Raw genomic sequence first — 56,510 nt, 5'->3', positions numbered from 1 at the left:
GCCAGCGCCTTGCAGCTGTTCACACAACCGGATGGCTTCGTCACGCGATCCCGTCGGGATACGGGCGCGGTAGAAGACCCCCCGATCACCGAGGTCGGCAGCCACAATCACGGCGTTCACGTTCCCGATAATCGACGGGTACCGACGTTGCAGCGAGGAATAGGCATCGCTTGCAGCCGCTGCTGAGCGCTGAGACGTCACCTGAACAATATAGGTTCCACCCGGTATCGTACCAGTGCCAGCAGCCGCTGCGGCCGGAGCTGTAGCCGTAGCGGACGCCGGTTGAGACAAGTTCAGTGGACCATTGTTTTGCGTTGCCGGCGCAGGATTTGTTGCAGCTGCGGGTGCCTGCGCAACTTGCACAGGGGCAGCGGGTTTCTTACGCGGCAGGACAGTTGGAACAGGTCCGGCCGGCTCTTCAACAGGCGCAGCAGGTTCTGCTGCAGCAACGATTGCAGGCGTTGTCGGTGCCGGTGCAGCGGGCTGAGGCGTTCCGGCAGCCGGTTCAGCCTGCGTCGGAGCCGCTGCAGGTTCCGCCGAAGGTGTTGCCGTAATCGGCTGAGTTGCAACAACACGGGGCTCAGCCGGCGCAGGGGCTGCCGGTTGCGCGGTGCCATTAGCTGCTGGGGCAGCATCCTCGCCCGACACTATGGTTCCGTCCGGACGAACAACAACTGTCCGGACCCGCTTGGTTGCTCCAGGAACGAGTTCAGCACCAGATTGAACACCGGCAGGTGCTGGCGGCAAGGAGGCCGGTTCAGGTGTTTCCGGACGCGCGAGCTGTGTCGGCGCATTTTCGTTGCGGCCATCAACGCGATCATAAATCAGCTTGGCGGATTGATTGTTGCCGGCAGACGGATCCTGCTCTTCCGGGAAAATTTTGAGTGGCTCTTGCAGGCCGCTAATCACAGGCGGCGGGCCGTCCGGGACTGCAATCGTGTCGGTATCCAGAAAGAAGAACCCAACAGCGCCAAGCGCTGCGACGCCCAGGACGCCAGCTGCAACAAAAATACCGCGGCGGGAGCGCTCTTCGGCATGCGGAACCGCAGCTTGCTCTGCGCGCGAGTGCGGCGGCAAAACCCCACTGCCCTTCAAGGTTGGGTCGCTCTCCTGCATCGCCCGTGCGACGGCATCGAGATCATAACCTTCCGGCGGCGGCGGCGTATCATCATCCCCAAGGTCGCGAACTGCATCCTCAGCTGCTGGCCACACCATGTCGTCGATGTCATTAGCTGACTGCCGATCCGGAGCCTCGGCAGCATAAGCTGCCGCAGTGGCCTTCGTTTCTGCCGAAGCTTGTGCTGCGGCAGGCTCAGATGATTTATCTGCCGTGCTTTGTTGACGCGCCCGGTCGTCTCGATCCGGAAAATCCAAATCTGCCAGAAGCGTATCGATCCCGCTGATCGATTTCTGATCAGTATCGGATGCCTGCGGTGCACTGCTCGCAGCTGCGCCGCCCTGCGGCGTGGTCAGGGCAGCAAACAAATCATCTTCGTTGATTGCTGGCCGTTGCGGCGCCGGGGCGGACTGCGAAGAGACTTCGGGCTGAATGTCCTGCGCCGGATGTTCAAAAGCCTGCGTAGATGAAGGAGTTTCCGAACCGAATGCCCGACGCGGGTCGCCGGCGCGGCTGACGCTGTCATCCAACGCTGCCGTATCCGGATGGTTTTCAGAACGTACCGGAGCCGGTGCCTGGCTGTAGCTTGCCGAGTGGGCTTGGTACCCGCCAGAATAGTAGCTCGAGTCCGCAGTCGGTTGCTGGGTTTGCGGCGTTGTCTGCGGTTCCGGCGAATCTGGTGCGGGCGCAGTGCGTTGATCGAATGCCTGGTCTTCAGGCGGATCGATGGTCTGACGGAGGGCGCCCTTCAATTCATCCTCAAGTTCAGCGGTCAGATTCTGTTCAAGGTCATTCGCTACAGAGGCTGCCAAGCCTGTTCCAAAATCACGTCCAAAATCTACAGCAGGTCCGCGCGGTTGAGGCGGAGACGATGGTTGGAAGGCTGGTTGCGCTGGCTCTGAGACTGACGGTGTGGGCGCAGTTGGCGCAGGCCGGTTCATCGCGCTTGCAGCTGTGGCTTCAATCGTGTCCAGCTGCGGCACCTGTGGCCAGCCAGGCACATCACCTCTTGGCTCGGCCTGGGCTTGATAGCCAGGCGCAGAGCTATCTGGAGACTGCACTACACTCGGAGTGACAATAGAACTGGGGTCGGGGGCCTGCTGCAGAGCATTGAAACGCTGCGGCTCGCTAGAAAGTGGGGAGTCGGAGCGCAGAATTTCTGGTGATTGCCCGGCGCCGAATACGGGTTCCTGGCGCGGTGGATTGGGATCCGCAGTGGGTTTCGGCTCACTCGCGAAATCATCCAAGTCTGCGAAATAATCAGTGCTTCCAACCCGGCCGCTGCTCACCGGCGCCCCCAATTGCTTGTTATTATGGACAATGCGCGCCAATTCAATCAGCGGATCTTCACCAGACGGCCGATTTCCCCCGGGCTGTGCCGGGGTCTCTGCCGTATCTGGCCGCTTTTTGTCGTATTCGTCTGACATGAGCGCTCTAAAGAACCGGTTTCGTTACGCTACGTTTTATCAATATACCCTGATCACTTCTTACAAGGCATATCAGCGCATTTCCTCAGGAGCTTGTACACCGAGAATCGCCAAGCCTGACGAAAGTACCAAGGATACTGCACGAACCAAAGCAACACGCGCTACGGTTAATTTCGTGTTACTAGAATCAATAAAACGTAAATGAGGCAATTCCTTGCCTCTATTCCAGTGACCGTGCAGTGAACTTGCAAGTTCATGCAGGTAAAACGCGATTCTATGCGGCTCATGGGTGTCGGCTGCAGCTTCGACAACTTTTGGCCACTCGGCCATTTTGCCGATCAATTCAAGCTCTCCGCTGTCATCAAGCAGGGAATAGTCGGCACTCGAGAGTACAGAATCACTCAAATCTTGCCCGGACAGTTCTTCTGCGGCCTGCCGCAAGACAGAACAGCAGCGCGCATGACCATACTGAACATAAAAGACCGGATTGTCCTTGGACTGCTCCGTCACCTTCTTGAAGTCAAAGTCGAGCGGTGCGTCATTCTTCCGGAACAACATCATGAACCGGACCGGATCCGGCCCCACTTCGTCAACCACTTCGCGCAAGGTAATGAAATCACCGGACCGCTTCGACATTTTTACCGGCGCGCCGTCCCGCATCAGCTTCACAAGCTGGCAGAAACGGACGATGACTTCGGTATCGCCGCCGGAAACAGCTTTACCGACCGCTTGCAAACGTTTGGCGTAGCCGCCGTGGTCTGCACCAAGAACGTAGATCGCTTCCTTGAAACCGCGCTGGAACTTGTCCTCGAAATACGCAACGTCGGCAGCAAAATATGTGTAGGACCCATCTGACTTTTTCAGCGCCCGATCGGTATCGTCCCCGAAATCGCTTGCTCGGAAAAGTGTCTGTTCGCGGTCTTCCCAGTCGTCCGGGACCTGGCCCTTGGGCGGCGGAAGTGTACCTTCATACACAAGTCCTTTGGCCCGCAGACCATCGAGCATGTGATCAATCTTTGATCCGTTGCTGCCACTGCGCTCATGCAGAGATCGCTCGGAAAAAAAGACCTCGTGCTCAACACCGAGCGCGGCGAGATCCGAGCGGATTAAATCCAGCATCGCAGCAATCGCCCGTTGCTTGACCTTCGGGAGCCAATCGGCTTCGTCCTGATCGAGCAAATCACTGCCGAATTCGTCCTTCAGCGCCACGCCAACCGGGACGAGGTAATCACCGGGATAAAGGCCTGCCGGGATCTCGCCGATATCTTCGCCGAGTGCCTCGCGATAGCGAAGAAAAGCACTGCGGGCGAGCGTGTCGATCTGAGAGCCGGCGTCATTGATGTAGTATTCTTTGACCACTTCATTGCCGGCAAATGCCAGCAAATTGGCAAGCGCATCGCCAACCACGGCACCGCGGATATGTCCGACATGCATCGGTCCGGTCGGGTTCGCGGAGACATATTCGACATTCACCTTGGAAGGATCAGCGGTCTTCGTGCCGCCATAACCAAGGCCTTCCGCAAGAATGCTCCCAAGTATCTTCTGCCAGACACTCTGATCGACCCGCAGATTGATAAATCCAGGACCAGCGACCGTGGTTTCGGTAATTTCCGGGTCTTTTGAGAGCTCGGCAACCAAACGCTCGGCCAGATCGCGTGGCTTCATGCCGAGCGGCTTTGCAAGAACCATTGCCGCGTTGGTCGCAAAGTCCCCATGAGCCGGATCCCGAGGTGCCTCGACGACAACGCGGGACAGATCTGGCGCATTGCCATCCGGTCCTTTTAATTCAAGCACTTCGAGGCTTTTTTTCACGCGTTGCGTGAACACGGCAAAGATGTTCATTCAGGCACCGGTCAGGGTTGAAACTTCAAACACAACGGCCCCGCACGCGCCAGCGAGAAGCCCTCTGGCGCGGCGGGGATCCGATTTTGACCCTGCGCCTACCCCAAATCCGGTGTGTCGTCAAACAGTCTGCGGTGTTCTTCGATCGCATAACGATCAGTCATGCCAGCGATATAATCACATACGCGCCGGGCCCTGCTGGTCTCGTCAAGGTTCTCCAAGCCCTTGTCCCAAGGGGCTGGCATCAGGTCCGGCTCGGCAAGAAGACGCGCAAACAGATCCCTGACGACACGGGCAACGAGACGGCGGACCGACAAAACATCCTCATGGCGGTAGACCCGCGCGAACAAGAACCGTTTCACTTCCTTTTCGGCCGCTGTCATGGCTGGCGAAAACCCGACCAAGCATTTACCGGCCGAACGCACATCCTCAACGCTTTGCGGATCTAACTCGCTAATATTGCGCACGCCCTCCTGAATAACGTCTTCCACCATCCGGGTAATGCTGCGGCGGACGATCTCGTGGATCCGCCGCGTTTCTTCAAGGCCTGGATACTTGTGGTCCACTTCCGCGAGAATATCTGCCAGAAACGGAACTTCCCGCATGTCGTCGATCGCGAACAGGCCAGCCCGAAGTCCATCGTCAAGATCATGCGCGTCGTAAGCGATGTCATCTGCGATCGCCGCAGCTTGTGCCTCAGCACTCGGCCAGGTTCCAAGCATCAGATCCTGCTGTTTCTGATACTCCCGGATCGCAAAGGGCAATTCGCCATCCTTGAACTTGCCCAGCGGCGCACCTGTTTCATCCACCAACGGACCGTTGTGTTTGACGAGGCCTTCCAGAGTTTCCCACGCAAGGTTCAACCCATCGAACTCCGCATAGCGGTGCTCTAGATGCGTTACGACACGCAAGGACTGGGCGTTATGGTCAAAGCCACCAAAAGGCGCCATGCATTCATGCATGACATCCTCGCCCTCATGGCCGAAAGGTGTGTGTCCAAGGTCATGTGCAAGTGCAAGACACTCTGCGAGATCCTCATCCAGCCGCAGCGCCCGGGCGAGCGAACGGGCGATCTGGGAGACCTCAATCGTGTGCGTCAAACGCGTGCGGAAGTGATCTCCCTCGTGATACACAAAGACCTGTGTCTTGTGCTTGAGACGCCGAAAGGCCGAGGAATGGATGATCCGGTCCCGATCGCGCTGGAAAGGTGTCCGGGTCGGGCTTTCAGGCTCCGGAAAGTGGCGCCCCCGGCTCTTGAACGGGTTTTGAGCATAGACTGCAAGGGATTGCGCCCCGTACCCGATGTCTGCCTGGATTTTCTTCCAATTGTCGTTCACTGCCCGTCCCCTTGAATAACGCACCGGTACTGGCCCAGTTATTGACGCTTGTGCTTCGAGATCTTAACTATCGGGTTAAGTCAATTTTGTCGCGCTAACATTGGCGCAGACACAGCGAGTCAGTAGAAGATGACCGAAACGCTTGAAAATCGAGTAACAGTCAGTGATCGCGCTGCCAAGCGCATTGCCAAGATTTTGTCGGGAGAGGCTGCCGGCAGCATGCTGCGCGTCAGCGTGGAAGGTGGCGGGTGCTCGGGCCTGCAATACAAATACGATGTGGTCGGCGCACAAGAAGACGATGATCTGGTGATCGAGAAATTCGGCGCGACGGTACTGATCGATTCCATCTCCTTACAATACATGGGCGGATCGGAGATCGACTTCGTGGACGATCTGATCGGTCAGGCCTTCCAGATCAACAATCCGCATGCAGTTGCCGGTTGCGGCTGCGGCACGAGCTTTACGATCTAAAAGTCAGCCTGAACCAAGCTGTTCGCTCAGAGACCGAACCGGTCGAATGATAATGGCTGGGCATATTTTCAGAACGTGGGCGACAAACGATCTCCTTCGCATATGATGCGGCGCAGAGAGCGGCGGAGACTTGTTATGAAAATTGCCACCTGGAACATCAACGGCGTCAAGGCTCGGCTGGAAACAGTGCAGGAATGGCTGAAAGAAGCCTCGCCCGATGTTGCTTGTTTTCAGGAGATCAAGTCGGTCGACGAAAACTTTCCGCGCCAGCCGTTTGAAGATCTTGGCTACAACGTCGAAACCCATGGGCAAAAAGGCTTCAACGGTGTCGCCATCCTCTCAAAAACGCCTCTGGAAGACGTTGAACGGCGGCTTCCAGGAAACGACGATGACGAACAGGCACGCTATATCGAAGCAACAGTGACCAACGGAGACGGCGTTGTGCGCTTCGGTTGCCTCTATCTGCCGAACGGCAACCCGCTTGGGACCGAAAAATTTCCCTACAAGCTTGGCTGGATGGACCGGTTGTTGGTCCATGCGGAAAAACGGCTTGCTGAAGAAGTGCCCTTCATTCTCCTGGGCGACTACAATGTCATCCCGGATCCGATCGATGCGAAAAATCCGGAAAACTGGACGGACGATGCTCTTTTTCAACCCGAAAGCCGGCAGAAATTCCGCGCCCTTACGCATCTTGGCATGACCGAAGCCATCCGCGCCTGCACCGAAGCTCCAGAAACGTTCACCTTTTGGGACTATCAGGCCGGAGCCTGGCAGAAAAACAACGGCATCCGCATTGATCACATTTTGATGTCGCCGCAGGCGAACGACAAAATGCTCGGCTGCGGGATCGACAAACATGTTCGCGGCTGGGAAAAGCCGTCCGACCATGTTCCCGTGTGGGTTAAACTCGCCGCCTGAATGCCGATGCCCCCGGTGCCTTTATATCCACTGCATTGAAGAAACTGGCTGGTCTATGCCGTTTGCGATCCTTCGCCGGCATGCTATATTTTCGTTAATGGGATAAAGGACCAAGGCCACTGGCCCGCATCGGCGAAAAGCGGGCATTTCTCCTGGCGCTGCTTCAATCTGCGCGCCCCAAACCTCTTTGCCGCGTTGACTGTGGCACTCTTGTCGAGCGGTTCTCAATACATTTCAACTGAAGTTCAAGCCCAAGAGACGGCCAAACCGAATGTGCCTTGCACGTGCCGTTATCAGGGTGAGGACTACAGCATCGGCGACTCCATCTGCTTGTCCAGCGGCTCCAGCCCCAAAATGGCGACATGTTCGATGGTTCTGAACAATACGTCCTGGAAGATGAGCAACGCCCCCTGCCCGCAAGCCCTGGAGGTTCCGGAGGTATCGCCCATTCAACAGGCGTCACCGGACGATTTGGCGGATACACCGATCCTTTGATTGACCGTAGTTGGGCACCGCCTGCATAAAGCGCGCGATGTTGTCTTCACTACGTCGTTGCTGTGTGTCTGGAGGGCTTCATGCGGTCAAAGCCGCGTTGCGCAAATTACTGCGTTGGAACCTGCTGAGCCGTCAGCATATCCGGACGGTTGTTTTCAATCCATGTATCAGCCAGGGACCGTGCTTCTGCACGAACCGGTTCCGGCGCGACGGCAAAATACTGCTCATGCAGGTTGTTGATCCAGGTCGTGTCATGGCCGGTTGCTTGTTTACGGGCAACAGTCAACCACATCAAACCCCGAGCTTTTTTCTTGTCTGAAGACCCAAGAGAGTAAAGCGTTTCGCCGAGTTTGGCCTGAGCACCGACATGGCCTTTGAGTGCAGCAAGATTATACCAGCGCACCGCCATCCGGCTGTTTGTCTCCCGGTACATTTCTCCAAGATGAAACTGGGCAGCTGCATCCCCGTAATAAGATGCTGCATGCGTGAAAATCCTGCGGGCTTGTCCTTCATCTTTGATGACAGCGCCATCGATGCCGCTCAGATAATAAGAGCCAAGTGCCACAAAGGCGCTGGAGACAAAAGGTGCATCCGGGGAATCAGGGCTGTCATTGCCGTGATCCCGGACAATCTGGCTATAATATTGAAAGGCCTTGTAGTCATCTTCCTGCACACCGTCGCCCTTGGCGTACATGTCACCAAGCTTCCAGGCAGCCATGGTCTGCCCGTTTTCTGCTGCATATTTCAAAGACGAGATCGCTGCTGTTTTATCACCGGAGTAATACTGGCGGGCACCAGTGCGCAGAGCTTCATTGGGCGACATGGTCGACGGATTGATCGGTCCGGGCGCGGCCGGCTGGCCGTCAAACGCCTCTGACGGCACTGTTGCCATCATCAAGGCGAGCGCGCCGACAACAGCCCCGCTGATGCTTAAGTGCTGACGATGTGTCTTCTTGCTGTACATCCCGTTCACACTATTCTCCCGCGAACGATAGTCATCATCACGGGCACAAATCCCATTCATCTGTTACACCAAGCTGATGCTTGAATGTTTGACACCTCACTATGCGTCTTGAAACGATTGCGTGATGTCCCAAATGTGAGCGATCAATCTGGCCTTAGTTGGGCTGCGCGCCCTGCCCCAGCAAAACCGCCGTAACGCATTGAACCATCGCGCAACCCGGCATCTGTTTTTGTGCCGAGCGCTACGTGTTGATCCACTCGTGTACCGCAATCATGGCCGAACATGGGCATCAAGCGGCTCCATGAAGGCACCGCAATACTTTGCCGCCAAGTGTTGCTGAATAGGCACAATTTGCCGCCCCTCCTCAGCCCCAATCGAAACACACGCAAGTTGACGATCGGTTTCCATATCTTCAAAAGGCTTCGAGTGATGCCAATTAGCTTCAACGCTGGGGAAAACGGGGGCTTTTGGCCAATTTCCTTGGCTGTTCTATGTTTGTACTTCAAACTGAACCATGATTCGGTGTAGGACCGGCGTGATCAGATGCGCGGTCAGCGCAGTTTAATAAAACCAGGTACCCATCAGGCGATACGCAATGAGCGGAAAAGACGATCTTTTTGCAGGCAATGCAGCTGTTTCCAATTCAGTTGGGTCGGAACCGGCACCAGCACCCAAGCCTGCACCGACGCCTGTTGCGGATCTCTCCGAGGCACGAAAGAAGTCACAAGCTGCCGCCGAAAACAGCGATTATTCAGCTGCCGATATTGAAGTCCTGGAAGGCCTAGAACCTGTTCGAAGACGCCCTGGTATGTACATCGGGGGCACGGACGAAAAGGCCCTTCACCACCTTTTTGCCGAAGTCATCGACAACTCCATGGACGAAGCCGTCGCGGGACACGCAACCTGGATTGATGTCTCCCTTGGTGCGGATGGCTACCTAAACATCACGGACAACGGCCGCGGCATCCCGGTCGATCCGCATCCGAAGTTCAAGGACAAATCGGCTCTGGAAGTCATCATGACGACCCTGCATGCCGGCGGCAAATTCGACAGCAAAGTCTATGAAACGTCCGGTGGTTTGCACGGCGTTGGCGTGTCCGTCGTTAATGCCCTGTCGGACGAACTGGTTGTCGAAGTGGCCCGAAGCCGCAAGCTCTATCGCCAGATCTTTCGTCGCGGTCACCCGCAAGGACCGCTGGAGCATATTGGCGATACTCAAAACCGCCGCGGAACGATGGTCCGATTCAAGCCGGACGAGACGATATTCGGAAAGGGTGTGAAATTCCAGCCGGCGCGCTTGCTCAAGATGGCGCGCTCGAAAGCCTATCTCTTTGGCGGCGTCGAAATCCGCTGGCACTGCGCTCCAGAATTGATTTCAGAGAAGGACGAAACCCCGGCAGAGGCCGTCTTCCACTTCCCCGGCGGCCTGCGGGACTTTCTGGAAGAACGGCTCGGCAAGGAACGGCGGGTGGTCGAGGAAGTCTTTTCGGGCCGGACCGACAAGACCGGCAAACATGGATCGGTCGAATGGGCCGTCAGCTGGTTTGCAGGCGACGGGTTCATCAATTCCTACTGTAACACCGTTCCAACCCCGGAGGGCGGCACGCACGAGGCCGGTTTCCGTTATGCGCTCCTGCGGGGCCTGAAAGCCTACGGTGAACTTGTCAACAACAAGAAAGCTTCGATCATTACCGGTGATGACGTCATGACATCTGCCGGCGGGATGCTCTCGGTCTTCATCCGGGAACCCGAATTTGTTGGCCAGACCAAAGACAAACTGGCTACCAACGAAGCAACACGCGTTGCCGAGACGGCTGTTCGCGATGCCTTTGATCACTGGCTGACCGCATCACCAAATCAAGCCAACAAGCTTCTGGAATGGGTAATCGACCGTGCCGAGGAACGCCTTCGGCGCCGCCAGGAAAAAGACGTGGCCCGCAAGACGGCCGTGCGCAAGCTTCGTCTCCCTGGAAAGCTCGCGGATTGCTCGACCAGCCAGTCGGATGGAACGGAACTCTTCATCGTTGAGGGCGACTCGGCGGGCGGATCTGCAAAACAAGCTCGAAACCGCGCCAACCAGGCCGTTTTGCCGCTGCGCGGCAAGATCCTCAACGTCGCCAATGCTGGCCGCGACAAGCTGGTCGCCAATCAGCAGCTTGCCGACCTCATTCAAGCGCTCGGCTGCGGGACCCGCTCCAACTATGCTGAGAAAGATTTGCGCTACGAAAAAATCGTCATCATGACCGATGCGGACGTGGACGGCGCGCACATCGCTTCGTTGTTGATCACGTTCTTCTATCGGGAAATGCCGGAACTGATCCGTGGTGGTCATCTCTATCTTGCGGTGCCACCACTCTATCGCTTGAGCCAAGGCGGAAAGACCCTCTACGCACGCGATGACATACATAAGGATGAACTCTTGGCCAGCGCCTTCAAGGGCAAATCGAAGGTTGAAATCGGCCGCTTCAAGGGTCTTGGCGAGATGTTGCCCGCTCAGCTGAAGGAAACCACAATGGATCCATCCAAGCGGTCCCTTCTCAAAGTCAGCGTGGACGAATTTGCCATTGCAGATACCAATGACACAGTTGAGCGGCTCATGGGCAACAAACCCGAAGCCCGTTTCCGGTTCATCCAGGACAATGCTGAATTTGCCGACGACCTTGATATCTAAGGCTCAGGCGGACAGAGCTCAATTAATTCAAAGTGTTATGGGTAGATAGGCATTCAAGTCGCATTTAACTTAAATGCCAACGAAATCATGCGATGTAGAAGTTTTATGCGTATGATCACTCATACACCTAGTTTTATTGCGCATGATTTCGGACCAACCATTAACTGAGTTGGCAAAACGACAAGAGAAATACTGAACATTTCTGATATTTAACCTCACCAATGCATTGACTCACCAGCGAACAAATGTAGGGTGTGGCCAAATCGGCGAAGGGCGGTTCAGGACGAACTGCTGCCATTAAATCACAACATTCGGGCAAAGCGCTCCATGTCATTTAATACTCTCGGTCTGAGCGAGAAGGTCCTCGCTGCAGTTGATGCGGCAGGTTATAAAGATCCAACAGCCATCCAGGCAGGTGCCATACCTCAAGTCCTGGAACGGCGCGATGTCCTCGGCATTGCACAGACCGGGACCGGCAAGACCGCCAGCTTCACCTTGCCGATGCTGACCCTTCTTGAAAAAGGACGTGCCCGCGCCCGTATGCCGCGCACGCTTATCCTGGAGCCAACCCGGGAACTGGCCGCTCAGGTCCAGGAAAACTTCGAGAAATACGGCACGAACCACAAGCTGAACGTTGCCCTTTTGATCGGCGGCGTTTCCTTTGCCGAGCAAGACAAGAAACTCGATCGCGGCACGGACGTGCTGATCGCGACGCCTGGCCGCCTGCTGGATCATTTCGAACGCGGCAAGCTGCTTCTTCAGGGCGTCGAAATCCTGGTGATCGACGAAGCTGACCGGATGCTCGACATGGGCTTCATTCCGGACATTGAGCGGATCTGCAAGCTGATCCCGTTCACGCGGCAGACCCTGTTCTTCTCGGCAACAATGCCGCCGGAAATTCAGCGCCTAACCGAAACATTTTTGCAGAACCCTGCAAGGATCGAAGTGGCTCCGACCTCTTCAACGTCCGACAACGTTACACAACAGCTGAAGGCTGCCGGTGGCAAGGACTATGACAAGCGCGCCGCTCTGCGCGAACTTCTGGAAGGTGCTGAAGACCTTCAGAACGCGATTGTCTTCTGTAACCGCAAGCGCGATATCTCGACGCTGTTCCGGTCGCTTGAGCGCCACGAGTACAACGTTGGTGCTCTGCATGGCGACATGGACCAGCGCACCCGCATGATGATGCTGGAAAACTTCCGAAAAGGCGCGATAAAACTGCTCGTTGCCAGTGATGTGGCTGCTCGCGGGCTGGACATCCCGGAAGTCAGCCACGTCTTCAACTACGATGTTCCGATCAATGCGGAAGACTACGTGCACCGGATCGGCCGCACGGGACGCGCTGGCCGTAGCGGCACAGCCTATACGCTTGTAACGGACAACGATCAAAAGTATTTGCGCGCGATCGAAGAGCTGACAAACCAGTCGATCGAGTGGATCGGCGAATCGATTGACTTCGAGGCTGCCGCAGCGGAACGAAAAGCCAAGCGCCGCTCGCCTAAATCGGCCAAGGCAGATTCAAGCAACGACAACGACGCAAGCCAAAGCAAACCAGCGCCGAAAAAGCGTGGCCAGTCACGCCGAAAAAGTGAAGAGCCGGCCGCTGAAACGCAGGTTGAAGAAACACGCTCAAGCAACAGGGTTCAAAAGATTTCTCAAAAATCAGGCAGCAAGCCGCAAAAGCAAGACAACAACGCCCCAGCCTTCAGCGAAGGCGTTCATATTCCTGCATTCCTGTTGCGTGAACCCCGGGCGAAAAAAGCGTCGTAATCCCCAACTTGCAGGGACTCAACCAAATTATTTAACTCGTCCTTAAACGTTACGTCAGATTTTGGATGGCAAGAATTCGGGCCGTGTGGGGTGGCCACCGAAGAAGACTTGACTGAGAGAAAACTGATGTCGGATAAGGACGATCATATCAGGACCATCGGATACGGTGAGTCCGCGATCGGGTACATAAGGAAAAACACCTTACCCGCTTATCCGCGCTCTTATGAACTCTGGTACACCTATTCTGCTGGATACAACCAGGGCCTCAACCGCGCTGTCAACGAAGCTGTAAAAGAAAACGGCCGCATCAGCACCGATGAGATGCTGTCCCTCTATGGTCGTTTCTTGTCCCCGACCCGCCTGGGTGACCGCCTCGATGATGTCGGCTCAAAAGTTTCCCGCGAAGTTGAAGAGATTGTCGAAACACTGAAGCTGAGCGCTGATGCGACATCCGACTACGGAGCCGCTCTCGAGCAGGCCGGCCTTAAGATCTCCGGGATCACAGATCCGGACAAACTGAAGCTTTATGTAACGCATCTGGTCAAATCCACCCAAAATGCGGTTGCCTCCAACAGGAAGCTTGAAAGTCAGCTGTTGGAATCCAAGAAACACATTGAGAACTTGCAGTCTTCGCTTGAAGCGATCCGCTATGAGTCTCTGATTGATGAGCTGACAACCCTCAACAATCGCAAGCACTTCGACAACTCACTCGAGAAGGTAATCCGGAACTCCATAGAGAGTGGCCGTGGGTTTGCGTTGTTGATGACGGACATCGATCATTTCAAGAAATTCAACGATACCTATGGTCACCAGACGGGCGATCAGGTTTTGCGGCTGGTCGCCTTGTCCGTAAAACAAAACATTTCAAGCCAGGACATCGCATGCCGATACGGCGGTGAAGAATTCGCGATCATCCTGCCCCATGCAGGGCTTGACGAAGCTATTGAGGTCGCGGAAAAAATCCGTGCTGCTGTGATGGCCAAGGAACTAGTAAAGCGCTCGACGGGTGAAAACCTTGGGCGCATCACGATTTCTGCTGGCATTGCAGCCTACAAACCGAACGATAACGAGCACACCATTGTCTCGCGTGCCGATGAAGCAATGTATGCGGCCAAAAACGCTGGCCGTAACCTTGTGAAAACCGAAAACGATCTCGAAATGAAAGAAAATCAGGAAAACGTCGCCTAACAACCCACGACACCTCCTGAAACTATCTCCCGGACCTAGTCCGCAGCGTCCAATCCCATTTGCCAGAAATCCGCTTCCAATCGGCTTGCCTTTTCGAACAAGGCCAAAAGCCGCGGATACCGTGCTTCGGTCAGGTAGACGTCCCCAGTCTCGTCAATCCAGTTGGCAAAACCCTTGGCCAGATCCTGATAGGCATCACTGCCATATTCCTGGATCCAGCGGCTGTAAGGATTGTCATCGGTGGCCGCTCCCGCATTCATCAGCGCTGACCCGATTTCCGCATAGCCGATCACACACGGGGCGAGTGCTGCTTGCAGGTCCAGGAGATCGCCGGACATGCCGGCATCCAGAACAAAGCGCGTGTAAGCCATTGTAGGTGTATCTTCTGGGGCACTTTCAATGTTTTCGCGTGTCATGCCCCAGGAGCCACAAAGCTCTAGATGTAGGTCCAGCTCGACATCCAGTATGGCCTTAACGCCCTCAAGTGACTGCCGCATGTCGACGACAGTAGGGCTTTTGTAAATGCCGAGCGCATAGGCCCGCGCAAACTGGATCAGAAACAGATAGTCCTGAACCAGATAATGCTTGAAAGCGCTGAGCGGGAGATACCCTTTGCCGAGCTGGCGAACGAACTCGTGGTCAACATAAGACGCCCACTGCGGGGCCGCATCGGCCTTCAGCCGCTCAAACAACTTCACGCTATCACCTGAAATATTGGAGTATGGTCAATCAGTTCCGCGCATGTGCGCTGAGGTCCGCTGCCTGAAGAGACACAGATTCGCCACAGCCACAGGCAGACACTTCGTTCGGGTTCTTGAAGACGAAGCCGGACCGGAACTTGGTCACTTCAAAGTCCATTTCCGTTCCGAGCAGGAAAAGCACGGCGGACGGATCGACAAAGATCTTTGCACCCTTGTCTTCGATCACATCATCGCCGGGGCTCGCCTCTTCGACGAGATCCATGGCGTATTCCATACCGGCGCAGCCGCCTTTTTTGATGCCGACGCGCAAACCTAATGCCGGCTTGTCCGCGTTATCGACAAGTTCGCAGACCCGCTCTGCGGCAGCATCGGTCAATGTCATGACCTGGAATTTTGAGGCAGAAGCCATCACGTCCTCTCAAGCAGTCTCAGGAGTTTAACCTGATATAGGAACTCAGCTTAAGGATACAAAGGGAAGAACTCAATACCAGTTGAGCGCGACCTTGGCCTCATCGGACATGCGGTCCGGCGTCCAGGGCGGATCAAAGACCATGTCGACAGTCACCGGGCCAACGCCGGCAACAGAGGCAACAGCGTTTTCAACCCAACCCGGCATTTCACCTGCAACGGGACACCCCGGCGCCGTGAGGGTCATGTCGATGTTGATCGAGCGGTCATCTTCGATATCGACCTTGTAGATCAGGCCGAGTTCATAGATGTCACACGGAATTTCCGGATCGTAGACGGTTTTCAGAGCACCGATGATGTCCGTCGTCAGGCGGTCGAGTTCAGCCGGCGAGATCGCGCTTTGGGCGCTGACCTCAGCCTGGAGCTCTTCACCAGCTGCATTCGTATCGATCGTGGTCGCGTTATCCATGTCCAACGGTCCTTACCCGAAGAAGCTCTGCGCCTTTACGAGCGCTTCATACAGCGCGTCGACTTCATCGCGCGTGTTGTACATTCCAAAACTTGCCCGGCATGTAGAGGTTACACCATATTTTGCCAAGAGGGGCTGAGCGCAATGTGTGCCGGCACGAACCGCCACGCCAGACCGGTCAATGATCGTCGAGACATCATGAGCGTGGGCTCCCTCGATCTCAAATGAGATGATGGCCCCCTTCCCCGGTGCGTCGCCGAATATCCGGAGCGAGTTGATCTGGCGCAGTTTCTCATGCGCGTAGATTTTCAGATCTTCCTCATGGCGCGCAATGTTCTCGCGGCCGATCGAATCCATGTAGTCCAGCGCAGCTCCAAGACCAATCGCCTGAACGATCGGCGGGGTGCCGGCTTCAAACCGGTGTGGCGGTGCGTTGTAGGTTACATCATCCTCGGTCACATCGAGGATCATCTCTCCGCCGCCCTGGAACGGACGCAACGCTTCCAGACGTTCCGGCTTGCCGTAGAGCACGCCAATGCCCGACGGGCCGTACACCTTGTGACCTGTGAAGACGTAATAGTCGCAGCCAATGTCCTGAACATCGACTGGCATATGCACGGCGGCCTGACTTCCGTCCACGAGGACCTGAATGCCGCGCTCATGCGCGATTTCACAGATCTCCTTGACCGGAACAACGGTTCCAAGAACGTTGGACATATGCGTGATCGCGACGAGCTTGGTCCGGTCGGTCAGGGCGTCCTTGAACGCGTCCAGATCAAACGAGCCATCCTCACGAACATAGACCCACTTCAACTTTGCCCCATGCCGCTCCCGGTGGAAGTGCCACGGCACGATGTTGGAGTGGTGCTCCATGATCGACAGAACGATCTCATCGCCCTCTGCGAAGAATTTCCCGCCGAGACCATAGGCAACGAGATTGATCGCTTCCGTGGTCGACTTGGTGAAAACAATATTGTCGACGGACCCAGCGTTCAGGAAACGACGAACCTTTTCCCGCGCCGCTTCAAAGTTGTCAGTCGCCGTATTGGACAGGTAATGCAGACCCCGGTGGACGTTGGCGTATTCATGGCTATACGCCTTGGTCACCGCATCGATCACCGCCTGAGGTTTTTGCGCCGAGGCGCCATTGTCGAGATAAACCAGCGGCTTTCCATAGACCTCGCGCGCAAGGATCGGGAAATCCTTGCGGATCGCCTCAACATCGTATTCCGTCGATATCGTGGTCTCTTGTGCGGTTGCGACCGTCATGCGGCGCTGCTCCTTATTCCAAAAATCCTTTTCCGCAGAGATGCTTCATCACCCGGCGGAAAACAAGAGTGTGCGCGGATTTGCCCAACCCGCGCAAACACGTCATCAGTGACCGGCCAACCAGTCGCGGACCCGCTGCTCCAGGCCTTCGGTCACGTCATCTTCGCCATACTCTTCAATGGCTTCCGAAAGGAAGGCAAGAACGAGAAGTGTCTTTGCCTCGTCTTCCGGGATGCCGCGGGCACGGAGATAGAACAGAAGATCCTCATCGATCTGACCGCTGGTCGCACCATGGGCACACAGAACGTCGTCCGCGAAGATTTCCAGCTCCGGCTTGTTCGCCATTTCCGCTGTCTCAGAGAGCAGCAGCGCCTGGGTCATCATTTCGCCGTCGGTCTTCTGGGCGTGCGGAGCAACGTTGATCCGGCCCTGATAGACACCGCGGGCTTCACCGTCGAGCACGGTCTTGAAGAACTCGCGGCTGTTACAATGCGGTACAGCGTGATCGACGATCAGTGTCTGATCGGCAAGATCAGATCCGCCGGCCATCGAAACACCGTAGATCTTGGCCTCGGAGTTTTCTCCGGTGAAGTTGATGAACTGCTGGTTCCGAACAAATTGCGGCCCTGCGATGAAGCCGAGCGATTTGAATTCGGCCTCGGCTCCAAGCGTTGCGATCGTCGTCAGAAGACGCGCAGCTTCGGTCTTGCCGGCAATCAGCCGTGTTGCTGCAACCGATGCATTGTCCGCAACGTCGTAGTCAAACACGGTGTTGATCTCACCGGCACCGGTGTCGCCGGAAAAGCTTTCCAGAACACGCAGCTTGGCGCCCTTGCCAACCGTGATCTTGTTGCGGACGACCTGTGCTCCAGTTGCGGTTGCCAGCTGAACCAGCTCAAGCGGCTTGGAGACTTCCGCGCCGTCCTTCACTGTCACAACCACACCGCCCTGAACAAAGGCCGTGTTCAGCGCAACCAAACCGTCATTCGGTCCGGTCTTGGGCGACTTCAGAAGCTGTGCGCCTTCGTCACTGGATAGTGCATCCGTGAGATTGGAGACTGTGACACCTTCTGCAGCGAGCGCATCAATGTCCGACAGTTCTGCAACAAAACTGCCGTTGGCGACAACGATCTTGAAACGATCCAGATCTCCGAAGGTCTCGGAGGCCTCCAGAACGCCTTTCACAGCGGAACTGTCGGCAGCGGTTGCAAGTGGTGCAGCAGACTTCATGAAGGCGCGCAGATCGGAGTACTTGTACTCCTCAACGCGGCGGTGCGGCAGGCCCTTGTCCTTGATCTGGCCAAGCGCTGATTCGCGCAAGGCTGCAACGGCAACGGAGCCTGCGAGCGCGCTCTTGGCCGCGTCGTACCGGTCGATCAGGTCACTTTCGGCCTGGGTGTTCCTGATGGGTGCATTTGCGTTCATGTCGCGGCTCCTATCAAGCGGCTGCGTTGATGATGTCAGCGTAACCGTTTTTCTCCAGTTCAAGCGCCAGGTCCTTGTCGCCTGTCTTCACGATCTTGCCTTTGGACAAGACGTGGACAACATCGGGGACAATGTGATCGAGCAGACGCTGATAGTGTGTGATCACCACCATGGCCCGGTCCGGACCGCGCAGCTTGTTGACGCCCTCGGAGACGATGCGCAGAGCGTCGATATCTAGGCCGGAATCGGTTTCGTCCAGAACGCAAAGCTTCGGCTCCAGAAGAGACATCTGAAGGATTTCAGCGCGTTTCTTCTCACCGCCGGAAAAACCAACGTTCAGCGGACGCTTCAGCATGTCCATGGAGACGTTCAGGTGAGCCGCTGCTTCCTTGACGCGCTTCATGAAGTCCGGAATGGACAGAGTGTCTTCACCGCGCGCCTTGCGCTGTGCGTTCATCGCTGTCTTCAGGAATTCCATGGTCGCAACACCCGGAATTTCGATCGGGTACTGAAACGCCAGGAACATGCCGGCTGCCGCCCGCTCGTCCGGCTCCATGTCGAGCATGTTTTTACCGTTGAACAGGATCTCGCCTTCGGTGACTTCATAGTCGTCCTTGCCCGCCAGGATATAGGACAGCGTGGACTTGCCGGAGCCGTTCGGGCCCATGATGGCGTGGACTTCGCCAGCATTGACGGTGAGGTCAATGCCGCGCAGGATTTCTGTTTCGTCTTCCGCGATGCGAGCGTGCAGGTTTTTGATCTCAAGCATTGAGATGTTCCTTGTCATTCAAAGGGCAGTCGTCGCCCAAACCAAATTTTCAGGCGGGCTTAGCCCACAGATCCTTCAAGGCTGATCGAGATCAGCTTTTGAGCTTCAACAGCAAATTCCATCGGCAGCTGCTGGATGACGTCCTTGACGAAGCCGTTGACGATCAGCGCCACCGCTTCTTCTTCGTTCATCCCGCGTTGCAGGCAATAGAACATCTGGTCGTCCGAGATCTTCGAGGTGGTCGCCTCGTGCTCGAACTGTGCCGTTGCGTTCTTGCTTTCAATGTAAGGCACCGTATGTGCGCCGCACTCCTGACCGATCAGGAGACTGTCACATTGGGTGAAGTTCCGGGCGTTGGATGCCTTGCGGTGGGCTGAGATCAGGCCGCGGTAGGTGTTTTCCGACTTGCCCGCGGAAATGCCCTTGGAGATCACCCGGCTCGACGTGTTCTTGCCGAGGTGGATCATCTTGGTGCCGCTGTCGATCTGCTGGTGACCGTTGGACACCGCAATGGAATAGAACTCTCCGCGGGAGTTGTCGCCGCGCAGAATGCAGGACGGGTACTTCCAGGTGATCGCAGAGCCGGTTTCGACCTGGGTCCAGGAGATCTTGGAGTTCTTGCCGCGACAATCGCCCCGCTTCGTGACGAAGTTGTAGATGCCGCCCTTGCCGTCCTTGTCGCCCGGGAACCAGTTCTGAACGGTGGAGTACTTGATCTCCGCGTCGTCCAGCGCAACCAGTTCCACGACCGCCGCGTGCAGCTGGTTTTCATCCCGCTGTGGCGCCGTGCAGCCTTCAAGATAGGAAACGTAGGAGCCCTTGTCGGCAATGATCAGCGTGCGCTCAAACTGACCCGTGTTCTGCTCGTTGATGCGGAAGTAGGTCGACAGCTCCATCGGGCAGCGCACGCCCTCCGGGATGTAGACGAAGGATCCGTCAGAGAAAACGGCCGAGTTCAGCGTCGCATAATAGTTGTCGGTCACCGGAACCACTGACCCGATGTACTTTTTCACAAGGTCCGGATACTCGCGCATCGCCTCGGAAATCGAGCAGAAGATGACACCGGCCTTCTTAAGCTCTTCCTTGAACGTCGTGACAACGGAAACTGAATCGAAGACAGCGTCGACAGCGACCCGGTTTTCAGGCGCCACACCTGCCAGGATTTCCTGCTCGCGCAGCGGGATGCCAAGCTTTTCGTAGGTTTCCAGGAGCTCCGGATCGACCTCGTCCAAGCTCTTCGGGCCTTCGACGGACTTCGGAGCCGCCCAGTAGTAGAGCTCGTCGAAGTCGATCTTCGGGTAGGAGACGCGCGCCCAATCCGGCTCTTCCATCTGCTGGAAGCGGCGCAAAGCATCAAGGCGCCACTCGGTCATCCACTCGGGTTCGTCTTTTTTTGCCGACAGGAACCGGATGGTTTCCTCGGACAAACCCTTGGCACCCTTTTCCGACTCGATATCGGTTACAAAGCCGTATTTATACTGGTCAACATCGATGGCTTTCACCTGGTCGATGGTTTCCTGTACAGCTGGCATCGCTTGCCTCCATTATGCGGACGGACGTGTCCGCGTCTTTTGCATGTCCATGTGCCGCGAACTGCGGCCCAAGGTGTGATGGCGGTTTCCCGCCAGATTTCGTGCCTCACGCAGCCTTGTGGCGTGCTTCCGGGTTCAGCCGGTCGACGATCTTCGGCCAAACCTCCAAAAACCGGTCGATTTCCTGCGGGCCCGTGTCCCAGCCCATGCTGATCCTGAGAGCGCCGCGCGCCGTATCTTCATCCACACCCATCGCGGTCAGAACATGCGACACGGATACCTTTCCGGACGAACAAGCAGACCCCGATGAAACAGATACGCGTTCCAGGTCAAAAGCGATCAGTGCGGTTTCAGCTGCAATGCCGGGAACGGCGAAACAAACAGTGTTGACCAGCCGGTCGGTGCCCTCACCGAAGATGACTGTCTCCGGGCACACTGCCCGCAGGCCGTCTTCGAGTTTTTCCCTCAAGGCCACAAAATGGGATGTGTCAGCCGCATCCTCAAGGGCCGCCTGCGCCGCAATACCAAAGCCGGCAATCGCGGAGACGTTTTCTGTGCCGCCCCTGCGCCAGTTTTCCTGGCCCCCGCCGACCATCAGCGGCGCCGGAACACGAGCCGTGGACCGGACGACGACAGCGCCCATGCCTTGCGGGCCACCAAACTTGTGTGCCGACAACGTGATGACATCTGCGCCCCAGGCTTCAATGTCAATCGGCATCCGGCCGGCTGCCTGGACCGCGTCGACATGGAAAAAGTGACCGTATTTCGCAGCCAGCGCGCCAATGTCTGAGAGCGGCTCGATGACCCCGGTCTCATTGTTTGCTGCCATGACCGAAATCAGGCTCGGCGCAGCGTCCTTGATCAGCTCTCCCAACGCGCGAAGATCGACAACGCCATTCGAATCAACTGGAACAACCACCTGATCCATCACCGGGAACCGCCCGCCGGTCACAACGGACGGGTGTTCGACCGCGCTGCGGAACAACTTGTCGAGATAAACGGGCGTGCCCTGATCCTGCCAGGCTGGCGTCAGAGCGGTCATATTGGCTTCCGTGCCACCAGACACAAAGGTTACCGCACGGGTCTTGGCACCGCACAGGCGGGCCACCGCTTCGCGGGCTTCTTCAATCCTGCCCCGCGCCTTCCGGCCATGGGTGTGAACGGAAGAGGCATTTCCTGCGTCCTGAAGCACGGTGATCATCGCATCACGGACGTCAGGGCGCATGGGCGCACCTGCGTTGTGATCGAGATAAACCGGGTCAGAGCGGCGGGACATGACACCTCTTCGGTGAAACTGGATACGTTTGGCTTCCAAAATCCGTACAATTTTCAAGCATCTGTTCGAAAAACTTGAAATTTTCCGCCGTGATGACGATAACAGCGACAACCGGTCGAACCGAGTGTTGCCATTTCAGCGGCGGCACGAACTTTCGAATAATTCTAAACAAGGTTCTAAAAACTTGGAGCTTGAGAGTCAAGTTTAGACTTACGGGAAACCACGTATAGAACCGAATTCACCGGCGGCCGTTCGGCTGCCGTCAAAACACAAGGATAAATCGCTTCATGCCTGAGGTGATCTTCAACGGTCCCGCCGGCCGGCTGGAAGGCCGGTTCCATCCCGCAAAAAAGCGCAACGCTCCCATCGCTCTGGTCCTGCACCTGCACCCCCAGTTCGGCGGCACGATGAACAATCAGATTGTTTATCAGATGTATTACATGTTCGCCCGGCGCGGCTTTGCGGTTCTGCGCTTCAATTTCCGCGGCGTTGGCCGTTCGCAAGGTACATTCGATCACGGGCAAGGCGAGTTGTCTGATGCAGCTGCCGCGCTCGACTGGGTTCAGACCGTTCATCCAGACGCCCGTGCTTGCTGGATTGCCGGTTTCTCGTTCGGTGCCTGGATCGGCATGCAGCTCCTGATGCGCCGCCCGGAAGTGGAAGGCTTTATTTCCGTTGCCCCACCGGCCAACCTGCACGACTTCTCGTTCCTGGCCCCCTGCCCATCCTCCGGCCTGATCATTCATGGCGAGCAGGACAAGGTCGTTCCGCAAAAGGACGTTCAAACGCTGGTCGACAAGCTGAAAACCCAGAAAGGCATCGTCATTGATCACCAGACGATCCCGGGTGCGAACCATTTCTTTGAAAACGACATGGACACGCTGATCGACAATTGCGGCGATTACGTCGATGGCCGCCTTGGCCTGACACCTGCCGATTATGTCGACGTCGACTGATTTCTAAGACACTCAGAAAATGAAAAACCCGCCAACCGGCGGGTTTTTTGTTGGTCCAATACCAACCAAGTTCGATATTTACCCCTGAAACGGTTTGGCGCGGGGGATACCGGGTCCGGTATCGACGCCATCGTCAGGTCCTGCCAGCGGGTCTTCCCCTTCTGCGACAACACCCTTGATCGGCGGGCCGTCATAATCCTCCGGCGGTGGCACCTTGGACGCCAGGCGGCAGTCGGTCAGCCAGATGTCATAGACCGGGTGCTCGACCGCATGAAGGCCCGGGCTTGCCGCATACATCCAGCCTGAAAAGATCCTGCGGACCTCATTGTTCAAGGTGATTTCGTCGACCTGCACAAAGCCGGTTGTCAGCGGCGACTCGGTTTGCGGACGGGTGTGGCAGACCCGCGGTGTCACCTGAAGGGCGCCAAACTGAACCGTTTCGCCGATATAGACGTCGAAGTTGATGATCCGGCCCGTGATCTTGTCGAGACCAGAAAAGACGGCCACCGGGTTTTCGATTTTTTCCGATTCCGCCTGCGCGAGCGCAGCCTGCGGCTGAAACGCAAGCAATCCGAGCCCGAGTGCCATTGCGGCAGGCTTAAAAACAGTTCGACCATCAAAAAACACGTGGGGCATCAGCTCCGACCAGATTCGCAATTTCAATCCTATCCCTGCCTGGGGACCGGGCGCTACCATTGAAATGCGGCCCGGACGCGGCAACAAGCGCATCCGGGCCGTCTATCCAACAGATTGTACGGCCTCTATTAGCCGATTTCGGCAAGCCGGCTCAGAGCAACGTTGATCTTGTCCAGCTTTTCCTTGGACTCAGCAACCTTCTCCCGCTCACCGGCAACCACTTCATCCGGAGCCTTCTCAACAAACTTCGGATTGGAAAGCTTCTTCTCGATCTTCGAGATGTCAGCCTCCAGTTTGCCGGCATCCTTGGAAAGGCGTGCTTTTTCAGCGGCAAGGTCGATCACGCCGGCAAGCGGCAAGCAGATCGTTGCTTCGCCGATGATGATCTGCGCAGACCCAGCAGGAGCCGCATCGGCCATCGAGATGTCCTCGGCACGCGCCAGACGCTGGATCGCAGGCTCATGGGTTGCGATCCGGCTCTGGGTCACGTCATTGGCCCCAACAACAACCAACTGAACCTTCGCACCTGCCGGGATGTTCATTTCTGCACGGACCGAGCGGATTTCAGAGATCAAATCAACCAGCCAGTTGATTTCCCCGGCAGCCGTCTCATCGCTGACCAGCGGCTTCGGCCACGCGCTCAGCATCAACAGTTTGTCCGCTTTCTGGCCCTCGTCGCCCAGACGCTCCCAAAGCTCTTCGGTCAGGAACGGCATGAACGGATGCAACACTTTCAGGATCTCGTCGATCGCCCAAGCCGCCGTTGCGCGTGTTTCGGCCTTGGCTGCCTCATCATCCCCGTTGAAGATCGGCTTGGCGAGCTCCAGGTACCAGTCGCAGAACGTGTTCCAGGTAAACCGGTAGATGCCGCCGGAGGCATCGTTGAAGCGGTAGTCTTCAAGCGCCTTGGTGACTTCGGCAATGCAATTGCCCATTTCGGTCGCAATCCAGCGATTGAGGGTATGGCTCGCAGTCGACGGGTCAAACCTGTCAACCCGAGCACAGCCATTCATCTCCGCAAAACGGGCAGCATTCCAGAGTTTGGTTGCAAAGCGCTGACCGCCTTCTGCCGCCTGATCAGACATGCGCAGTGTCCGGCGCCCCTGCACTTCCTGGCTCGCCAAGGCATAGCGGGTCGCATCCGCACCATAAGACGCGATGAGATCCAATGGGTCGAGAACATTGCCCAAGGACTTGGACATCTTCTTCCCGTTCTTATCAACCACAATCGAGTTGATGTAGACGGTGTGGAACGGCACTTCCTTCATGAAGTGGATGCCCTGCATCATCATCCGGGCAACCCAGAAGAAGATGATATCGAAGCCGGTAATCAGAACGTCCGTCTTGTAGTAGCGCTCAAGTTCCGGTGTCTGATGCGGCCAACCGAGCGTGGAGAACGGCCACAGCGCGGACGAGAACCACGTGTCGAGCACGTCCTCGTCACGCGTCAAGGTCTTGCCCCCGGACATTTCGACGGCTTCCTCCTCGCTCATCGCGCAGTATTCGTTGCCCTCTTCGTCGTACCAAACCGGGATCTGGTGGCCCCACCAGAGCTGGCGCGAAATGCACCAGGGCTGAATGTCGTTCAGCCAGTTGTAGTAGGTCTTGTCCCAGTTGCCGGGAACGAATTTTGTCTCGCCGTCCTGAACTGCCTTCAGTGCCGGTTCTGCCAGCGTCTTGGCATCCACGAACCACTGGTCGGTCAGCATCGGCTCGATCACGACTTTCGAGCGGTCACCGAACGGCTGCATGATCTTCTTGGATTCGACCATCGGCAGCTCGGCCGGGCCTTCCTCGTCGTCGCCAAGTTTTTGGACCTTGGCCTTGCCCTTGTCGTCCCACTCCGACGCCTTGCCTTTCATCCAGGCAACGTCCGGATGATCGCTAGGGACCATCACAGCGAGGCCTTCCGCTGTAATCTGGTCAATGACGCGCTTGCGGGCGGCAAACCGGTCAAGACCGCGAAGCTCATCGGGAACGATGTTGATCTCGTCAATCTCGTTGATTGTCATCTCGGCGCCGTCGATGAGCGCCTGGGCCTTTTTCGCTTCCTCAGAATACGGCGCGCCATCAGCCCGCATGGCCCCTTGGGTGTCCATCAGCCGGTACATCGGGATCTTGCCGCGCAGGGCGACCTGATAATCGTTGAAATCGTGCGCACCGGTGATCTTCACAGCACCTGACCCAAAATCGGGATCCGGATATTCATCGGTGATGATCGGGATCAGGCGCCGGTGTTCCTTCGGCCCAACCGGGATTTCGCAGAGCTTGCCAATGATCGGCTTGTAGCGCTCGTCTCCCGGGTGGACGGCAACCGCGCCGTCGCCCAGCATGGTTTCCGGGCGGGTCGTCGCGATCGAGATGTAGTCGCGCGTCTCGCGCAGCGTGACATTGCCGTCCTCGTCCTTCTCGACATACTCATAGGTTTCCCCGCCGGCCAGCGGGTACTTGAAGTGCCACATGTGGCCATCGGTTTCGATGTTCTCGACTTCCAGATCGGAAATCGCCGTCTCGAACTTTGGATCCCAGTTGACCAGCCGCTTGGACTTGTAGATCAAGCCTTCCTTGTAAAGATCAACGAACACCTTCAGGACAGCGTCCGACAGGTTCGGTGACATGGTGAACTCGGTGCGGCTCCAGTCACAGGACGCGCCAAGACGCTTCAGCTGACCGAGGATCGTGCCTTCGGACTTCCGTTTTTGCTCCCAGACGCGCTCGATGAAAGCCTCCCGGCCCATGTCCCGGCGGCTTGGCTTGTTGTCCGCGGCAAGCTCACGTTCAACAACCATTTGCGTTGCAATGCCCGCGTGGTCGGTGCCCGGCTGCCAGAGAACGTCATAGCCCTGCATGCGTTTCCAGCGGACAAGAATATCCTGCAGCGTGTTGTTCAGCGCGTGGCCCATGTGCAGGGAGCCTGTCACATTCGGCGGCGGAATTACGATGGTAAAGGCATCGGCGCCATCCTTGGCACCGGCTCCGGCCTTGAAGGCCTCCGCCTTTTCCCAGGTTTCGTAAATCCGCGGCTCAACGCTGGCCGCATCGTAGGTCTTATCCAGCATCAGGGTCACTCAATGGGGAAGTTGTCCAGAAAATCGTGAGTTCCCGTGTAAATCGGAAGCCGCCCCGCAAGTCAACCGCCTAAGAGGTATGGTCCGGCGCTTCTATCCTGTCCAAAGCCATAAACGATTGTGTTGCGCGAACCAATCGATGCTCGGCACGAGGATCTAATAGCCCTTTACCCAAGGTTGCTTGTTCGGTTTCTTAGCTGGAATTAGGTTTTGAGTAGAAATTTCGTCGTCTAATCCGGGTTACGACACCTGCGCTAGCTGCGCACCGGGAAGGAGCTTCGAATGACGATACCCAGATGCGGTATCATCGGTTTGATGGCCACACTGTTTTTCGCAGGGCCGGCAGCAGCCGACCAAACGATTGAAATACGCCTGCCGCAGCTTGCCTCTATCCCGGAATACACGGTCCCGCTTCTGGAGCTTGCCCTCTCCAAACAGGACCGTCCGTTCAAGATCGTATTGCCTGAAAATTCCAAAGACCTCACCGCTGTAGAAGTGATGGAAAAACTCACTGACCCGGCGAGTTCGGAGTTCAATCTGTATGCGGCGGGCACTTCAAAACACTACGAAGAGATTGCTCTGCCGATCCGCGTCCCACTGGTGCGCGGTCTGATTGGTGCCCGGATCAACGCGATTCCAAAAGGCAGCCAGGACAAGTTTTTACCAGTCAACACGGTGGGTGACCTCCAGAACATGACGTTCCTTCAAGGCATCGACTGGGGAGACATTGCGATCCTTGAAGGCGCCGGGTTGACGGTCAAGACCGCTCGGAAAAGCCATCTTTATCCGATGATCGCTTCGGCGGACGCCGATGCATTTCCGCGAGCTTCGGTCGAAATCCTGAGCGAGCGGGCGGAATACCGCCAGCTGGACTATGACATCGAGCAGGAAGTCGTCCTGATCTACGACCGGTTTCCGTTCTATTTTTTCACCGGCAAGCACAACGAAGATCTTGCGGAGATCATCGAAACGGGCCTGGTGACCGCATATGAGGACGGCAGTTTCATCCAATACTTCCGGACGCACCCGATGATCCGGGAGATTTTTGCGGAACTCCATCTCGACAGTCGTCGGCCAATCCGCTTCGACAACCCCAATCTGACCCCGGAAACGGCTGCACTTCCCGATTATTACTGGCATAAGTTCTCTGGCGAACCCGAGTAACCCGCCATCCTCGGCAAAACCAAACAACAAGCCAGTAAAACGCCTGTTCTCATGACCATCCGCCTCCGCGCACATCATCTGCTATGTATGCTGACCTTCGCCGGAAAGGGCTACACCCCCACTTTCGTGGAATCCTACAAAGCTATCGTCAATCGCCTCAACGACGGTGAGACCATCAAACTGGTCGATGGTCCGGACGACATTTGCGTACCGATGCTCAATGAACCTACCTGCCACTGTTACAATCAAAGCGTGCGCGAGCGGGACAGATTGGCCGCACGCGACATCGGGCTGCTCTTCGGCAAGCCGCTATCGGTTGGCCCTCTGCGCCTCAGCCGCGAAGATATTGCGAAACTGCGTTCGGCTTTTCAGGACGGAAACATTCGGCAAGCCTGTACGGGGTGCGAGTGGTACGAGCTTTGTACAGGCATTGCCCAAACGGACTTCAGGGGCTGCCGTCTCCGGTCGCCCCTGTAATATCCCATATATCCCATATATCCGATGTATATGCAGGATCAGTCGCGGCGGCGAATTACGCGCTGAACTTCCTTTTTGACCATCTGCTCCACCATGGGCGGCAGGTTCTGATCGAGCCAAGCCTTGATCATCGGACGCAGCATATCCCGAACCATCTCTTCAATGGTCTGCGCTTTCGTGCTGATCAACATGTCAGAAAAATTGTCAAGCGCCGCGTGTACCGCCTGCCCAGTCGCAGCGGATGTCAGATAATCTTCAGGTGCCACATCCGGCAGATCATCCGGAATGGGCTGTGCTTTGATCACCGGCTCTTCCGGCTCGAACAATGCCTCAGGCTCCGGTTCCGGCTCCGGCGGTGCGACGAAATCTTCTTCAGGCTCGGGATCCGGAGCGAAAGAAACATCGCCGTCCAGATTGTCGAGGTCCTCCGCCAGACCATCAACCATTTCCAAATCGTCGGCGGATTCGACCGCAAGCTCTTCCGTCAGTTCAAGGACATCATCGTCCGCTTCATCGCCTTCATCTTCCGCAGCATCGGCCATCATGGCCGCAGCCATGTCATCCGCACCGTCATCTTCCGCGACATCATCATCGCCGTCCATGTCGAACAGCTTGTCGAGGTCGTCTTGAGACATCTCGGAGGCATCACCCATATCATCCTCCGCCTTTGCTTCTACTGGGGTTTCATCTGCTTGTTCATTGCCGGTGTCCGCACTCTGGGCGTCTTCATCAGATATGATCCGGCGTATCGATGCGAGGATCTCCTCCATCGACGGCTCTTCAGCCTTGCTCGCCTCTGCCATGACGTCCCCCGTACCTTTTGGCTACTCTACGCTCCAACCAGAAGTCCCCGGATGATTCGTTAAGGAAATTATGCGGATCATCTGGAAACGCGCAAAGCAACCGCACGGCCTGAGATAGGCTTTTCCCCTTTTAAGTCCACTTTTTGTAAACTTTTGGGTAAATGCAAACCGAATCGCTCGGCGCAAACGGCAAAAACGAAAAAACCGGCCAGAGCCGGTTTCAAAGATGCATGTGCATAAGCGAGAGACCTAATGGCCGGTCTCAGCGGCCATCCGGTGTCCTTAGACCAATCCACTTGCCGCGAACAGACTTGTAATGCTGTTCCGGATTGTAGATGGAGACATTCAGCCCGAGTGTTTCCGCATCTAGATGACCAACAGCTGCCACGAGCTGGTAACCACCAACGATCCGGTTCCGTTGCGCAGTCACCAGATTGGACTGCTGGATCACCAGTTCACGCTGCGCATCCAAGACATCCAGTGTTGTCCGCTGACCAACGCGCTGTTCCTCGATCACACCTTCAAGAGCCAGCTGCTGCGCCTCGACCGCCGCGCGCGCAGCAACGATTGACGCTTCGGCCGCCTGGAAGATTCCCCAAGCGGTGATCACATTTGCCCGGACCTGATCGCGGGCGACATCCAGTTGAAGACGGGTCTGGCCGAGTTCTTCCTTGGCCTGCCGGACACGAGAATAAACGCCGCCACCCTGATAAATCGGAATGCTGACGTTGCCAAAGATCTGCGCGTTGTTGTTAAGGTCGACCGTGTTCGAAGGGTTCCAGCTTCGGCCAACGCTCGCGTCAACAGTGACGGTCGGCAGCAATTCGCCCTCAATCGCCTTGACGTTGAAGATCGCCGCGTCGACCAAATGCAGAGCCTGCTGGATCAACGGCTGCTTTTCTTCACTGGTCTGAAGCGCGCTGTCCAAAGACTTGGGCACCTGACGCGTAATGGATGTGTCCGCCGAAAGGCTTTTCGGATCTACCCCGATAACCTGACGATAAATCGCGCGGCTGGTGTTCAGGTTGGCAAGGGCCGTATTGAGCGATGCCTGGGCTTCCGCAGCACGTGCTTCGGCCTGGGAAACATCAGTCCGGGTACCCTCACCCACGTCGAATCGATCCCGTGCAGCACGCACCTGTTCCTGAAGGAACGCAAGGTCACTGCGTTGAAGGGCAACAAGCGCGGTATCGCGAATCACATCAACGTAGGCTGTAGCAGCACTCAAAAGAGTGTCCTGCTCGCTCGACATCAGGCTTTCGCGCTGGGCGCGGACAACGGCCTCAGCCTGGCGGGTGGAGTTGACCGTGCGAAAACCGCGGAACACGGCCTGGCTCAAAGTCAGCGAAATCGCAGCATTGTTGCGGTAGGCTTGGCGGCCGTTGATTGAGGAGCGGACACCGCCGGCTGCCAGCGCCGCAGACGCGGTTGGCCGCCATCCAGCCAGTGCTTGCGGTACGTTTTCGTTGACACCACGCAATTGGGCACGCGCCGCATTGAGGGTCGGATTGTTGGCATAGGCGAGAGACAAAGCATCACGAATCGTGTCGGCACTGGCCGAGGACGCAATGAAACCGGACAAGACGACGGCGGCAACCCCGCTCATCAGCCCTTTCGTTAGTGCCATTGCTTTCACCCTTGAACGACCAGACACTCTACACTCCTTCCGGCTCACCCGCGTACACTTGAAACCTGAGTAAACTCACCGGTGTCGATCTTCAACCGGCAGGGGCTCAGATTTAATGAAAATCTTCCAGTGCGGCTTAATAGCAACAGCCTCCAACGGAGCACGCTGCGTAACACAACACGTGACACTGGACGATCATGCCCAATCCAAAGACTGGACCTGAAACAACTCTATTTACAAACCCTTAAAAGGTAAACTCGGCAGCTTGAGCAAACCCGGGCAAAAGCGCGGCCGACGCGTTAAAGGCAAACCGTCCGCTCACCACTTCGCCGGACTTCTGATAGAGTTTTGCAACGCCTGCCCCGCCCTGACCTTCAATGACAACCAGGCGGCCGTCCGACTTCAACTGTTTCAGCAAATTCTCTGGAAGAACCTCCACCGCGCCGTCGATCAGGATGACGTCATACGGGCCTTCGGCGGCGTAGCCATCCACCAGTGGGCCTTCAACGACAACCGCGTTTTCGGTCCCAAGATCCACCAGAAGATCCGCTGAATCGCGCGCGAGTTCTTCGTTTTCTTCCAGTGCAACGACAGACGCGGCCAGTTTCGCGGCCACCGCCGTGCTGTAGCCGCTGCCGGCCCCGATCACGAGCACAATGTCGTCGGCGCTGATTTGTGCAAGCTGGATCAGCTTTCCGAAGATATGCGGCTTCATCAAATACCGGCCGGATCCGGATGAACCGATGGGCAGATCTTCATCGATGTAGGCCACCGCCCGCTTAGATGCAGGAACAAACCGTTCGCGCGGAACCACCTCCATTGCATCCAGGATCTGGTGATCGGTCACATCGTTGGTACGCAGTTGGTTGTCCACCATCTTGCGGCGGGACTGGTTAAAGTCCGTCATATCGGCCCTCGCTTGAATTGCCGGCGTCCCGGCACCTCTACGGCTGGTTCCATACCGAGGCAAATCCGCCCTGACAAGCACCAGATGCGCTTCTATCACCATCCCCCTTGAAATCCGGGAGATTTTTTACCGTCTGTAACCTGTCATACAGGCCTCTTCATTTGCGTCACAGTGGAAATGTCATCTGCCCACCAATCAGGACTTGACCTGCTGCGCCAAGTGTTTGATAAGGCGCGGCACACCACCGAGGGGCCCTGTGGCGGAGTGGTGACGCAGCGGATTGCAAATCCGTGTACACCGGTTCGATTCCGGTCGGGGCCTCCAAAAAATTGTTTCTCCCTTTGTTTTTATTGAGTTTTTTGGGCCTGTTAGTCCCACTTTTTTCGGCATGGTCAAAAGTGGGACACTTTTGTTCCGTTTCTGAACCACGCCATAGACCACCTGACTCGCGTGCCAAGCTAACAAATCAGCAGTGTTGGATACCTCCAGAATATTCCACCAACGATTACGGCACCCATTTTTTACGCAACATAATACACAACGCTATTTGACAGAACCTCGAACTATGTGTAATATAATACACACATATGAGGCTGAAGAATATAGAAACCAACAGCCGCAGGATCATCAAGAAGCTGGAAAAGGACGGCTTCGACCTTGTGAAGGTTGTCGGCTCCCATCACAAATTCAGAAAAGGCGCTTTAACGGTTACGGTCCCCCACCCGAGAAAAGACCTGCCGCTCGGCACCGTTCGCAGCATCTGCAAACAAGCCGGGTAGCTCTAAGGCCAAGGAGAGAAATATGCGCACCTATTTCGGACTGGTCCACCAGGAAGGCGGCAGCGCCTATGGCGTCCAGTTTCCCGATGTCCCGGGTTGCTTTTCTGCAGCCGACGACATCGATGACCTGGTTGCCAATGCCGCCGAGGCGCTTTCCCTTCACCTGGAAGGTGAAGAGATGCCCCCCGCCCGGTCCTTGACCGCCATTCACACCGATTCAGATGTTGCCAAGGAGTTGGCGGCAGGCGCTTTCTTGGTTGCCGTTCCCGTCATAGCCCTGACCGGTCGCTCGGAGCGGATCAACATTTCCATGGATGCTGGATTGGCAAACGCCATCAAACAAACCGCGAAGGCCCGCAAGCTGAATTTTTCGTCCTATTTGGCCGACCTGGCACGCCGCGACATTATGGGATAGCCCTAGACTTGGATATTCTCTGGTAACGAACCCGGCCCGATCCGCGCTGCATCTTGCCCTGATCAGTTGAACTTCCAATGCCCGGCAAACCTCCGCTCGTCAGAACAACATAGCGGCGGCGAACGGCCCAATACGCATTATTTCGTGCTTGACCCTGCCAAGTTTGCGCCCGCAATCTGTGGAGATGAAAGACCCAAGCTTCAGCATCGGCGTTGAGGAAGAATATCTTCTGGTTGACCGCGCCAGCCGCAATATCGCGAGCTCCCCGCCCCCCGAATTGTTTTCCGCCTGCGAAAGCGCGCTTGAAGGCCGGGTTAGTCCGGAATTTCTCCAATGCCAGATCGAAGTCGGCACCCCGGTCTGCATGACGCTTGCCGAGGTGAAGGCAGAGCTGGCCTATTTCCGCAGAACCATCGCCGATGAGGCCGCGCGGCACGGTCTGGCACCCATTGCCGCCTCAACCCATCCCTTTGCGGAATGGACAGAGCAACCGCACACCGACAAGGAACGCTACAACGATCTGGCAAGGGTCATGCAGGTTGTCGCCAAGCGCCTCCTGATCTGCGGCATGCATGTTCACATAGGCATTGAAGATGCAGAGCTGCGCGTCGATCTTTTCAATCAACTGACCTATTTCCTGCCCCATCTTCTGGCGCTCAGCACGTCTTCGCCTTTCTGGCGGGGCCGAAACACGGGACTGAAATCCTATCGGCTCTCGGTGTTCAACGAGCTGCCCCGTACCGGATTGCCGCCGCGATTTGAGAGCCATGAAGACTACCGCCACACCATCGACATGCTGGTTCAGGCTGGCGTCATCGAGGATGCGACCAAGATCTGGTGGGACCTTCGACCCTCCGACCGATTTCCGACTTTGGAAATGCGGGTGACAGATGTCTGCCCGTGCGTTGAGGATGCCGTTGCCATTGCAGCGCTCTTCCGGTGCCTGTGCCGGATGCTCTACCGCTTGCGGCGCGCCAATCAGGGATGGCGGCATTACTCAAGGTTCCTGCTCGCGGAAAACCGCTGGCAGGCGCAGAGGCATGGCTCGGCTGCCAACCTGATCGACTTCGGCCAGAAGAAATCCATCGCATTCAAGGATCTGGTCGACGAAATCAGCGAGCTGGTGGCCCCAGATGCAGCGTTTTTTGGCTGTGAAGCGGAGATCGCCCACATCCGGACGATTGCAGAGCGCGGCACATCAGCGGATCGACAGCTGGCACTCGCAGGAGACATGTCGGAAGACAGCCTGATCGACCGGTCGAAACTTGAGGCGGTCGTGGATCAGCTGGTCCATGAAACGCAGCATGGCCTTGCCGAAATACCTGTGTCAGCAAAAGCCGTATGACGCTGATCTGATCTCCCGGAACCATACGCCTTAGCTTGGGTCGTCCTTGGATGGCGGTGTTCCGTGTGCTTTCAGATGAAAAAAGTCGCGCGATCCGGTCAGAACCAAGGCAAATTCATCGATTTCAGACACGACCGCATCCGCGGAGCGCGCAAGTCCTGACTTCGGTTTCATGCTTCGATGCGCCTCAATCAGCGCCGAACGGGCACTTCCCAGTGATTGCAGTAACTTATCCCGGTCAAAATCCAATGGGGACCGGGTTCGCCTTGGGTGAGACATGGTCAATTCCATCCTGCGCACAGCTAAATGTTCTTTTTTTGTTCCATTTTCATTCAGGCACTGCCGCGTGTCAACATGAAGCAAAGCTATTTTATGTCATGCCAATACCGGTCCGGGATCGCCCGGTGCCGCTCAGACAGATAGGGATTGGCGACTTCCAGAACGGTCAGATCGTTTTGCCGGATATGGTCCAAAGCCCGCTGTATGCGTGGATGGCTCTCAAAAAGTCGCATGAACGCACCGGTCTCGTAGGCCCGCTCAAGTCCGCGTTCGATAAGCTCTGCCAGGGCACGGTTGTCCTTCTCTACATAGAAGAAAAAACCGAAGCGGTATTTAACCAGTAGACTGCTATCGACCGTGAGATCGGGGTAGATCTCGTCGAAATTCGCCCTTTCCGCATGGGCTTCGTGGACACCGAGATTGAAAACATTCGTGCGGCCGACAGACAGCATCCGCCAAATGTTCTTCCACTCTGCCGGTAGAACACTGAAACCGGCAGCCCTGAAGATATCCGTGTCCGGCCAACCGAAGCCTGAGCCAATTACGGCATAGTCGCGAAACTCGTCGAGGGTCTTGATTTGGGCCAACCGATCCAGCTGGTCTTTGCGGGTCACAAATATGCGGTGTCCAAGCAGGCCGCGGCTCAACGGGATGTCGATCTGTTCAAAGCGCTGTTCGCGTTCTGGTGATCCGCCGCTGTAAAACACATCGAAGTTGGAGCGGCCCTGTTCGAATTCGATCAAGACCCGATCCTGCGTCGTGTCGCCGAGAGAAACCACTTCAAGGACCACGTCCTCTCCGGAGTGCTCCAAAGCAAGTTTCAGCAAGGACACTTCATAGCGGTCCGCGCCATCATCATAATGTTCAATCCCGAGCCGCACGATCTGCTGTGCGTGAACACCCGCGCTTGCGGACATCCAAAAAAGCACACCAAGAATCAGCACTACGCCCAACCTGCTCATTATGTCTCCCTATGCCCTGAAAGCTTAGACAACATACATAAAAGAATTCGTATCGTGATCTTCAGACCTTGGCGACTTGGTTAAATCGACAATGTCTTTTTCCCACGCACGAAACTGGAAACTTGTCTCATGTGCCGTTTCTACCGCAGCCTAGGTCGCGATCCGTCTATACTTTTACCATTGAAATCCGCTAGATAGCAGCCTTGAACAATCATGCGGCTGGCGCACTAAACAGGACTGACCGGGTCATGAAGCACGGCGGAGACTTGAGCGAAGCAATCGAACGCTTTGGCGGAACAAAAGACCAATGGCTCGACTTGTCGACCGGGATTAACCCGCACGCCTATCCTGTCCCGGACCGATTTTCAGACAAGGCCTGGACATCCCTGCCCGCACAATCAGCCCAGGATCAGCTGATCGGCGCCGCGCGACAGGCCTATGCAGTGCCGGATCATCTTGGGCTTGCCGCAGGTCCCGGCACCCAGCTGCTCTTGTCAGTGTTGCCACAGCTTCTTCCGAAAGGCCCTGTTGCGCTCGCAACCCCGACTTACACCAGCCATGCAGACGTGTGGACCCGGGACGGCCGCAAACCGGTCGAGCTGTCCAGCATTTACGCCCTACCGGCCGATGCGAAAATCGTTCTGCTCGTCAATCCGAACAATCCCGATGGTCAGCTTGTTGATGTCAAAAGCCTTCTGGAGATCGCCAGAACTTTGACGGAGCGCGGCGGGTACCTCGTGGTGGACGAAGCTTTTGCCGATGTCATGCCCGGGTCAAGTCTTCTGCCGCACATTGGTGATGAAAACATCCTGATCTTGCGTTCCTTCGGCAAGTTCTTCGGTCTGGCCGGGCTGCGCCTCGGTTTCTTGGCGGGGCCCAAGCCGATGATCGCACGGGTCGCTGCCCTTCTGGAAAGCTGGTGCCTCAGTGGCCCGGCTCTGGAACTCGGCACGACCGCACTCAAAGACCAAGCCTGGCAGAAATCCATGAACCGGAGGCTGGCCGACGAAATGGCCGATCTCACACTGGCGTTGCAACAGAACATGCTGAGCGTCTTTGGCGGCACCCCGCTTTATGCGCTCGCAGGGACGAGATCTGCCGCCAAGCTCCATGACGCGCTCGCCAAACAGCGGATCTGGACCCGGATCTTCGACTATGCGCCAACCTGGATCCGTTTTGGCCTGCCGGGCGGTGCAGAAAACCTGGCCCGCCTCACGGACGCGCTTGCAGCGGCTCAAAAAGACCTCTAACCAGCACTCATGCTGCTTTATGAAAACGCGCTTTGGCTGCTTCTCGCCGCCCTGATCCTCGACGGGATAATAGGCGATCCGGACTGGCTCTGGCGCCGTCTGCCCCATCCTGTGGTCTGGATTGGCAAGGTTATTTCCGCGCTTGATCAAACGCTGAACCGCAAAGACTGGCGCCCTCAGGTCCGCCGGATCACCGGGATCGTGGCCTTGCTGATCTTATTGGTCGGCAGTCTTGCGTTGGGCTTCCTCGTTCAGGAACTCGCGGCAGCGATCCCGTTCGGTGAACTCCTGCTCGTGATCATCGCGGCAGTGTTGATCGCTCAAAAAAGCCTTTACGACCATGTAGCTGCAGTCAGAGACGGTTTGCAAAACAACGGTCTTGCCGGTGGCCGGCAGGCCGTCGCCATGATTGTTGGCCGGGACCCGAACACCTTGGATGAAGCGGGCGTCTCCCGCGCTGCTATTGAATCCTGCGCCGAAAATTTTTCCGACGGCATTGTCGCGCCGGTTTTCTGGTTTGCGGTTCTGGGATTGCCTGGCCTGATCGCCTACAAAGCGGTGAACACCGCAGACAGCATGATCGGCCACAAGAACGAGACCTATTCTGATTTCGGTTGGGCATCTGCCCGGTTCGATGACCTGATCAATCTTCCTGCGTCCCGTTTGTCGGGTGTGTTCCTGGCGCTTGCCGCACCACTTGCCGGCGGGTCCGTCCGAAAGAGTATTTCGATTATGGTTCGGGATGCGAAACAGCACCGTTCCCCCAATGCGGGTTGGCCGGAAGCGGCAATGGCCGGGGCGCTTGGTTTGGCGTTGGCCGGTCCAAGGACTTATCCTGGCTATACGGTCGATGATCCCTACATGAATGCAGACGGGCGCCGCGACGCAACGGCCGATGACATCTCACGCGGCCTCAAGGTTCTTCTCGGCGCGTATGGTATCGAAGCCGCGCTTGTTCTTCTGCTGGCTGTCCTTTTCCTGATTTGAGAGACAAACCCATGCTTCCCTTTTCTGCTGCCGCTGACCGCAACAAGGACGTCATTCTGGAGACCTTGCGGCCCGTTCTGGCGAACCGGACAAAGGTTCTGGAGATCGGCAGCGGCAACGGCCAGCACGCAGTTCATGTAACGAACGCCTTGCCGCACGTCACCTGGCACTGCAGCGACCTCTTGGACAATGTTCCAGGCATCGCCGAGCGGCTGAAACAGGACGGCAATGACCGGACACCGGCCCCGCGCGCGCTCGACGTCGCCTCCCCGCCATGGCCCTTGCCAGCCCCCGACGGACCGGAGGCCTTTGACGCAATCTTCACCGCCAACACACTGCACATCATGTCATTTGAGCATGTGGAGCAGTTTTTCGCCCGCGCCGGGGAAGTGCTGAGCACACAGAACGGCGCTCTATGCGTCTATGGGCCGCTCAAGTATGGCGGCGAGTTTACTACCGACAGCAATGCTGCCTTTGACGTCCAGCTGAAAAGCTGGAATCCGATCAGTGGCATCCGCGATTTCGAAGCGCTCGACGCGCTTGCCCAAGACGCGGGCCTAACATTCGCTGCGGATCATGCCATGCCGGCGAACAATCAGCTCGTGGTCTGGGAGCGGGGTTAAACGTCTCCCACGACTAACCAAAAATTCTTTTATACTGAAATATTATTACTTACCTTATGTTGCTTTATGTGAGAAATAGAAAAAGATTTATACTTTATTAGAAAAATCTTCCTTTTCTAGAAGAGTACTAGCAAGATCGCCAACTAATTCAGTTTTCTCGTCGCCGTAGGTGAGATGGAAATCATCGAAAACACCTTCAATCATTCTCACCCCGTCCAACACCGCTAAGACGCTGGCTGTTGTGTCTAAAGATACTTGACGCAAAATGGAAAGAAAGACTTTCTTCTGAGCTGGCGAAAGACTGGAAAACAGATTTGTGGCGTCTTTCTCAAGGTGTTCATGCTCAATTTCAACTTCATAAGCATTGAACCGTTCTATTTCAGAGCTGATCTGCCCATCGATCACTTCAAAACGCATCATTTCGACAAATTTTTCTGGCGTCATCATCTCGCTCATTATTGAATATTTTTGATACTGAGAACTACTGCCATAACTTATTCGTTTGAGTTTTGCGCGACGTATTTGCTGGCAAATTACGCAATCGATGGCCATTTTTTGCTAGCACGAGATTTCGCGGTTTTTGCGTACTCCTCAGAACTCAAAAAAACGATCGCCGGGCCTATCGGTTATTTGCAATCGCCAAAATCGTTTGATGTCCAGCTGAAAAGCTGGAACCCGGTCAGCAGCAACCGGGATTTCGAAGCGCTCGACGCGCTTGCCCAAAAAGCCGGTCTGGTTTTTTGCCGTCGATCACGCCATGCCCGCCAACAATCAGCTGGTCGTCTGGGAGCCGAGTTGGGGTTTGTTCTGACACTTACCGAACGCGCGGATAAAACTCGCTTGTTCAAAGGTGTCCGGTATCAACACGCCACGAGATTCGCTTACCTTATCGATTACATCATCGGCAGGACTTCCTAGGCTAATTAAAACACATGCTGCCACTAAACCGGAACGTCCGATACCCGCTCTACAATGTATGGCAATTGTTGAACCGCTTTGGACCACATTGGAAAGACGAACCACCAACTTAGATAGGTCGATCATATTGGGTACACCACGATCTACAATTGGATACTGAACAAATTGAATTCCTGAGGCCTCACATAAGGTTTGCTCATCCTCCAGACCAAGTTCGTGGGCTTCATCACCAGTAAGCATTGAGACTATGAAATCGATACCTTCTGATTTGTAGGCCTTAATATCTTCAGCGAGCCATTCTCCAGATGGTTTCGGCATTACAAACATGCGTCCGACCGCAGGAATGGGGATTTCGTACATAGATGGTTTCATTGTGTGTATCTCAAACATACTGAGGTTCATGGTCGATGATGCTTTTGTGGTTTCGAATCCATGGCGTTCCATTCTATGGAACAGCTTCCGTGCCCGTCTCAGGTGAAAAGAAAGCGGAACAATAAAAAACTAACGCCGACCAATGTCGTTGCGTGAAGCCAGCATTCTTCGTTTCTGATGCTCCCGTAGAAACACCAAAAGGCCGCCGCCGACAATCAGGCCAATGCCGGCAAAGACGACCGGCCCCGGCAATTCGCCGAACATCAGCCAGCCCCAGAAGACGGCCAGCGGCAAACCGACATATTCAAATGGCGCGATGGTTGCCGCATCCGCGATTCTGTAGGCTTGCGACATGGTATAGCCAACCACAGCAGAACAAAGCCCCAGCGCCAGGAACCAATACAGGTCGGTTTCCGGCGGCCAAACCCAGGCTCGCAGCAAAAATTGCAGGCTGGCATTGTCGAAGCTGTCTGCGTAGCGCCCGTCTCCGGCAATCAGGAAGAAACCAATAGAAACAATCAGAAACCCGGACTGCAGATAGACAGCTAATGCCGATGCCTTGCTGGCAACACCCAGTTTTCGAGTTAGTACCATGCATCATGGCATAGGCTGCCGCTCCTATGACCGGGAGGATCAGAACCACCCGCCCGCCTTCAATCTGCAGGTCGGTATTCCAAGGCTGCATCATCAGGACAACCCCGCAGAAACCGATCCCGACTGCACCAAGCCGCCACGGTCCAACCTTCTCGTCAAGTATGGGGATCGACAATAGCGTGATGAGCAGCGGCGCAACAAAAAATAGCGCTGTCGCATCGGCAAGCGGCACCACCGCGAGTGCCGTGAAAAAACTCATATTTGCAATCAGAACCATCACGCAGCGGACGAGGTGCAAAACCGGCCGGCGGGTCTTCAGGATCGTCCATCCACCCTCGAAATGCACAAAAAACAGCATGAAAATGAGACCGATCAGAGAACGGACAAAAATCATCTGGTGTAACGGATAACCGCCCGACAGCTGTTTGATCATCATGTCATTGACGGAAATTGCTGCCACTCCGGCAAGCACAAAGACAATCCCGGCAGCTGGTCTGGAAAGGGGTGTGGGAGACGAAAGCGGTGTCATTTTTCCCGCCTACACGAGATGCATGCGCCGCGCCAGCCCATCGGAACACATGGCGGGTATAAGCTTGCAATACTCAGCTGGATCACGCGGCCGCTTAAAGTCGCCTCAGCCCTAGTATGAAGTCAGTAAACCAGCGTGCGCCAATCATGAGGAACCCTCCAATCCCCAGCGTGAACAATCCGTTGCCAAGTTCCGGGCTTGCCAGAACCGCCGAAGCCGATTGAGAGGCCATATAAAGCTTGAACAAGACGGCATTGAACAAGGATTGCAGACCACGGACTGTGAAGTAGAGACCAATAACAACAATCCCGATCTGCAGCATGTTTTCGGACGGGACGTGATCCGGCTCTGCCTGCGGATCAGGTGTTTTCAAACCGCGTAGAACAATTTGCGGAAAGACAAACAGCAGACCGGCTATGAGCAGACCTCCACCGGCAGCACCAAGCGAGACAAACTGAAAGGCCTGATTGGAATTTGCGGCAAAGTAAGCAAAACTCAACAAAGTGCTTAGGTTGCTAACCAGAAGAAAAACGGCGAATAGCCGGACCAGAACGGACCCGATGTATTCCATAAGAACTCCCTAAAAAAATCGATCGTCGGACCTATCGGTTATTTGCAATCTCCAAAATCGCTTCGGTGTCCAGTACGCCCTCCAAATGCTTCGCCAGATCATCAAGCACGGCGTCGATCTGGTGCTCGTAGGCGAGGTCGGACACGGCCCCGAAGCCTTTCAGATAGGCTTTCCGAAACTCATCATCGGTGAAAAGGCCATGCAAATAGGTCCCGGCAATACGGCCATCTGATGATTGGGCCCCGTCCAGTTTCGGCGTTCCGCCCGCATCACGGATGTGGAGGTATGGCCGGGCGCAATCAGGCCCGGATGTGCGGCCAATATGGATCTCGTATCCCTTGACGTTGGCACCTGATGCCAGATGCTTGCCCTCAGCCTCGACCAGCGATTTATCCGGCGTCAGCACCGTTTCGACATCAAGAAGCCCAAGTCCTTCGACAGTTCCCGCCGGTCCCTCGATGCCATCCGGGTCGGAGATGGTTTTGCCGAGCATCTGATAACCGCCGCAAATCCCGAGAACATGGCCGCCCCGGCGCACGTGAGCTGCCAAGTCAATGTCCCAGCCCTGTTTCCGGAAGAAGGCCAGATCGCCGATGGTTGACTTGGATCCAGGCAGTAGAACCAGATCCGCATCTCCCGGCAAGGGCGTTCCTGGCTGAACCAATTCGAGAGAGACATCCGGTTCCATGCGCAGCGGGTCGAGATCATCGAAATTGGCAATCCGGGAAATCACCGGAACGACGATCTTGATCCCGCCCCTGCCCGCACCGCTTGCAAGATCGAGCGCGTCTTCGGCCGGCAGTTTGTTGGCGTCTGCAAACCACGGCACCACGCCCAGACCCTGCCAGCCGGTGCGCTGGGCGATCGCGCGCATGCCATCATCAAAGAGGCTCGGGTCTCCGCGAAACCGGTTTATGAAAAACGCCTTGATGCGATCCTGCTCGGACGGCTCCAGCACTGCATGGGTCCCCACCACCGAAGCAATCACACCGCCCCGGTCGATGTCAGCGCATAGGACAACAGGCAGATCAGCTGCTTCCGCAAACCCCATATTGGCGATGTCGCCCGCCCGAAGGTTGATTTCGGCCGGGCTGCCCGCACCTTCCACGATGACCAAGTCGGCGTCTGATTGAAGTTTCGAGAAACTCTCCAGAACCTTCGGCAAAAGCTCTGCTTTCTGCTTGCCATATTCACGGGCACGCATGGTGCCGAAGCGCTGGCCCTGAACGATAATCTGCGCGCCGGTATCCGTTTCGGGTTTCAAAAGAACCGGGTTCATATGCACGGTCAAAGGCAGGCGGCAGCCCATCGCCTGCAGAGCCTGTGCCCGGCCGATCTCGCCGCCGTCAGAGGTGACAGCGGCATTGTTGGACATGTTCTGCGGCTTGAACGGGCGAACCGCCATGCCGCGGTTGGCAAAGAGGCGGCACAGCCCGGCAACAATCAGGCTTTTGCCGACGTTGGAACCGGTCCCCTGGATCATCAAAGCCGGTGTGCGGCGGCCAGTGGTGTGTGTCATCGGCGTACCGGCTCATCAACCGGCGGCGCGCCATATGGCCGGAATTCTTTTGGCACCGGGAGATTGGCGAGTTTCAGTTCCAGAAGAAGCCGGATGGTCGGCCGGACACCAAACAGGATAGACCCGATCAGGAACAGGCAGGTTCCGGCAAAAAGAAGGCTTTCGTAGAAAAAGAAAATGCTGCCGATCACGAACAGGAGAGCTGCGAGAAACTCCACGATCGTCCGGTAAAGTTCGTACTTGCGCACGATCTCCGCATGGTCCGGGGACGCGCTGCGAATGCTATGATCAAACAGCTTGCTCATTTCAAAGGCCCTTTTTGAAGCACCGGAAGGTCATATCCAACTGGGATTTGGTCTCTCCGGTTTCAGCATATCCAAGGGATTTATAAAACCGCTCTGCCGTGAGGGTGCTGGAGAGATGGGCCTCATCCAGACCGCGGTCGCGAAAGGTGTCTTCAAGCGCCCGCATCAAGGTCTTGCTCACCCCGGTCAAGCGCGCATCCGGGAGCACATACATCAAGGGGATATGCCCCAAAGGTGTGCCCATCGCGAACCCGAGAATCCGCTTGTCCTGATCCTGGACGACAAACGCTGCCCCCGGACCATCGATCCAGCTTTCAACATTCGGCGCGGTTTTGTTTTTCAGCCAGGCCTTGTAGCGTTCCGGATTGTCGCCATGGTCAAGCCCGCAAAGCTTCGTGATGGACGCCCGCAAAAGCTGCGCGATCTCGTGGGAGTCCGCGCTGCTGGCACGTTCAACTGTATACGGCATTGCTCGATCTTAGAACTCGATGCCTTCTTGCGGCTTCACGCCGGACCGGAACGGATGTTTGACCTGCGTCATGTCCGTGACAAGGTCGGCCACCTCAAGCAGTTCGTCCTTGGCGTTCCGCCCGGTGATAACCACGTGAACGTCTTCCGGCTTTTCATTCTTGAGGAAATCGACGACCTCGTTGATGTCAAGATAGTCGTAGCGCAGCACGATGTTGAGTTCATCACACAGGATCAGACGAAAATCACCGGAGCGGATCATGTCCTTCGCAGCGTCCCAGGCCTGTTGAGCCGCGTCGATATCCCGCTGGCGGTCTTGGGTTTCCCAGGTGAACCCTTCCCCCATCCGCTTGATGGTCACCAGATCGTCGAACCGTTCCAGGGCCATACGTTCGCCGGTCTCGATCCGGCCTTTCACGAACTGGACAACGCCCACCTTGTGACCATGACCGAGCGAGCGGAACACCATGCCGAACCCGGCTGTCGACTTGCCCTTGCCCTTGCCGGTGTGAACGATCACAAGGCCCTTTTCGATGGTCTTGGTCGCCATGATCTTGTCGCGCGCGGCCTTTTTCTTGCGCATTTTTTCCGCATGGCGCGCGTTGAGTTCATCTTCCGTAAGCTCGGGTTTATCCGTATCGGCGGTCATGGTGTGTCTCCCGATTATTGTGTTTTGTTCAAATCATTCAGTGCAGCATGGGTCGAATTGCGGCGCGGTGTCCAGAGGCCCCGGTCCAGCGCTTCTTGAAAACGCGCAAGCATCTCCTGGTAGCCTGCCGGATTCGCGTCTTGAAGAAAATCGCGCACGACTTCATCGTCCAAATAGGCCTCATAGAGCTGATCAAAATGATGATCGCCAACTGCCCTGGTCGTTGCGGCAAACGCAAAGAGATAGTCGAGCGTTGCCACCATCTCAAACGCGCCCTTGTAGCCGTGACGCATCACGCCCTTGATCCATTTCGGATTGGCGGCCCGGCCGCGCACGACACGGCCGATTTCCTCTGACAAGGAGCGCACCACCGGACGTTCGGGGCGCGAGTGGTCGTTGTGATAAACCTTTGGGGCATCGCCTTTTAGGTGCTCGACTGTTGCCGCAAGACCGCCTTCGAACTGATAATAATCATCGCTGTCGAGAAGGTCGTGCTCGCGGTTGTCCTGATTGTGCAGAACCGCATCAACGGAGGCTAGCCGGCCCTCCAGCTCACCGCGGGCCTGATCACCGCTCGCGCCGCCGCCATAGGCATAGCCGCCCCAGGTCAGGAAAGCTTCGGCAAAGTCGCCGCGCTCATCCCAGATCCCTTCGTCGATCAACGCCTGTAAGCCGGCCCCATAGGCCCCGGGCTTCGAACCAAACACCCGGAACCCGGCCCGGCGCCGGGCCTCATCTGGCGACAGGCCAGCAGCGGCCAACTTGGCAGCTTCCCGTTTCATGCGCGCGGCAACGGGATTGGCATCTTCTGGTTCTTCCAGTTGACCAACGGCCCGTACAGCGCTGTCAAAAAGGTCCATCTGATGCGGGAAAGCATCCCGGAAGAAGCCGGAAACCCGCAAGGTTACGTCGATCCGCGGGCGTCCGAGCTCCGATAATTTCAGGATTTCAAAGCCAGTGACACGCCCCGACGCAGCCTCCCAAACCGGTTTGGCGCCAATCAGCGCCAGCGCCTGCGCTATATCATCGCCGCCCGTGCGCATATTGGCTGTGCCCCAGCAGGTCAAAACCAACGATGCCGGCCACTCGCCTTCTTCCTGAAAATACCGCTCGGCCACCAGCGAGGCCGATTGCTGGCCAAGACGCCACGCCGTTTCTGTTGGAACGGCACGCACATCGACAGAATAGAAGTTCTTGCCCGTCGGCAAGACATCCGGCCGGCCACGAGACGGTGCACCGGAAGGCCCCGGTTTCACGAAACCGCCATTCAGCGCGGTCAAGACTGCGTCCAGCTCCGACTGTCCGGATTCGGTCACCGACGGGCGGATCCGTTCTTCGATTTCGGCGAGCACCGCCTGCGCTGCAGGCCACTCTGTTACCGTAATTATATCGCCCGCGATAATTTGCTGCGCGAGCAGTTCAAGCCGTTCAACCGTATCGCCATTTGAGCGCCATGGCGCGTTAGAGACACTTGCCAGAACGTCCGGCTTTGGTCCGGTCCAAGGTGCCGCAAAATCACAATTCAGCGGATCAAATGCGGATAATCCCAAGTCCTCTGAAAGCGCTCGCTGCAAGCTGTTTTGGCGTACCTCACCGCCACGCGGGACCCGCACCAGCGCAGAAAGCAGGTCAGTCAGAAGGTCGCCTTCCGGGCTCTCGCCGAGGATATGCAGGCCGTCGCGGATCTGAAGTTCTTTCAGATCACACAAATGCGCATCAAGCCGGGCAAGACGGGTGTCTTCATCCATCTCGTCGGTGATGCCGATGTCCTTGTCGAGACCGTGCCGGCTCGCTGCATCCAGAATGTCCCGGGTCAACGCCTTAAGACGCCGAGGATCGACACCACTTGCGAGGTAATACTCATCAAGCAGGGTCTCCAGCTCCTCGGCAACGCCGTGGCTTTCCGCCCGGGTGAGCGGCGGGGTCAAGTGATCAACAATGACAGCGGATGTGCGGCGCTTGGCCTGCGCCCCCTCACCCGGATCATTGACAATGAACGGGTAGACGTTCGGTGTCGGACCAAGCACAGCTTCCGGGAAACAGTCTTCAGACAGCGCGAGCGCCTTGCCGGGTAGCCATTCGAGATTTCCATGCTTGCCAAGATGGATCACCGCATCGGCGCAAAACTCCCGGCGCAACCAGATATAGAACGCGAAATAATGGTGCGGCGGCACCAGATCCGGATCGTGGTACGTCTCTTTGGGATCAATATTGTAGCCACGCGCGGGTTGGATGCCGACCACCTGATTGCCGAACCGGTGCAGCGCCAAACGGAACGTGCTGTCAATCACATGCGGATCGTCTTGCGGATTGCCCCATCGATCCTCAACGGCTGTGCGGACCGCCTCCGGCAGTTTGGCAAATTCGGCGGTATAAGCCTCTAGTGACAGCCGCTCATAGCCCGCCTTCTCCTGCCTTTCCGCAAGTGCGTTGGTCACGCCGGATGTCAAAACGTCCATTAGATCCGCCGACGTTTCCGGGGCGTTGCCGACATCATATCCGGTCTTCTTCATGGTTTTGAGCACGGACACGCAGGAGGCTGGCGTATCAAGGCCGACCCCATTGGCAAGACGGCCATCCTTGTTCGGATAGTTCGCCAGGATCAACGCGGTCTTCTTGTCTTCTACTGCAACCCGGCCAAGACGGGCCCAGTTGGCGGCTAGGTCGGCCACGAACCGCATGCGATCCGGAACGGGGGTGAATTTCACGGGCGTCGATTGCGTCGCTGGGTCAAACACCCCCTCTTCCTTGAAAGACACGGCCCGGGTCAGCAATCGCCCATCGATTTCCGGCAACACGACATGCATGGCAAGGTCGCGGATCGACAGGCCTTGGTCACTCTCCTCCCAGCCCTCTTTGGACGAAGATGAGAACACCACCTGGAGAACAGGCTTGCCCCATTTGTCGAGCGGCGTCGGCTGGTGGTCGATCCCGGCTTTTGAAACTGCAAAAGCAGTCCCGTTCAAAACGACATCCGGTTTTGCCTCGTCAAACAATGAGTCCAGAACAACGATGGATTCCGCTTCCTTGAGGCTGGAGACAAAGACCGGCAGCGCATTGACACCGGCCTCTGCAAGTGCGGATACCAAAGCATCAACAGGGGCGGTCTGGGACCCTTGCACCAGAGCCCGGTAAAAGGTGATCGCAGCGACGGGAGCCTTCGGGTCTGCCCAGGTTGATCTCAACGTTTCCAGACCCGGCGCGGTATGACCGGGCAGATAAATACCGGCTCTTGGCAGAGGAACCGCATGCGCAGGCTCTTCGGCAAGCCCGATCAGATGACCGGCATACCGCAACGCATTGGCGTAGTTCTCAGGACCGCCTTCAACGAAGTAGCGCCACATGTGACGCACATCCTCCGTGCCGCGCGTCGAATGGCTTGTGAGAGCGTCATCCCATTTGTCGTCGCCCGGTATGACGACAAGATCGATGCCACTGGCGCGCGCCTCTTCAACAAACCGCTCCAACCCGTAGCGCCAGTATTCGACACCACCGAGGACACGCAAGATCACAATCCGGGATCCGCGGACCGTCTGCTCCGCATAAAGGTCGACCGAATAGGGATGCGACAATGCCATCAGGTTCGCAAGACGGAGGCTTGGCGTATCCGCTCCTAAGCCAGACTGTGCCGATGCCAGACTTCCAAGTTCCGTATCGGCCGCGGACAAAAACAGAATATCGGCAGGCTTTTGGCCGAGGTCGACGGCATCGCCCCCATCATCGATCCGGCGCGTCTGGCTTGCGAGAATGTGCATCTGGGTGGTTTCTCGTTCTTATATCATCTCATGGATAGACCATGAGACCCGTCTACACTTTTCAGGGCGAAAAGGCTTTCAATGAATTGCCGGACAACGCCCGGCAACTCCAGCATCTAAGGGGCTCTGAAATCACTCAGCCGCTTCTGCAAGACCCGATAGAGCGCCGCGCACCGCGCCCAAATCGAAGCCCTTGAGCCCGATCACCACCAGTTTCCCGGCGCTTTCCGCACCTGATGCAAACCAGGTCTCGACCCTCGGGCCCACCGCCTGAACCATGGCCGGCGCGGCCTTGCCATCCACCTGAACGGCCCCCTTGATACGAAGAACACCTCTCAATGCCATGGCCTGAAGCACCTTCGCCTCAGCTTCCTTAAGCGACGCAAAGATCGGCGCCTCAATCACGTGGCTTTCAAAGTCATCGTGGTGATGATGATCATGATGGTGGTCGTGGTCGTGATGATGATCATCGTGATCATGGTGATGGTCATCATCATGGTGGTGATGGTGATGTTCATGGCGGGAGGCCATGTCATCCTCAGCCGCTGAGCCGCGGCCAAGCAAGACCTCGATCGGCAAAGTGCCCTTCTCGGAAGAAACGATATGCACCGCTGGGCGGACCTCAGCTGCGATCTTTTCCTGAACGCCTGCAAGAATATCGCCCGCGACCAAATCGGCCTTGTTCAGCACCACAAGATCTGCGCAGCGCAGCTGATCCTGGAAAAGCTCCTCAACCGGGCTTTCATGATCCAATGCCTCATCTGCTGCGCGCTGGGCTTCCAGCGCGGCTTCATCCAGAGCGATCCGCCCTTCGGCAAGCGCGGCGGCATCCAGAACCGTGACAACACCGTCCACAGTGACTTTTGGCTTCACCGAAGGCCACGAAAAGGCCCGGACCAGCGGCTGCGGCAAGGCAAGACCGGATGTTTCGATAACGATATGCTCCGGCGGGTTGTCCCGTGCGAGCAACATTTCCATTGTGGGCAGAAAGTCATCGGCGACCGTGCAGCAAATACAGCCGTTGGTCAGTTCCACAACTTCTTCTGCCGAACAACTGGGATCCGCGCATCCGTTCACCAGCGATCCGTCAAATCCCATATCGCCAAATTCGTTGACGATGAGCGCAATCCGCTTGCCGCCGGCATTCTGCAAAAGGTTGCGGATCAGGGTGGTTTTTCCCGCGCCAAGAAAACCGGTCACGATGGTTGCCGGGATTTTTTGACCCGGCTTAAGCGTTGAAGAAGTCACAATCCGATCTCCGGTTGATGCGAGGGTTTGAGAAGAAGCGGCTGTCCAGCAGCGACAAACACGACCTGATGGCACGCCGATGCGATATCCTGGTTCAAACGGCCTTGCGCGTCCCGGAACGACCGCGACAGGCGGTTCTCCGGCACGATCCCCATGCCGACTTCGTTGGAGACAAACACACACGGCCCGGCTAGCCCCCTGGTGGCTTCAATCAAGCGCGCCGTTTCCGCAGCTATGTCCTTGTCGGAAAACATCAGGTTGGACAGCCAAAGGGTCAGGCAGTCAACGAGGATAACCCGGTGCGCGGCATTTTCGCGGCTCAGGACACCTGCGAGATCCAGCTGCTCTTCAATGGTAATCCAGGAGGGCCCGCGTTGATCCTTGTGACTAGCAATACGGTCCGCCATCTCGTCATCGAAAGCGGCACCCGTTGCGACATACACCCTTTCCAGGCTGCTTCGAGCTGCAAGCCTTTCTGCAAAGGTGCTTTTTCCGGACCGGGCCCCGCCGAAAACGAGGGTAGACCGGCCATGGTCAGACTGCGTCACATGTGCCTCCCAGCCGTCCGCCCGACAGCCTTGCGGTTAAACTCAATCGACGGCCGGTCTCCTGGCTCGCGGTTCCTTATGCCCAGCACCCCTTCCCGGTGCCCTTGAGAACGATGCTCAAAGATCTCCAGTGGGTCATGTGCCTGCACTCGCCGCTCACAGTTGCGGGGGCAGCTCCGGATCAATCCTCTTTGAGGACTTACCGAATTCCCGTTTCATCCGGGCTGGATCACTCCAGCGCCAGAACCGTCTGTTTCCTTCCTAGCTGGAACCAACAGCCCGCACAAGCCAGAGTGTTTAAGGCGGCAAGTCTTCTTATCCATATGTTTGACCGCAAATTGCCATGGCCGGTTGGAAAACGCAGCGTTTTGAGTTCCGTCTTGGCGGCAATGCGGAAATACGACCGGCGAAGCGCACCTGTTAAAAACCGACAGACACAACTAGGCATCTGAAAAATTTATAGTTTTCCACATACCTGACGAAAAAATAACGATGGAATGAAAAAAACGCATTTCAGGGCTTGGCAAATGGATAAGGGCTGCGTTATACGCATCTCCATCGACGGGGGCGGTGACGCACTGCCCCGGCACGGTGATCCCTGATAGCTCAGTTGGTAGAGCAAGCGACTGTTAATCGCTGGGTCGTAGGTTCGAGTCCTACTCAGGGAGCCACTCTTTTTCAGAAAATATGAATTTAAACAGCTCGACGCACAATCGGCGTTGATGCCCGTTCACACGTGAAGCTTGACCGTTCGAAAACACAGAAATCAAGGACTGCCGGAAACCGCCAGCCCCGCCCTGTCATGGACTGCCGTCGATCAGTCCAGGTTCACCTTGTACTCAGCTTTCAATTCCGCGACCTTGTCAGCGTTTTCGGACATCCAAGAATTAAAGTCCGCAATCAACTCCGGCTTTGTTGTCGTGCTGGCATAATAGTAGTCGCGGGTATGCTTGAGATCCGGATCGAACGAGAGCGCATTCGGCTGCCCCATTTCACCCAGTTGGTGCTGAATGACCGCTACGTTGGCATAAGCAGCATCGATACGGTTGTTTATGGCTTGTTTGATCAGACCATCCAGGGATTTCACTTCCGACAACTCGACGGCTCCGGAGGAGGTCAGATCGATCCAGGACCAAGGCGTAAAGCCGCGCACGGTACCCAGTTTCTTGACCGACCCCATTCCTTTACCGACATTGCCCGGCGTCACAGAGACCCCATCGATGTATTCGACTACCTTGTCGGAGTAGACCACCGGCTTGCCATCCTTCAAATCCGCGGACCAATAGGCATTGTCCGGATATTTGATATCGACCGTTCCTTCGACCAGGTTTTCCATCAAGCGCTTGATCGGATACGCCTCATATTTCAGCGTGTGTCCGTTATCCGACGCCCATGCATCCAGCAGCGCCCGTCCAAAACCGCCATACTCCCCGCCTTCCATGGTGTAATGCGGGTAGTAGGTTAGATCTTCAACGCCAACAATTACAGTATCTGCCAATGCAACAGATGAAAGTGAAACACCTCCCAATAAAACAGTATGAATTGATAGTATTTTTACGAATAACTTAAGATCTGCGTATTTCATGCTCCCTTACCTTTCTTGGCAAATTATCTGGAACTTGGTCTCACAACGTAATTGAGAACCCAATGAATTACGCATTTATTAATTCATATTTGGAAACAACTTTAAATTCCTTCTCGTAATTTTTGATAATCACTCCAAAAAGACTAAAAATTGGATAGGACGACACACCTTGACCTTCCGTAAAGGCAAGAATGACAATGCTCATATTCAATTAATTCAGAAAGAAGCCTGCCGGCTTTTTTGCTCAAAAACAGGCCTTTTTTCGTTGCCGATCCGCAACAGACCCGACAATCTGCAGATTTTATCCGCAATACTTACAATGAAGATAACATCACGTCAGCGTGATTTTTCTTGCACTGAGGCGACAAAGACACACTTATTAACGGAAAGTAGCCAGAAACGAGCAGTTTTGTGATGTTTATTACACCCATTCACCAGATTGTGGTGCGATAATGGCAAAATAGTGGCTGCGCATATAGGGGCGCTTTCACGCTAAAAGACGGAAAACAAAAGGAATTTGGTCAAGAAGTCCAAAACGGACCAGGATCACAAGGCCCCAAAGCGCGGTAAATTGAGTTGTATTAGCCTTGGGAGGCGATCATGCAACGGAATACCAAAGCAGGAGCGTTTGCGCTTGGCCTCATCCTCGCGTTTGCGGGAAGCGCGGCAGCCAGTCCTTTGCCGCAAGAAACGATTACTTTGCCGGAAGACAGCCTTGAGGTGACAGTCGCCTCTGCGAGCCTGGATCAAAAAGATCCGCTTGAGAGCGAACTGACCATATGGGTCGGAGAAGTGCACTTGAACGGCCGCGACGTCGTTTGGGTCGAGCTGATCGATTCCTATGGTGAAGTGATTTACGATTCCGAAGTCAGCACCAACGAAACCCATCTGTTGCCGGATGGACGCGCGGTCGTGGTCAATGCGCTAGATCCGCAGACTATGGTTGCGGAGAAGGATGAATCCCGTCTCGTGACCGAAGGCGCACTTGTTGTGACCCGGCGGGTCATCAACGATGGTGGCAACGCTGCGGCGGTTGAATTGATCGAAACATCGGACGAGCCCGCTCGTAAGGGCACGATGCTCGAAATCGCCGACTTCGGCCAGACAGTTTGGGAACGCGTTGTTGCTTTCTTCAACGCAGCCACAAGTCAGGTAAAGGTCGCATGGACCTGGCTGGTCGACACGCTTCAAGCCTGATCGCCATAGTCCCCGCGAACAGGTTGATGCGGTCCGCTCGTCAGAGCGGGCCGCGCCCCCTTGGCCACGCAAGAGTGACCCGAACCTGCGCTCTTTGAAAAACTCCGCCGCGAACAGCGACGGGTTGTCTCTTCATTTTCAACACACCTTTGCCTCGAATTGAATTTTCATAGGAAATTCATTGCCCTGCGTGATCCGCACTTTAAACTCCCCCGTAGACGGTCTTGAATAGCAACTGACCAACCGACTGGGCTTCCCCACGCTGGGATTTAGGCGGCCCTGCCAAGCCAAAGGATTTAACATGCGGATTGCCGTCATCGGCTCGGGTATTTCCGGAAACAGTGCTGCATGGGCACTTAACAGCCACCACGATGTTGTTCTTTACGAGAAAAGAGACCGTCCGGGTGGCCACAGCGCAACGGCCGATATCGACTACAACGGCACCCCGATGAGCGTCGACACAGGCTTCATTGTCTATAACGAACTCAACTACCCGAACTTCACAGCCCTACTCGACCATTTGGGTGTTGCAACCGAGATCAGCGACATGAGTTTCTCGCTGTCAGCGGACCGGGGCAAACTGGAATGGTGTGGCGACGGGCTCAACGCCGTGTTCGCGCAGCGCAAGAACATTGTCTCGCCGCGATTCTTGAAAATGCTTCGGGACATCTTCCGCTTTAACAAACAAGCCGTCGCGGACTTGAACTCAGGTCGGCTTGCGGGCCAAACCCTTGGTGGCTATCTGGAGGCGGAGCGCTACTCCAGCGGTTTCATCAACGATTATCTGCTTGCCATGGGGGCTGCCATCTGGTCGACCCCGATTAACGAGATGCGCGCCTACCCGGCCGAGAGCTTCGTGGCGTTCTTCGACAATCACCGTCTCCTGTCCTTCGACCGTCAGCTGTGGCGGACGGTCTCCGGTGGCAGCCGCAACTACGTGAAGAAACTCACTGAGCCGTTTGCCAACAAGATGCGTCTTGGCAGCCCGGTTGCGGAAATCCTCAGAACAGATGGAAAAGTCGTTGTTCGCGACGAGACGGGTCATACCGATACATTCGATCACGTCATCATGGCCAGCCATACGGATCAAAGCCTTGCCATGCTCGGCGATCCAAGCGCGGAAGAGCGGGAGATATTGAGCGCGATCCGGTACCGCCCGAACGAGGTGTATCTGCACCGGGACGAAAGCCTGATGCCCAACAAGAAAAAGGTTTGGGCATCCTGGAACTACATGTCGGACCGAGAAGCGGGTGAAACACGTGATGTGACGGTGTCCTATTGGATGAACCGGCTGCAGAACCTTGACCGCTCCAAGCCGGTCTTTGTCACACTCAATCCATTCCAGCCACCGAGCGAAGACAAGACTTTCGCCAAATATATTTATGACCACCCGCAATTTGATGCCAAAGCCCTGGCGGCCAAGCAGCAGCTCAGCAAGATCCAGGGTGTGAACAACACCTGGTATTGCGGCGCATGGAACGGTCATGGCTTCCACGAGGACGGATTGGCATCCGGTCTTAACGTAGCCAAGGCACTGGGGGCTGTCCTGCCGTGGGAGCGTGAGCGTCAAGAGCCTGTGATGCTGGAAGCCGCTGAATGACACCCGCACCTGCCAAAAACAGGATGTCGGATAATGGCCCCGCGCCGGATGCCGCGGCAGCGCTTTACAATGGCGCTGTCATGCACCAGCGCATGAAACCAAAACAGCACCGGTTCTCTTATGACGTTTTCAATCTTCTGATCGATATCGATCGGTTGAAAGAAGCTTCAAGATTGAGTTGGATGTTGTCGGTCAACCGGTTCAACCTTCTCTCGTTTCATGAAAAAGATCATGGCCCGCGAGACGGAAGCTCGTTGAGACAACACATCGACAGCTTGCTGGAGAAAGAGGGTTTGGAGCGGGCCCACCGGGTAGTGCTGCTCGCCTATCCCCGGCTTTTGGGGTATGGGTTCAATCCGCTCAGCGTCTATTATGCTTATGATAAGAACGATCGGCTGACCGCACTCGTATATGAGGTCCGCAACACCTTCGGCGGTCTACATACCTATGTCGGGCCGGTGCGTGACGGGCAGATCAGCGATGCCGGTGTTCGTCAGGATCAGCGTAAAGAGTTTTACGTGTCGCCGTTTATCAGCATGCAGCAGCATTATCACTTTCGAATGCTGCCGCCGGGCAATGCGGTGCGGGTCCGGATCCTGGAGACGGACGACACAGGTCCATTGTTGTCAGCAACCTTTTCCGGCACGCAGGAACCCTTGACCACATGGTCTTTGATGCGCGCTTTTGCGCGGGTTCCGCTTTTGACCTTCAAGGTGATGGCCGCCATTCATTGGCAAGCCTTTAAAATCTGGCGCAAGCGTGTACCATTTCATCCGCGGCCTGCGAATGATGGTAGGGACGACAGCGCGGGCCGGAGCACAGCTTCGGAACTTTGGCAAGAAACAACAAACAACATTTCAAGGGGTTCGGCATGAATGGGCCTATTGTGTTGTCCGAGGACAATCTCCGCACGCAACTCAAAGGAACGCCGCGGCTTGCGCGCATGGCGGCAAACCTGGCAATCAAGATCCGCTATGGAACGCTCGACATCACTTTCCCGGACGGGCGCATGTTCCGGATCAATGGAACGGAACCTGGGCCAGATGGCGTTCTGAAAATCCATAACTGGAAATTTTTCACTATGGCCGTCAAAGGCGGCGATGTTGGTGTCGGTGAAGCCTTCATGGCTGGCTATTGGTCATCTCCGGATGTCACGACATTCCTGGAGATTTTCGCGCTCAATCAGGCGTCCACTTTGGAGGCCTTGCGTGGTCGCCCGCTGACCCGTCTGTTGTTGTCGCTACGTCATTGGCTTAACGCGAACACAAAGCGTGGGTCCAAGCGCAACATCTCCGCACACTACGATCTGGGAAATGCGTTCTATCAGGAGTGGCTCGACCCGTCGATGACCTACTCCTCTGCAATCTTCAGCAATGAAACCAACAGCCTGGAACAAGCGCAAGCTGAGAAATACGCTTCGCTGGTCCGGCAAACCGGGATCGAACCTGGACACTCCGTTCTGGAAATCGGCTGCGGTTGGGGTGGTTTCGCAGAACATGTCGCCAAAACAGTCGGTGCGAACGTCCGAGGCCTGACGATCTCTCGGGAGCAGTATGATTACGCCAGAGAACGGATCTTCAAGGCCGGTCTCAACGAAAAAGTCGAAATCGTGTTCCAAGACTACCGCGACGAAAAAGGTGTTTATGATCGGATTGCCTCGATCGAAATGTTCGAGGCAGTCGGCGAAAAATACTGGCCGACTTACTTTGAGAAGGTGTCGGACTGCCTGAAGCCGGGCGGCAAGGCGGGTCTCCAAATCATCACGATCCAGGATCAGATGTTCGAGGACTACCGGTCTGGCACCGACTTTATTCAACGCTACATTTTCCCAGGCGGCATGCTTCCGCCTCCCGGGAAACTTTCAGAAATCGGCAAATCCCTTGGCCTTGATCTAAAAGATCAGAAAATTTTCGGGCAGGATTACGCGCGGACGCTTCTGGAATGGCGGCAACGCTTCCGCACCGCCTGGCCGCAAATCAGGCCGATGGGTTTCGATGAGCGGTTCAAACGGCTGTGGGAGTTCTATCTGCACTATTGCGAAGCCGGTTTCCGCGCTGGCAACATCGACGTCAGACAGCTGGTCTATGAAAAGGCAACCTGACGCGGTCTGTTGAGCTTACCTGAAAAGCAACTGAGCGGTGCAGCGTAGAGCTGTACCGCTCAGTTACATTTATGGGCATCGTCGCTGGTTGCCGACCTAACCAGAATTCAGGTCATCACTGTCAAGGGTCACCACTGAAGATGGCCGTGTTGGCAAAGAGGCTTACCAAACGATTTCCGGCGGTCTATGCCTTGCCCTTCTGATCCCACCCGGTCGTTTTGCGG

The 56,510-nt window shown here is 56.2% G+C and carries 51 protein-coding genes, 2 tRNA genes, 2 pseudogenes and 1 riboswitch (2 of these 56 running past the window's edge); of the genes and pseudogenes, 21 read left to right on the top strand and 34 right to left on the bottom strand.

Translation table 11 applies throughout. The annotated features are described in order from the left end of the window. From ACQY4Z_RS23635 to ACQY4Z_RS23625, 3 genes are all read right to left on the bottom strand, one after another. Positions 1-2,118: the 5' portion of an SPOR domain-containing protein gene (locus ACQY4Z_RS23635; RefSeq protein ID WP_428525363.1), read on the bottom strand. It extends 27 nt beyond the left edge of the window; only the first 2,118 of its 2,145 coding nucleotides appear in the window; the start codon lies at positions 2,116-2,118; the stop codon falls past the left edge of the window. Between the two features lie 498 nt (positions 2,119-2,616). Beyond that, the gene (argS, locus tag ACQY4Z_RS23630; protein ID WP_428525361.1) at positions 2,617-4,386 is read right to left on the bottom strand and encodes an arginine--tRNA ligase; all 1,770 of its coding nucleotides are present in this window, start codon (positions 4,384-4,386) and stop codon (positions 2,617-2,619) included. A gap of 98 nt (positions 4,387-4,484) precedes the next feature. Further along, the gene (locus ACQY4Z_RS23625) at positions 4,485-5,723 is read right to left on the bottom strand and encodes a deoxyguanosinetriphosphate triphosphohydrolase (RefSeq protein WP_428525359.1); all 1,239 of its coding nucleotides are present in this window, start codon (positions 5,721-5,723) and stop codon (positions 4,485-4,487) included. A 129-nt stretch (positions 5,724-5,852) separates the two neighbouring features. Between ACQY4Z_RS23625 and ACQY4Z_RS23620 the strand changes: the two genes are divergently transcribed. Together ACQY4Z_RS23620 and xth are read left to right on the top strand one after the other, a co-directional pair. Further along, entirely contained in the window at positions 5,853-6,194 is a 342-nt protein-coding gene (locus ACQY4Z_RS23620) for a HesB/IscA family protein (protein WP_428525357.1), read from the top strand. A gap of 135 nt (positions 6,195-6,329) precedes the next feature. Further along, a complete protein-coding gene (gene xth, locus ACQY4Z_RS23615; protein WP_428525355.1) occupies positions 6,330-7,112 on the top strand; it encodes an exodeoxyribonuclease III in 783 nt (260 codons plus the stop codon). Between the two features lie 305 nt (positions 7,113-7,417). On the opposite strand, the gene ACQY4Z_RS23610 is transcribed toward xth, so the two are convergent. Both ACQY4Z_RS23610 and ACQY4Z_RS23605 read right to left on the bottom strand, forming a co-directional pair. Next, positions 7,418-7,561: a hypothetical protein gene (locus ACQY4Z_RS23610; protein WP_428525353.1), complete on the bottom strand. Its 144-nt coding sequence runs from the start codon at positions 7,559-7,561 to the stop codon at positions 7,418-7,420. Between the two features lie 152 nt (positions 7,562-7,713). Further along, the gene (locus ACQY4Z_RS23605) at positions 7,714-8,571 is read right to left on the bottom strand and encodes a tetratricopeptide repeat protein (protein ID WP_428529661.1); all 858 of its coding nucleotides are present in this window, start codon (positions 8,569-8,571) and stop codon (positions 7,714-7,716) included. 595 nt (positions 8,572-9,166) lie between these two features. Here ACQY4Z_RS23605 and parE point away from each other — a divergent pair. The 3 genes and pseudogenes from parE (at position 9,167) to ACQY4Z_RS23590 (ending at position 14,200) form a co-directional block, all read left to right on the top strand. Further along, complete coding sequence (gene parE, locus ACQY4Z_RS23600) at positions 9,167-11,242, top strand: DNA topoisomerase IV subunit B (RefSeq protein WP_428525351.1); 2,076 nt, start codon at positions 9,167-9,169, stop codon at positions 11,240-11,242. A gap of 327 nt (positions 11,243-11,569) precedes the next feature. Beyond that, positions 11,570-12,656, top strand: a pseudogene (locus ACQY4Z_RS23595) (DEAD/DEAH box helicase); the annotation flags it as partial. 482 nt (positions 12,657-13,138) lie between these two features. Next, entirely contained in the window at positions 13,139-14,200 is a 1,062-nt protein-coding gene (locus ACQY4Z_RS23590; protein ID WP_428525349.1) for a GGDEF domain-containing protein, read from the top strand. A gap of 35 nt (positions 14,201-14,235) precedes the next feature. Here the strand turns inward: ACQY4Z_RS23590 and tenA are convergent, their stop codons facing one another. The 8 genes from tenA to ACQY4Z_RS23550 form a co-directional block, all read right to left on the bottom strand. Continuing rightward, positions 14,236-14,898, bottom strand: coding sequence for a thiaminase II (tenA, locus tag ACQY4Z_RS23585; RefSeq protein WP_428525347.1), 663 nt, complete (start codon positions 14,896-14,898; stop codon positions 14,236-14,238). Positions 14,899-14,929: 31 nt separating this feature from the next. Then, positions 14,930-15,310 (bottom strand): Fe-S cluster assembly scaffold SufA, encoded by a 381-nt coding sequence (gene sufA / locus ACQY4Z_RS23580; protein ID WP_040450566.1) that lies wholly within the window; start codon positions 15,308-15,310, stop codon positions 14,930-14,932. Between the two features lie 72 nt (positions 15,311-15,382). Next, entirely contained in the window at positions 15,383-15,778 is a 396-nt protein-coding gene (locus ACQY4Z_RS23575) for an SUF system Fe-S cluster assembly protein (RefSeq protein WP_055670174.1), read from the bottom strand. 12 nt (positions 15,779-15,790) lie between these two features. After that, positions 15,791-17,047, bottom strand: coding sequence for a cysteine desulfurase (locus ACQY4Z_RS23570; RefSeq protein ID WP_428525344.1), 1,257 nt, complete (start codon positions 17,045-17,047; stop codon positions 15,791-15,793). Positions 17,048-17,152: 105 nt separating this feature from the next. Next, entirely contained in the window at positions 17,153-18,472 is a 1,320-nt protein-coding gene (gene sufD / locus ACQY4Z_RS23565; RefSeq protein WP_428525342.1) for a Fe-S cluster assembly protein SufD, read from the bottom strand. Positions 18,473-18,485: 13 nt separating this feature from the next. Then, on the bottom strand, positions 18,486-19,241 hold the full coding sequence (sufC, locus tag ACQY4Z_RS23560) for a Fe-S cluster assembly ATPase SufC (protein WP_428525340.1): 756 nt from the start codon (positions 19,239-19,241) through the stop codon (positions 18,486-18,488). Positions 19,242-19,300: 59 nt separating this feature from the next. After that, positions 19,301-20,773 carry a Fe-S cluster assembly protein SufB gene (gene sufB / locus ACQY4Z_RS23555; protein WP_133947191.1) on the bottom strand — a complete coding sequence of 491 codons (1,473 nt, stop codon included), beginning with the start codon at positions 20,771-20,773 and terminating at the stop codon, positions 19,301-19,303. 106 nt (positions 20,774-20,879) lie between these two features. Further along, positions 20,880-22,049, bottom strand: a complete 1,170-nt coding sequence (locus ACQY4Z_RS23550; protein ID WP_428525338.1) for a cysteine desulfurase family protein — start codon at positions 22,047-22,049, stop codon at positions 20,880-20,882. A 287-nt stretch (positions 22,050-22,336) separates the two neighbouring features. Here ACQY4Z_RS23550 and ACQY4Z_RS23545 point away from each other — a divergent pair, with 287 nt between their 5' ends. Then, positions 22,337-23,005 (top strand): alpha/beta hydrolase, encoded by a 669-nt coding sequence (locus ACQY4Z_RS23545; RefSeq protein ID WP_133947187.1) that lies wholly within the window; start codon positions 22,337-22,339, stop codon positions 23,003-23,005. A 78-nt stretch (positions 23,006-23,083) separates the two neighbouring features. Here the strand turns inward: ACQY4Z_RS23545 and ACQY4Z_RS23540 are convergent, their stop codons facing one another. Together ACQY4Z_RS23540 and ACQY4Z_RS23535 are read right to left on the bottom strand one after the other, a co-directional pair. Next, complete coding sequence (locus tag ACQY4Z_RS23540; protein WP_428525336.1) at positions 23,084-23,593, bottom strand: DUF2155 domain-containing protein; 510 nt, start codon at positions 23,591-23,593, stop codon at positions 23,084-23,086. A gap of 176 nt (positions 23,594-23,769) precedes the next feature. Further along, positions 23,770-26,700, bottom strand: coding sequence for a valine--tRNA ligase (locus tag ACQY4Z_RS23535; protein WP_428525334.1), 2,931 nt, complete (start codon positions 26,698-26,700; stop codon positions 23,770-23,772). 291 nt (positions 26,701-26,991) lie between these two features. Between ACQY4Z_RS23535 and ACQY4Z_RS23530 the strand changes: the two genes are divergently transcribed. Together ACQY4Z_RS23530 and ACQY4Z_RS23525 are read left to right on the top strand one after the other, a co-directional pair. After that, positions 26,992-27,873, top strand: coding sequence for a hypothetical protein (locus ACQY4Z_RS23530; RefSeq protein ID WP_428525332.1), 882 nt, complete (start codon positions 26,992-26,994; stop codon positions 27,871-27,873). 51 nt (positions 27,874-27,924) lie between these two features. Next, the gene (locus ACQY4Z_RS23525; protein ID WP_428525330.1) at positions 27,925-28,350 is read left to right on the top strand and encodes a DUF1284 domain-containing protein; all 426 of its coding nucleotides are present in this window, start codon (positions 27,925-27,927) and stop codon (positions 28,348-28,350) included. Between the two features lie 38 nt (positions 28,351-28,388). On the opposite strand, the gene ACQY4Z_RS23520 is transcribed toward ACQY4Z_RS23525, so the two are convergent. The 3 genes from ACQY4Z_RS23520 to ACQY4Z_RS23510 form a co-directional block, all read right to left on the bottom strand. Beyond that, the gene (locus tag ACQY4Z_RS23520; RefSeq protein ID WP_428525328.1) at positions 28,389-29,153 is read right to left on the bottom strand and encodes a PopZ family protein; all 765 of its coding nucleotides are present in this window, start codon (positions 29,151-29,153) and stop codon (positions 28,389-28,391) included. A 262-nt stretch (positions 29,154-29,415) separates the two neighbouring features. Beyond that, a complete protein-coding gene (locus tag ACQY4Z_RS23515) occupies positions 29,416-30,780 on the bottom strand; it encodes a TolC family outer membrane protein (RefSeq protein WP_428525326.1) in 1,365 nt (454 codons plus the stop codon). Between the two features lie 244 nt (positions 30,781-31,024). Beyond that, on the bottom strand, positions 31,025-31,687 hold the full coding sequence (locus ACQY4Z_RS23510; RefSeq protein WP_428525324.1) for a protein-L-isoaspartate O-methyltransferase family protein: 663 nt from the start codon (positions 31,685-31,687) through the stop codon (positions 31,025-31,027). Positions 31,688-31,937: 250 nt separating this feature from the next. Here ACQY4Z_RS23510 and ACQY4Z_RS23505 point away from each other — a divergent pair. The 4 genes from ACQY4Z_RS23505 (at position 31,938) to ACQY4Z_RS23490 (ending at position 34,226) form a co-directional block, all read left to right on the top strand. Continuing rightward, positions 31,938-32,011, top strand: a tRNA-Cys gene (locus ACQY4Z_RS23505). 278 nt (positions 32,012-32,289) lie between these two features. Continuing rightward, complete coding sequence (locus tag ACQY4Z_RS23500; RefSeq protein ID WP_428529659.1) at positions 32,290-32,466, top strand: type II toxin-antitoxin system HicA family toxin; 177 nt, start codon at positions 32,290-32,292, stop codon at positions 32,464-32,466. A 22-nt stretch (positions 32,467-32,488) separates the two neighbouring features. Further along, positions 32,489-32,881 carry a type II toxin-antitoxin system HicB family antitoxin gene (locus ACQY4Z_RS23495; protein ID WP_428525322.1) on the top strand — a complete coding sequence of 131 codons (393 nt, stop codon included), beginning with the start codon at positions 32,489-32,491 and terminating at the stop codon, positions 32,879-32,881. A 184-nt stretch (positions 32,882-33,065) separates the two neighbouring features. Continuing rightward, a complete protein-coding gene (locus ACQY4Z_RS23490) occupies positions 33,066-34,226 on the top strand; it encodes a carboxylate-amine ligase (protein WP_428525320.1) in 1,161 nt (386 codons plus the stop codon). 30 nt (positions 34,227-34,256) lie between these two features. Here ACQY4Z_RS23490 and ACQY4Z_RS23485 read toward each other — a convergent pair whose 3' ends face one another. Together ACQY4Z_RS23485 and ACQY4Z_RS23480 are read right to left on the bottom strand one after the other, a co-directional pair. Continuing rightward, positions 34,257-34,400, bottom strand: a complete 144-nt coding sequence (locus ACQY4Z_RS23485; protein WP_209002201.1) for a hypothetical protein — start codon at positions 34,398-34,400, stop codon at positions 34,257-34,259. A gap of 191 nt (positions 34,401-34,591) precedes the next feature. Further along, positions 34,592-35,467 (bottom strand): hypothetical protein, encoded by an 876-nt coding sequence (locus tag ACQY4Z_RS23480; protein ID WP_428525318.1) that lies wholly within the window; start codon positions 35,465-35,467, stop codon positions 34,592-34,594. Positions 35,468-35,715: 248 nt separating this feature from the next. Here ACQY4Z_RS23480 and cobD point away from each other — a divergent pair, with 248 nt between their 5' ends. Genes cobD through ACQY4Z_RS23465 form a run of 3 tightly spaced genes read left to right on the top strand, consistent with a single transcriptional unit; the run spans position 35,716 to position 38,327 of the window. Continuing rightward, positions 35,716-36,717: a threonine-phosphate decarboxylase CobD gene (gene cobD / locus ACQY4Z_RS23475; RefSeq protein WP_428525316.1), complete on the top strand. Its 1,002-nt coding sequence runs from the start codon at positions 35,716-35,718 to the stop codon at positions 36,715-36,717. 9 nt (positions 36,718-36,726) lie between these two features. Continuing rightward, complete coding sequence (cbiB, locus tag ACQY4Z_RS23470; protein WP_428525314.1) at positions 36,727-37,704, top strand: adenosylcobinamide-phosphate synthase CbiB; 978 nt, start codon at positions 36,727-36,729, stop codon at positions 37,702-37,704. Positions 37,705-37,715: 11 nt separating this feature from the next. Next, positions 37,716-38,327, top strand: a complete 612-nt coding sequence (locus tag ACQY4Z_RS23465; protein ID WP_428525312.1) for a DUF938 domain-containing protein — start codon at positions 37,716-37,718, stop codon at positions 38,325-38,327. A gap of 87 nt (positions 38,328-38,414) precedes the next feature. Here ACQY4Z_RS23465 and ACQY4Z_RS23460 read toward each other — a convergent pair whose 3' ends face one another. The 3 genes from ACQY4Z_RS23460 to ACQY4Z_RS23450 all read right to left on the bottom strand — a co-directional run bounded on the left by ACQY4Z_RS23460 (position 38,415) and on the right by ACQY4Z_RS23450 (position 40,211). Then, positions 38,415-38,783, bottom strand: coding sequence for a hypothetical protein (locus ACQY4Z_RS23460; protein ID WP_428525310.1), 369 nt, complete (start codon positions 38,781-38,783; stop codon positions 38,415-38,417). Positions 38,784-39,098: 315 nt separating this feature from the next. Beyond that, the gene (locus ACQY4Z_RS23455) at positions 39,099-39,689 is read right to left on the bottom strand and encodes a protein-tyrosine phosphatase family protein (RefSeq protein WP_428525308.1); all 591 of its coding nucleotides are present in this window, start codon (positions 39,687-39,689) and stop codon (positions 39,099-39,101) included. Positions 39,690-39,746: 57 nt separating this feature from the next. Beyond that, positions 39,747-40,211: an EamA family transporter gene (locus ACQY4Z_RS23450; protein WP_428529759.1), complete on the bottom strand. Its 465-nt coding sequence runs from the start codon at positions 40,209-40,211 to the stop codon at positions 39,747-39,749. Here ACQY4Z_RS23450 and ACQY4Z_RS23445 point away from each other — a divergent pair. Further along, entirely contained in the window at positions 40,210-40,389 is a 180-nt protein-coding gene (locus tag ACQY4Z_RS23445) for a hypothetical protein (RefSeq protein ID WP_428529757.1), read from the top strand. The genes ACQY4Z_RS23450 and ACQY4Z_RS23445 overlap by 2 nt on opposite strands. On the opposite strand, the pseudogene ACQY4Z_RS23440 reads toward ACQY4Z_RS23445, so the two are convergent. The 9 genes and pseudogenes from ACQY4Z_RS23440 to cobU form a co-directional block, all read right to left on the bottom strand. Then, positions 40,360-40,644: pseudogene (locus ACQY4Z_RS23440) on the bottom strand (EamA family transporter); the annotation flags it as partial. The gene ACQY4Z_RS23445 and the pseudogene ACQY4Z_RS23440 overlap by 30 nt on opposite strands. A 190-nt stretch (positions 40,645-40,834) precedes the next feature. Next, complete coding sequence (locus ACQY4Z_RS23435; RefSeq protein ID WP_428525306.1) at positions 40,835-41,311, bottom strand: hypothetical protein; 477 nt, start codon at positions 41,309-41,311, stop codon at positions 40,835-40,837. A gap of 31 nt (positions 41,312-41,342) precedes the next feature. Continuing rightward, a complete protein-coding gene (locus ACQY4Z_RS23430; RefSeq protein WP_428525304.1) occupies positions 41,343-42,830 on the bottom strand; it encodes a cobyric acid synthase in 1,488 nt (495 codons plus the stop codon). Beyond that, the gene (locus ACQY4Z_RS23425) at positions 42,827-43,135 is read right to left on the bottom strand and encodes a YrhK family protein (protein ID WP_428525302.1); all 309 of its coding nucleotides are present in this window, start codon (positions 43,133-43,135) and stop codon (positions 42,827-42,829) included. The genes ACQY4Z_RS23430 and ACQY4Z_RS23425 overlap by 4 nt, the downstream gene beginning before the upstream one ends. A 1-nt stretch (position 43,136) precedes the next feature. Further along, complete coding sequence (locus ACQY4Z_RS23420; protein WP_428525300.1) at positions 43,137-43,604, bottom strand: GNAT family N-acetyltransferase; 468 nt, start codon at positions 43,602-43,604, stop codon at positions 43,137-43,139. 9 nt (positions 43,605-43,613) lie between these two features. Next, positions 43,614-44,252 (bottom strand): cob(I)yrinic acid a,c-diamide adenosyltransferase, encoded by a 639-nt coding sequence (gene cobO, locus ACQY4Z_RS23415; protein ID WP_209177940.1) that lies wholly within the window; start codon positions 44,250-44,252, stop codon positions 43,614-43,616. 14 nt (positions 44,253-44,266) lie between these two features. Next, positions 44,267-48,007: a cobaltochelatase subunit CobN gene (gene cobN / locus ACQY4Z_RS23410; protein WP_428525298.1), complete on the bottom strand. Its 3,741-nt coding sequence runs from the start codon at positions 48,005-48,007 to the stop codon at positions 44,267-44,269. A 132-nt stretch (positions 48,008-48,139) separates the two neighbouring features. Next, the gene (cobW, locus tag ACQY4Z_RS23405) at positions 48,140-49,255 is read right to left on the bottom strand and encodes a cobalamin biosynthesis protein CobW (protein WP_428525296.1); all 1,116 of its coding nucleotides are present in this window, start codon (positions 49,253-49,255) and stop codon (positions 48,140-48,142) included. After that, positions 49,252-49,803, bottom strand: coding sequence for a bifunctional adenosylcobinamide kinase/adenosylcobinamide-phosphate guanylyltransferase (cobU, locus tag ACQY4Z_RS23400; protein WP_428525294.1), 552 nt, complete (start codon positions 49,801-49,803; stop codon positions 49,252-49,254). The genes cobW and cobU overlap by 4 nt, the downstream gene beginning before the upstream one ends. Before the next feature lie 34 nt (positions 49,804-49,837). Further along, a riboswitch (cobalamin riboswitch) is annotated at positions 49,838-50,069 on the bottom strand. 329 nt (positions 50,070-50,398) lie between these two features. On the opposite strand from cobU, the gene ACQY4Z_RS23395 reads away from it, so the two are divergent. Further along, positions 50,399-50,474, top strand: a tRNA-Asn gene (locus ACQY4Z_RS23395). A gap of 146 nt (positions 50,475-50,620) precedes the next feature. On the opposite strand, the gene ACQY4Z_RS23390 is transcribed toward ACQY4Z_RS23395, so the two are convergent. Then, complete coding sequence (locus ACQY4Z_RS23390; RefSeq protein ID WP_428525292.1) at positions 50,621-51,301, bottom strand: hypothetical protein; 681 nt, start codon at positions 51,299-51,301, stop codon at positions 50,621-50,623. A 687-nt stretch (positions 51,302-51,988) separates the two neighbouring features. Here ACQY4Z_RS23390 and ACQY4Z_RS23385 point away from each other — a divergent pair. From ACQY4Z_RS23385 to ACQY4Z_RS23370, 4 genes are all read left to right on the top strand, one after another. Continuing rightward, positions 51,989-52,585, top strand: coding sequence for a hypothetical protein (locus tag ACQY4Z_RS23385; protein ID WP_428525290.1), 597 nt, complete (start codon positions 51,989-51,991; stop codon positions 52,583-52,585). 301 nt (positions 52,586-52,886) lie between these two features. Beyond that, positions 52,887-54,185: an NAD(P)/FAD-dependent oxidoreductase gene (locus tag ACQY4Z_RS23380; protein WP_428525288.1), complete on the top strand. Its 1,299-nt coding sequence runs from the start codon at positions 52,887-52,889 to the stop codon at positions 54,183-54,185. Continuing rightward, positions 54,182-55,060: a DUF1365 domain-containing protein gene (locus ACQY4Z_RS23375; RefSeq protein ID WP_428525286.1), complete on the top strand. Its 879-nt coding sequence runs from the start codon at positions 54,182-54,184 to the stop codon at positions 55,058-55,060. Before ACQY4Z_RS23380 ends, ACQY4Z_RS23375 begins: the two co-directional genes overlap by 4 nt. Further along, positions 55,057-56,286: a class I SAM-dependent methyltransferase gene (locus ACQY4Z_RS23370; RefSeq protein ID WP_428525284.1), complete on the top strand. Its 1,230-nt coding sequence runs from the start codon at positions 55,057-55,059 to the stop codon at positions 56,284-56,286. Before ACQY4Z_RS23375 ends, ACQY4Z_RS23370 begins: the two co-directional genes overlap by 4 nt. Positions 56,287-56,470: 184 nt before the next feature. Here the strand turns inward: ACQY4Z_RS23370 and ACQY4Z_RS23365 are convergent, their stop codons facing one another. Continuing rightward, a protein-coding gene (locus tag ACQY4Z_RS23365; RefSeq protein ID WP_428529657.1) for an SDR family NAD(P)-dependent oxidoreductase crosses the window boundary here: on the bottom strand, positions 56,471-56,510 show its end. The gene runs 758 nt beyond the window's last position; only the last 40 of its 798 coding nucleotides appear in the window; its start codon lies off the right edge, out of view; its stop codon occupies positions 56,471-56,473.

Source organism: Roseibium sp. (assembly GCF_965276855.1).
Taxonomy (GTDB): domain Bacteria; phylum Pseudomonadota; class Alphaproteobacteria; order Rhizobiales; family Stappiaceae; genus Roseibium.
The sequence above is the reverse complement of the archived record's forward strand: the minus strand, read 5'-3'. Positions and strand labels throughout refer to the sequence as shown.

Excerpts from the sequence above, each read along its gene's own strand:
- sufA (WP_040450566.1), bottom strand. The coding sequence starts at position 15,310 with ATGGCTTCTGCCTCAAAATTCCAGGTCATGACATTGACCGATGCTGCC.
- cobD (WP_428525316.1), top strand. The coding sequence starts at position 35,716 with ATGAAGCACGGCGGAGACTTGAGCGAAGCAATCGAACGCTTTGGCGGA.
- ACQY4Z_RS23480 (WP_428525318.1), bottom strand. The coding sequence starts at position 35,467 with ATGAGCAGGTTGGGCGTAGTGCTGATTCTTGGTGTGCTTTTTTGGATG.
- ACQY4Z_RS23465 (WP_428525312.1), top strand. The coding sequence starts at position 37,716 with ATGCTTCCCTTTTCTGCTGCCGCTGACCGCAACAAGGACGTCATTCTG.
- ACQY4Z_RS23430 (WP_428525304.1), bottom strand. The coding sequence starts at position 42,830 with ATGACACACACCACTGGCCGCCGCACACCGGCTTTGATGATCCAGGGG.
- ACQY4Z_RS23450 (WP_428529759.1), bottom strand. The coding sequence starts at position 40,211 with ATGGTACTAACTCGAAAACTGGGTGTTGCCAGCAAGGCATCGGCATTA.
- cobN (WP_428525298.1), bottom strand. The coding sequence starts at position 48,007 with ATGCACATTCTCGCAAGCCAGACGCGCCGGATCGATGATGGGGGCGAT.
- ACQY4Z_RS23570 (WP_428525344.1), bottom strand. The coding sequence starts at position 17,047 with ATGACGGTCGCAACCGCACAAGAGACCACGATATCGACGGAATACGAT.
- ACQY4Z_RS23605 (WP_428529661.1), bottom strand. The coding sequence starts at position 8,571 with ATGTACAGCAAGAAGACACATCGTCAGCACTTAAGCATCAGCGGGGCT.
- ACQY4Z_RS23515 (WP_428525326.1), bottom strand. The coding sequence starts at position 30,780 with ATGGCACTAACGAAAGGGCTGATGAGCGGGGTTGCCGCCGTCGTCTTG.
- ACQY4Z_RS23455 (WP_428525308.1), bottom strand. The coding sequence starts at position 39,689 with ATGGAACGCCATGGATTCGAAACCACAAAAGCATCATCGACCATGAAC.
- ACQY4Z_RS23530 (WP_428525332.1), top strand. The coding sequence starts at position 26,992 with ATGACGATACCCAGATGCGGTATCATCGGTTTGATGGCCACACTGTTT.
- ACQY4Z_RS23370 (WP_428525284.1), top strand. The coding sequence starts at position 55,057 with ATGAATGGGCCTATTGTGTTGTCCGAGGACAATCTCCGCACGCAACTC.
- ACQY4Z_RS23545 (WP_133947187.1), top strand. The coding sequence starts at position 22,337 with ATGCCTGAGGTGATCTTCAACGGTCCCGCCGGCCGGCTGGAAGGCCGG.
- ACQY4Z_RS23380 (WP_428525288.1), top strand. The coding sequence starts at position 52,887 with ATGCGGATTGCCGTCATCGGCTCGGGTATTTCCGGAAACAGTGCTGCA.
- ACQY4Z_RS23435 (WP_428525306.1), bottom strand. The coding sequence starts at position 41,311 with ATGGAATACATCGGGTCCGTTCTGGTCCGGCTATTCGCCGTTTTTCTT.
- sufC (WP_428525340.1), bottom strand. The coding sequence starts at position 19,241 with ATGCTTGAGATCAAAAACCTGCACGCTCGCATCGCGGAAGACGAAACA.
- ACQY4Z_RS23535 (WP_428525334.1), bottom strand. The coding sequence starts at position 26,700 with ATGCTGGATAAGACCTACGATGCGGCCAGCGTTGAGCCGCGGATTTAC.
- ACQY4Z_RS23540 (WP_428525336.1), bottom strand. The coding sequence starts at position 23,593 with ATGGCACTCGGGCTCGGATTGCTTGCGTTTCAGCCGCAGGCTGCGCTC.
- ACQY4Z_RS23485 (WP_209002201.1), bottom strand. The coding sequence starts at position 34,400 with ATGAAACCGAAGTCAGGACTTGCGCGCTCCGCGGATGCGGTCGTGTCT.
- cbiB (WP_428525314.1), top strand. The coding sequence starts at position 36,727 with ATGCTGCTTTATGAAAACGCGCTTTGGCTGCTTCTCGCCGCCCTGATC.
- ACQY4Z_RS23525 (WP_428525330.1), top strand. The coding sequence starts at position 27,925 with ATGACCATCCGCCTCCGCGCACATCATCTGCTATGTATGCTGACCTTC.
- ACQY4Z_RS23375 (WP_428525286.1), top strand. The coding sequence starts at position 54,182 with ATGACACCCGCACCTGCCAAAAACAGGATGTCGGATAATGGCCCCGCG.
- cobO (WP_209177940.1), bottom strand. The coding sequence starts at position 44,252 with ATGACCGCCGATACGGATAAACCCGAGCTTACGGAAGATGAACTCAAC.
- ACQY4Z_RS23510 (WP_428525324.1), bottom strand. The coding sequence starts at position 31,687 with ATGACGGACTTTAACCAGTCCCGCCGCAAGATGGTGGACAACCAACTG.
- ACQY4Z_RS23385 (WP_428525290.1), top strand. The coding sequence starts at position 51,989 with ATGCAACGGAATACCAAAGCAGGAGCGTTTGCGCTTGGCCTCATCCTC.
- sufB (WP_133947191.1), bottom strand. The coding sequence starts at position 20,773 with ATGCCAGCTGTACAGGAAACCATCGACCAGGTGAAAGCCATCGATGTT.
- ACQY4Z_RS23550 (WP_428525338.1), bottom strand. The coding sequence starts at position 22,049 with ATGTCCCGCCGCTCTGACCCGGTTTATCTCGATCACAACGCAGGTGCG.
- ACQY4Z_RS23420 (WP_428525300.1), bottom strand. The coding sequence starts at position 43,604 with ATGCCGTATACAGTTGAACGTGCCAGCAGCGCGGACTCCCACGAGATC.
- xth (WP_428525355.1), top strand. The coding sequence starts at position 6,330 with ATGAAAATTGCCACCTGGAACATCAACGGCGTCAAGGCTCGGCTGGAA.
- ACQY4Z_RS23610 (WP_428525353.1), bottom strand. The coding sequence starts at position 7,561 with ATGGGCGATACCTCCGGAACCTCCAGGGCTTGCGGGCAGGGGGCGTTG.
- ACQY4Z_RS23520 (WP_428525328.1), bottom strand. The coding sequence starts at position 29,153 with ATGGCAGAGGCGAGCAAGGCTGAAGAGCCGTCGATGGAGGAGATCCTC.
- ACQY4Z_RS23575 (WP_055670174.1), bottom strand. The coding sequence starts at position 15,778 with ATGGATAACGCGACCACGATCGATACGAATGCAGCTGGTGAAGAGCTC.
- ACQY4Z_RS23490 (WP_428525320.1), top strand. The coding sequence starts at position 33,066 with ATGAAAGACCCAAGCTTCAGCATCGGCGTTGAGGAAGAATATCTTCTG.
- ACQY4Z_RS23425 (WP_428525302.1), bottom strand. The coding sequence starts at position 43,135 with ATGAGCAAGCTGTTTGATCATAGCATTCGCAGCGCGTCCCCGGACCAT.
- ACQY4Z_RS23460 (WP_428525310.1), bottom strand. The coding sequence starts at position 38,783 with ATGAGCGAGATGATGACGCCAGAAAAATTTGTCGAAATGATGCGTTTT.
- argS (WP_428525361.1), bottom strand. The coding sequence starts at position 4,386 with ATGAACATCTTTGCCGTGTTCACGCAACGCGTGAAAAAAAGCCTCGAA.
- parE (WP_428525351.1), top strand. The coding sequence starts at position 9,167 with ATGAGCGGAAAAGACGATCTTTTTGCAGGCAATGCAGCTGTTTCCAAT.
- ACQY4Z_RS23620 (WP_428525357.1), top strand. The coding sequence starts at position 5,853 with ATGACCGAAACGCTTGAAAATCGAGTAACAGTCAGTGATCGCGCTGCC.
- sufD (WP_428525342.1), bottom strand. The coding sequence starts at position 18,472 with ATGAACGCAAATGCACCCATCAGGAACACCCAGGCCGAAAGTGACCTG.
- ACQY4Z_RS23590 (WP_428525349.1), top strand. The coding sequence starts at position 13,139 with ATGTCGGATAAGGACGATCATATCAGGACCATCGGATACGGTGAGTCC.
- ACQY4Z_RS23495 (WP_428525322.1), top strand. The coding sequence starts at position 32,489 with ATGCGCACCTATTTCGGACTGGTCCACCAGGAAGGCGGCAGCGCCTAT.
- ACQY4Z_RS23445 (WP_428529757.1), top strand. The coding sequence starts at position 40,210 with ATGCATCATGGCATAGGCTGCCGCTCCTATGACCGGGAGGATCAGAAC.